This is a genomic window from Serratia sp. G204Y, from assembly GCF_051172435.1.
Taxonomy (GTDB): Bacteria; Pseudomonadota; Gammaproteobacteria; order Enterobacterales; family Enterobacteriaceae; genus Serratia; species Serratia sarumanii.
The window spans coordinates 173014-228410 of sequence record NZ_JBPIZA010000006.1 but is presented as its reverse complement, the minus strand read 5'-3'; the positions used below and the strand labels follow the sequence as shown (position 1 = coordinate 228410).

Below are 55397 nucleotides of genomic sequence, written 5' to 3'. Positions count from 1 at the left end.
CGCCGCGCCTCTTTCACGCGGGAAATTTGCGCCACGTCGCCCTGATGCGGCGGCATCAGTTCACGCAGCATGCGCATATCCAGGCGGCGGAAATGCTGCTGGGCGCGGAAGGCCTGATGCGGGTGCATGCCCAACTCCATCAGCGCTTTGCGCCCCAGTTCCAGCGCGCTGGAGAAGGTCTCGCGGCTGAACTGCTTCACGCCCGCCTGCAGCAACTCATGCGCCTCCACGCGGCCGCGCGCCCGCGCCAGAATGCTCAGGTTCGGGAAGTGCTGCTGGCACAGCCGCACGATCTCCATGGTGTCTTCCGGCTCATTGCAGGTGATCACGATCGACTTGGCTTTTTCGGCGCCCGCCGCGCGCAGCAGCTCCAGCTCGGTGGCGTCGCCGTAATAAACCTGGTAACCGTAACGCCGCAGCACGCCGACGGCGCTGACGTCGCGCTCCAGTACGATAATGCGCATTTTGTTGGCCATCAACAGGCGGCCGATCACCTGGCCGAAACGCCCGAAGCCGACGATGATCACCTGTGGATCGTCGTCCTCTACGTACGGCGTTTCCTCTTCTTCGCCCTTGGCGTTATAGCGACGCGCCAAAATGCGGTCGATGGCCTGCATCAGCAGCGGCGTGGTCATCATCGACAGCGTCACCACTACCAGCAGCAAGGAGAGTTGATCCGGCTGCAGCACCTTTTGCGCGCCCGCCGCAGAAAACAGCACGAAGGCGAACTCGCCGCCCTGGCTGAGCACCCCGGCGAACTGCAGGCGCACCGAACTGCGCAGGCCGAACAGACGCGACACCCCGTAGAGCACGCCGGATTTGATCGCCACCAGCGCCAGCACACCGATCAACACCTCGGCCAGATGGGTGTAGAGCACGCCGATATTCAACACCATGCCTACCGAGATAAAGAACAGCCCCAGCAGCAGCCCTTTAAACGGCTCGATGGAAATCTCCAGTTCGTGGCGGTATTCGCTCTCCGCCAGCAGCACCCCGGCGATGAAGGTGCCGAGCGCCATCGACAGGCCAAGCGTCTCCATAAACAGCGCCGAGCCGAGCACCAGCAACAGCGCCGCGGCGGTGAAGATCTCGCGCACGCCGGAAGCGGCGATATAGCGGAACAGCGGTCGCAGCAGGAAGCGGCCGCCGATCAGCATGCCGCCGAACGCCGCCACCTTGAGCGCGATCTTCGCCCAGTCGTCGCTGGTTCCGCCGGCGCCGGCCAGAATGGGGATCAGCGCCAACGCCGGGATCACCGCCATATCCTGGAACAGCAGCACCGAGAAGCCGAGCTGCCCCCCTTCGTTGCGGTTCATGCCCTTCTCGCGCATCAGCTGCAGCGCCATGGCGGTGGAAGACATCGCCAGGCCGATACCGCCGATCACCGCCGCCTGCCAGGCGAAGTGCGTCAGATACAGCAACGCGCCCAGCACCGCAGCGGTGATCAACACCTGGCCGGCGCCGGCGCCGAAGATCGAGCGCCGCAGCTCCCACAGCTTGCTGGGGTTCAGCTCCAGGCCGATGATGAACATCAGGAACACCACGCCCAGCTCGGAGAAGTGCAGGATCTCGTCGACGTCGCGAATGAAGCCCAATCCCCAGGGGCCGATGGCGATGCCGGCGATCAGATAGCCCAGCACCGCGCCGATCCCCAGGCGACGGGCGATCGGCACCGTCACCACCGCGGCGAACAGGAACAGTAAAATGGCGGTCAGTAAGGTCGATCCTTCCATGCTCACCGCCCTCCGCGCGGCAGCGGGTGGCTCAGCCACTCGCCGTAGGCGTCCGCATGGCTGCGCAGCACCTCCGGCTTTTGCCGCCGCGCCCAATACACCACGAACGGCGTCAGCCAATGCATATGGCACATCCCGGCGGTCAGCTCGAACGGCCGCAGAATATCTTCCATCGGGTAGTGGTTATAACCGCCGGTGCGGTAGGCGCCTTCCGGTTCGCCGGTGGTGATCACCGAACGCCAGTATTTGCCCGCTAGCGCATTGCCGCCCACGCCGCTGGCAAAGCCGCGCGACAGCACGCGATCCAGCCACTCCTTCAGCAGCGCCGGGCAGCTGTAGGTGTACAGGGGATGCTGAAACACGATGACCTGATGCTCACGCAGCAGCTGTTGTTCGTGATGGATATCGATAAAAAAATCAGGGTAGTGCGCGTAGAGATCGTGCACGGTGACATGTTCCAACTGCTGCGCCGGTCGAAGCAAAACCCGGTTCGCCACCGAGTCATGGGATTCCGGATGGGCATACAGCAGCAAGACCTTGGGCGGCTGCGACATCATTCCCCTCCAAAGCGTCGTCAGGGTAGCGGTTTTCCGTTACCATGCATCGCAAAGACAAAAACAGCGCGCGGTGCGCGTTCTGTTACCTTAATGATAATTTAACATACTCTGAACATACGGCGCTTTATGATTGTATTCTCCTCGCTACAAATCCGACGCGGCATCCGCGTCCTGCTGGACAACGCCACGGCGACGGTTAATCCAGGTCAGAAGGTCGGCCTGGTGGGCAAAAACGGCTGCGGCAAATCCACGCTGCTGTCGCTGCTGAAGGGCGAGATCGCGGCGGACGGCGGCAGCTTCACCTTCCCCGGCAACTGGGCGCTGGCCTGGGTCAACCAGGAGACGCCGGCGCTGGACGTGCCGGCAATCGAGTATGTTATCGACGGCGACCGCGAGTTTCGCCAACTCGAAGCCGAATTGCAGGCGGCCAACGATCGCAACGACGGCCACGCCATCGCCACCCTGCACGGCAAGCTGGACGCCATCGACGCCTGGACCATCCGCTCCCGCGCCGCCAGCCTGCTGCACGGCCTCGGCTTCTCCAACGAACAGCTGCAAAGCCCGGTGCGCGACTTCTCCGGCGGCTGGCGCATGCGCCTCAACCTGGCGCAGGCGCTGGTGTGCCGTTCCGACCTGCTGCTGCTCGACGAACCGACCAACCACCTGGATCTCGATGCGGTGATCTGGCTGGAGCGGTGGCTGAAAAGCTATCCCGGCACGCTGGTGCTGATCTCGCACGACCGCGACTTCCTCGATCCGATCGTCGACAAGATCCTGCATATCGAACAGCAGACGATCAATGAGTACACCGGCAACTATTCGTCGTTCGAACGCCAGCGCGCCACCAAGCTGGCGCAGCAACAGTCGCTGTATCAGCATCAGCAAGAGAAAGTGGCGCACCTGCAAAGCTATATCGACCGTTTCCGCGCGCAGGCCACCAAGGCCAAGCAGGCGCAGAGCCGCATCAAGATGCTGGAGCGCATGGAGCTGATCGCCCCGGCGCACGTCGACAACCCGTTCACCTTCAGCTTCCGTCCGCCGGAAAGCCTGCCGAACCCGCTGCTGCGCATGGACAAAGTCAGCGCCGGGTATGGCGATAAAGTGATCCTGAAGTCAATCAAGCTGAACCTGGTGCCCGGCTCGCGCATTGGCCTGCTCGGCCGCAACGGCGCCGGTAAATCCACGCTGATCAAACTGCTGGCCGGCACCCTGGAGCCGCTGAGCGGCGAGATTGGCCTGGCGAAAGGCATCAAGCTGGGTTACTTCGCCCAGCACCAGCTGGAATTCCTGCGCGCCGACGAATCGCCGCTGCAGCACCTGAGCCGCATCGCACCACGGGTGCTGGAACAGCAGCTGCGCGACTATCTGGGTGGTTTCGGTTTCCAGGGCGACAAGGTCAGCGAAGTGACCGAACGCTTCTCCGGCGGCGAGAAGGCGCGGCTGGTGCTGGCGCTGATCGTCTGGCAGCGCCCTAACCTGCTGCTGCTCGATGAACCGACCAACCACCTGGATCTCGACATGCGTCAGGCGCTGACCGAAGCGCTGATCGATTTCGAAGGCGCGTTGGTGGTGGTCTCGCACGACCGTCACCTGCTGCGCTCCACCACCGACGATCTGTACCTGGTGCACGACGGCCAGGTCGAGCCTTTCGAGGGCGATCTCGACGACTACCAGCAGTGGCTTGTCGACCTGCAGCGCCAGGAAAGCCAGCAGGACACGCCGGAAAAAGAGAGCGGCGGCAACAGCGCGCAGGCGCGCAAGGATCAAAAACGCCGCGAGGCGGAGTTCCGTACGCAGACCCAGCCGCTGCGCAAGCAGATCGCCAAGCTGGAACAGCAGATGGAAAAACTGGGCGCCGAACTGGCGGCGGTGGAGGAACAGCTGGCGGATCCCGCGCTGTACGACATCAGCCGCAAGGCCGAGTTAACCGACTGCCTGCAAAAGCAAAGCCAGGCCAAATCCGCGCTGGAAGAGACGGAAATGACCTGGCTGGATGCGCAGGAACAGCTGGAGCAGTTAACGCAGGCGTTCGAAGCCTAAGCCTCAGGCCTTGTAAAAAGGCCTATCCCCCAGAATGGTCGCGCGGTGCATGATGCGCCGCTGCGGCAGATAATCCGCGTTGGCGTAGTGCTGCGTCACGCGGTTATCCCAGATCGCCACGTCATTTTCCTGCCAGCGCCAGCGCACCTGAAACTCCGGTTTGGTGATGTGAGCAAACAGGAAGTTCAGCAAAGCGTCGCTCTCTTTCGGCGCCAGATCGACGATCCGCGTGGTAAACCCTTCATTGACGAACAGCGCCTGCCGGCCGCTGACCGGGTGGGTGCGCACCACCGGATGCAGCAGCGGCGGGTTTTTCTGCACCGCCTGTTGCCAGCGCTGATGCTCCTCTACACTGCCGCGATGTTTGTGTTCCGGGAACGACTTGGTGAAGTCATGCTCCGCACGCAGCCCCGCCAACAGCGTTCTGAACGGCGCCGACAGCGCCTCGTAGGCGGCGATGCCGCTGGCCCACAGCGTATCGCCGCCGGTGGAAGGCAAGGTCTTGGCCGTCAGGATCGCCCCCAGCGGCGGGTTGTCGATAAAGGTCACGTCGGTGTGCCAGTTATCGTTGTCCGGCGGGTTGTCGTCGTGGGTATCGAGCACGATGATCTCTTCCACGTCGGTGGCGTGCGGATAGACCGGATGGATATGCAGATCGCCGAAGCGGCCGGCCAGATCGCGCTGCTGCAGCGGGGTGATCGGCTGATTGCGGAAGAACAGCACCTGATGCTTCAGCAAGGCGTGATAAAGCTGCTCAAACTGGCCGTCGCCCAGCGGCCGGGCCAACTCGACGTTTTCCACCAGCGCCCCGATGTAAGGCCCCAGCGGGGTGATATTCAGACGTTCGTTCATTGCTGTACTCCATGCCACGGGGTCAATCGGCGCTGCAGGGCACGCAGCCCCAGCTCCAGCCCAAATGCAATCACCGCAATCACGCCGATGCCAGCCAACACCACGTCGGTCGCCAGAAACTCACCGGCGGATTGCACCATAAATCCCAGGCCGCGCGTGGCGGCGATCAGTTCGGCGGCCACCAGCGTCGACCAGCCGACGCCCAGCCCGATGCGGATGCCGGTCAGGATCTCCGGCAGCGCGCTCGGCAGCACCACGAAACGCAGCACCTGCCAACGCGTGGCGCCCAACGCCCGGGCGGCACGCACCCTCACCTGCGCCACGCTGCGCACGCCGGCCACGGCAGACAGCGTCACCGGCGCGAAGATCGCCAGATAAATCAGTAAGATCTTTGAGGTTTCGCCGATGCCGAACCAAATCACCATCAGCGGCAGATAGGCCAGCGGCGGCACCGGGCGATAGATTTCAATCAGCGGATCGAGAATGCCGCGCACCGTGTCGTTCAGCCCCATGGCAATGCCCACCGGGATGCCGACGATCACCGCCGCCAACAGCGCTACCAGAATGCGCCCCAGGCTGGCCGCCAGGTGTTGCCACAGCGTGGCGTCCATAAAGCCTTGCGGGCTGGCGATGGTGATCAGCTGGTGCAGCACCTGCTGCGGCGCCGGCAAAAACAGCGGGCTGATCAGCTGCAGCGCCGTCACGCCCCACCAGACGATCAACACCGTCAACAGCGTGGCGCCGCTCAGCCAAACGTTGCGCGGCACGCTGAAACGGCGCGCCGCTTTACCTTGCGGCTGCGCCGCGGCCTTCAGAGTGGAATGCAGGCTCATAGCATGGCCTCGCGCTGTTGGAAAACTTTGCCCAGCACGTATTCGCGCTGCGCGATAAATTCAGGATCGGACTTGATGGCGCGGCAGGCTTCGCCGTCAGCATAGCGTTGGCCGAAGTTCAGCGACAGCCGCTCCACCACCTGCCCCGGCCCCGGCGACAGCAGCAACAGCTCGCTGGCGAGGAACACCGCCTCTTCGATATCGTGGGTGATCAGCAGCACCTGTTTGCCGGTATCGCGCCAAATGGTCAGCAACAGCTCCTGCATCTGCTCGCGGGTGAACGCGTCCAGGGCGCCGAACGGTTCGTCCAGCAACAACAGCCGCGGATCGGCGGCCAGAGCGCGGGCGATGCCGACGCGTTGGCGCATGCCGCCGGAAAGCTGCCAGATAAAGTGCTGTTCATAGCCCGCCAGCCCCACGCGCTGCAGCATCTGCTCCGCCACCTGGCGGCGCTGCGCCTTGCCGACGCCGGCCAGCTGCAGGCCGAACTCGACGTTGTCCACCACGTTGCGCCACGGCAGTAAGCCCTCATGCTGGAACACCACGCCCCGTTCGGCGCTCGGGCCGTGAACGGGCGTTCCATCCAGCGTGATGCTGCCAGCTGAAGGCTCGATAAACCCGGCGATCAAATTCAGCAGCGTGGTCTTGCCGCAGCCCGACGGGCCGAGCACCACCACCAGTTGCCCGGCGGCAATCTGGAACGACACGTCACGCAGCGCGGGCCGCCCCTGATACTCTGCTGAAAGATGATTGACGTTTAGCATCCTGCTTCCTTACGACTGCGGCGCAGCCTGCACCTGTTTCACAAAACGGTCGGTCACGTAAGCGCTGTAGTCGCTGTCGACCTGCGGGATCTTGCCCTGCTGCTTGAGGAATTCGGCGGTATCGCGGATCGCCTTGTCCACCGGCTGGCCGAGCTGGGCAACCTGATCCGCCACCGGCAGATAACGGTTTCCCTTCACCAGCTCCGGCACCTGCGCTTCCGGCACGCCGCTCAGGCGCGCCAGCGTGCTGAGGTGGCTCGGATCTTTCAGCCACTGCTCCGGCGCCGCCAGGTAGGCCTTTTGCGCCTGTAGGGCGCTGGCGGCAAAGGCGGTCACCACGTCGGGATGTTTCTCGGCAAAGTCTTTGCGCACCACCCACACGTCCAGCGTCGGCGAGCCCCATTCGCCCACCTGCGCGGAGTCGGTCAACACCTTGCCCTGTTTGGCCAGTTCGTTGACCACCGGCGCCCAGACGTAAGCGCCGTCGATGTCGCCGCGCTGCCAGGCGGCGGCGATGGCCGGCGGCTGCAGATTGAGGATCTTCACCTGCTCAGGCTTGATGCCCCAATGCTTGAGCGAGGCCAGCAGGCTGTAATGGGTGGTGGAGATAAACGGCACCGCAATGCGCTTGCCGATTAGATCCTGCGGGCTTTTGATGTCATTTTTCACCACCAGCGCTTCGGAGCTGCCGAGCTGCGAAGCGATGAGGAACACTTCGATGGGGAGTTTCTGGCTGGCGGCCACCGCCAGTGGGCTGGAGCCGATATTGCCGATCTGCACGTCGCCGGAGGCCAGCGCACGCAGCACGCTGGAGCCGCTGTCGAACTTACGCCAGTCGACGGTCGCGCCGGACCGTTTGGCGAAGCTGTTTTCCGCCTGCGCCACCTTGGCCGGCTCCGCCGACGTCTGGTACGCCACGGTCACGTCCACCGCGTAGGCGCTGGCTGCGCTGAGCGCCAGCGCCAACAGCGCCGCGTTGCGTAAGGAAAAGAGTTTGCCCGCCATGTTCCGCTCCGTTGATAAAAATCTGTTCAGTTGCTGACAGTTTTATCTGAGCGGTGACGGGCGATAAAAGAATAAAAAAGTCTTCTTTATTACCCTGTGTAATATAAACGCGGATTACAGCGCGATCGTCCCGTGCAGGAACACGTGAGCATAGCCGCCGAGCAGCGTGCGATCCCCTTGCAGTTCGCAGAACAGTTCGCCGCCGCGTGCCGAGACCTGCTGCGCCTGCAGCCGATGGCGGCCGAGACGCGCCGTCCAGTAAGGCATCAGCGTGCAGTGCGCGGAGCCGGTAACCGGATCTTCACCGCCGTCGAGCGTGAAATAGCGCGACACGAAGTCCACGGTATCACCCGGCGCAGTGACGATCACCGCACACCCGGCCAGCGCGATCAGCGCCGGGATGTCCGGCCGCAGCGCGCGCACCTGCGCCTCGTTTTCCAGCACCACCATCAGCGCTTTCGCCTGCCACACCTCCTGCGGCTGCACGCCCAGCAGCGCCGCGAGGCCCGCCGGTTCAGCCACCTTCTGCGGCGGCCGAGCGGGGAAGTCGAGCACCAGCCGTTCCCCGTCCTGCGCATCGCGCTTGACGAACAGTTCGCCGCCGGCCGAGCGGAAGCGAATATCCTGCAGCGCCGGGTTAACCACGCTGAACATCACATGCGCCGCCGCCAGGGTGCCGTGGCCGCAGAGATCGACCTCGCGCTGCGGGGTAAACCAGCGGATGGCGGTCATGTCGCCGTCATCCCAGACAAAGCTGGTTTCCGGCAGGCCGATCTCGTTGGCGATCGCCTGCAGCCGCGCCGCCGGCAGCGGCTGTGTCAGCAGGCAAACCCCGGCCGGGTTGCCGCGCAGCCCTTCGCCGGTAAAGGCAACCACGTGATAATAATTTTCCGCCATCGTTCGCTCCTTAATGCCAGATCAGTAACACACAGGCTGCGGTCAACAACCCCATGGAAACGTTGAAGATAACCCAGGCCTTTTTGCTGCGCAGCAGGCGGCCGATCAGGGTGCCGAACGCCAGCCAGATAATGCCGGCGACGATGTTGACCGCCAAAATGCCCAGCGCGATCGCCGCAATGGACCCGTTGTACTTATCGCCCGCCAGGCTGAAGCTGGCCACCGCCCCCAGCGCCATCAGCCAGGCTTTCGGGTTGAGGAACTGCAGCAGCCAGCCCTGATACAGCCGCACCGGCTGCGGCGGCGCCACGTCGGTTTCCAGTTTTTCATAGGCGGCGGTGGCGACTTTCCATGCCAGCCACAGCAGGTACAAACTGCCGAGGATTTTCAGGATCAGGTGCAGCGACGGATAAACCAGGATCAGGCTGCCGACGCCGAAGGCCACCAGCAGCAAAATGCTTTGCATGCCGAGCATGATGCCGATCATCAGCCACAGCGAACGCATAAAGCCGAAGTTGGCGCCGGAAGTGGTCAGCAGCAGGTTATTGGGGCCGGGCGTGATGGCGGCGACCCACAGGAAGCCCAGCATCGAAAGGAATAAACTCGGTTCCATGGCACGGGTGCTCCTCACCCAAGGCGCTTTTTTGCAGTATCATTGTTAATTCTTGGTATTGAAGCTAACAGTGCGCTAGGGATCTCACAATAGCCGCCCACAACATTTTACTCAGCCTATGCCTAACACCTTTCGCCCTCTGACCGGGGCCAGTAACCCGCACCTGCAAACGCTGTTGCCGCGGCTGGTGCGCCGCCGCGTATTATTGAAACCGCATTGGCAGCGGCTGGAATTGCCCGACGGCGATTTCGTCGATCTCGCCTGGAGCGAGGATCCGGCGCAGGCGCGCGACAAACCGCGCGCGGTGCTGTTCCACGGCCTGGAGGGCAGCTTCTACAGCCCCTACGCGCATGGCCTGCTCAACGCCTGGCGCGAGCGCGGCTGGCTCGGCGTGGTGATGCACTTTCGCGGCTGCAGCGGCGTGCCCAATCGCAAGCAGCGCATCTACCACTCCGGTGAAACCGAAGACGCGCGCTTCTTCCTGCGCTGGCTGCGCGACCGCTACGGCGAGGTGCCGACCGCGGCGGTCGGCGTTTCGCTCGGCGGCAACATGCTGGCCTGCTACCTGGCGCAGCAAGGCGCCGACAGCCTGCTGCAGGCGGCGGTGGTGGTCTCGGCGCCGCTGATGCTGGAGCCCTGCGCCTACCGCATGGAGCAAGGCTTTTCCCGCGTTTATCAGCGCTACCTGCTGGGGCAGCTGAAACAAAACGCCACCCGCAAGCTGTTGCACTACCCGGACACCCTGCCGCTCAAGCTGTCCCAACTGAACGGTCTGCGGCGCATCCGCGAATTCGACGACGCCATCACCTCGCGCATTCACGGCTTCAGTGACGCCACCGACTATTATCGCCGCTGCAGCGCCCTGCCGCTGTTGCCGGCTGTCCAAACGCCGCTGCTGATCATCCATGCGAAGGACGATCCCTTCATGACCCCTGAGGTGATCCCCGACGTCGCCGGCCTGCCGCGCAATATCGAATATCAGCTGACCGAGTTCGGCGGCCACGTCGGCTTCGTCGGCGGCACGCTGAAAAAACCATACATGTGGCTGGAGCATCGCATTCCGGCCTGGCTTTCCCCTTATCTGGACATCCCGACGTGATCATTCCCTGGCAAGAACTGGCAACCGACACCCTCAACAGCCTGATCGAATCTTTTGTACTGCGCGAAGGCACCGATTACGGCGAGCACGAACGCTCGCTGGAACAGAAGGTGGAGGACGTGCGCCGCCAGCTGAAAAACGGCGAAGTGGTGCTGGTGTGGTCGGAACTGCACGAGAGCGTCAACATCATGCCGCGCGGCCAGTTCCGCGCCGGGCAGGAAGAAATTTAGTGGCGATCGGTTCTATGACTGACGGAAAAAATCAGGTAACAATGGGGCATTGCAAACCAGCGCGCGCCATTTTTTCCCGAGATAGAGAGCGTCAACAAGAGCCACAATAATCCCCTGACGCCGGCGCATTCAACACGGAGTGACAACCACCATGTCTGCCAAACATCCCGTTATCGCGGTGACCGGTTCCAGCGGCGCCGGCACCACCACCACCAGCGTGGCGTTCCGTAAAATATTCCAACAACTCAACATCCGCGCCGCCGAGCTGGAGGGCGACAGCTTCCACCGCTACACCCGGCCGGAAATGGACGCGGCGATCCGCAAGGCGCGCGATCTGGGCAGACACATCAGCTATTTCGGCCCCGAGGCCAACGACTTCGGCCTGCTGCAGCAGAGCTTCATCGACTACGGCAAGAACGGCACCGGGCGCTCGCGCAAGTATCTGCACACCTACGACGAAGCGGTGCCCTACAATCAGGTGCCGGGCACCTTCACCCCGTGGGAACCGCTGCCGGCGCCGACCGACGTGCTGTTTTACGAGGGGCTGCACGGCGGCGTGGTCACCGAGCACCATGACGTGGCCAAGCACGTCGACCTGCTGGTCGGCGTGGTGCCGATCGTCAACCTGGAGTGGATCCAGAAACTGATCCGCGATACCGGCGAGCGCGGCCACTCCCGCGAAGCGGTAATGGATTCGGTGGTGCGTTCGATGGAAGACTACATCAACTACATCACGCCGCAGTTCTCGCGCACCCACATCAACTTCCAGCGCGTGCCGACGGTGGACACCTCCAACCCGTTCGCCGCCAAGGCGATTCCCTCACTGGACGAAAGCTTCGTGGTGATCCACTTCCGCGGGCTGGATCAAATTGACTTCCCCTATTTGCTGGCGATGCTGCAGGGCTCGTTTATCTCGCACATCAATACGTTAGTGGTGCCGGGCGGCAAGATGGGGCTGGCGATGGAACTGATCATGGCGCCGCTGGTGCAGCGGTTGCTGGAAGGCAAGAAGATCGAATAAACGCGTTGAGCGCGGCGCCGGGCCGCGCTCCGCCTCGATTACGCCGGTTGGCGGATCTCGAAGCTGTGGGTCACCGTGGCGGCCTTGTTGAGCATCAGCGCCACCGAGCAATATTTCTCCGCCGACAGGTTCACCGCACGCTCGACGATCTTGTCGGTCAGGTCCTGGCCGGTAACGATGAAATGCAGGTTGATATGGGTGAACAACCGCGGAGCTTCTTCGCGGCGCTCGGAGGTCAGCTTCACCTCGCAGTCGCGCACGTCGTTGCGCCCTTTTTGCAGGATGGACACCACGTCGATCGCGCTGCAGCCGCCCACCGACATCAGCACCATCTCCATCGGGCTGGGTGCTTTATCGCCGGCGTTGCCGTCCATCAGCACCTGGTGGCCGGAGGCCGATTCACCCAAAAACGTTAACCCTTCCACCCATTTAACTCTTGCCTGCATTCTGGTCACTCCGGTTGATTTCTTAAAATCAGAGTACGCTTTCGCATAGAAACAGGCAACGTAACCTGATGCTAATCATGCTGAAGCGAGACAACACGAGACACCCGCCTTACTCTGTGCTACAAACAGAGCCGCAATAAATCTTTCCGGGACACTGAATTTCAGGGAAACGCCCAGAGAAAGGCTCCTTTACCGGTATGTTAACAGAATGTAGCTTGCAGCGCTTACGGCAAGTTAATATGCTAGAGCGACAGCGTATTTTTATGACACGCCTCAAAACTTGCCGGTAGCCCTCGCTCATGACTGCGGCTACAGGCGGGTTTTACAGGGAACTCTGACCCCTGTGACACAAGGCAGCGATAACAACAGAGGATAACAGCGAATGGTTCTCGGCAAACCGCAAACAGACCCTACTCTCGAATGGTTCCTGTCTCATTGCCATATCCACAAATATCCATCGAAGAGTACGCTGATTCACCAAGGTGAAAAGGCCGAAACGCTTTACTACATCGTGAAAGGCTCCGTCGCGGTGCTGATCAAGGATGAAGAAGGTAAAGAGATGATCCTGTCCTACCTCAACCAGGGGGATTTCATCGGCGAGCTCGGATTGTTCGAAGAAGGCCAGGAGCGCAGCGCCTGGGTTCGCGCGAAAACCGCCTGTGAAGTGGCCGAAATCTCCTACAAGAAATTCCGCCAGCTGATCCAGGTGAACCCGGACATCCTGATGCGTCTGTCCGCCCAAATGGCGAGCCGCCTGCAGGTCACCTCCGAAAAAGTGGGCAACCTCGCCTTCCTGGACGTTACCGGCCGCATCGCGCAAACCCTGCTGAATCTGGCGAAGCAACCCGACGCCATGACTCACCCGGACGGCATGCAGATCAAGATCACCCGCCAGGAGATCGGCCAGATCGTCGGCTGCTCGCGCGAAACCGTTGGCCGTATTCTGAAAATGCTGGAAGATCAAAACCTGATTTCCGCCCACGGCAAAACCATTGTCGTCTACGGCACCCGTTAATCCCTGAAGAAACGGCGCAATCTGCGCCGTTTTTTTTATCTGCTCTCTGCCATGTGGCGCCGCCTGATCTACCACCCGGAAATCAACTACGCACTGCGACAAACGCTGGTGTTGTGCCTGCCGGTGCTGTTCGGCCTGCTGATAGGCCAGCTGCAGCTCGGCCTGATGTTCTCTCTGGTGCCCGCCTGCTGCAATATCGCCGGTCTGGACACGCCGCATAAGCGCTTCTTTAAACGGCTGGTGGTTGGCGGCTCGCTGTTCGCCTTCAGCAGCGTGCTGCTGCAACAGGCACTGCTGTGGCACGTGCCGCTGCCGGCGCTGATGCTGGGCCTGGCGCTGCTGCTCGGCGTCACCGGTGAAATCAGCCCGCTGCACGCCCGGCTGTTGCCGGCGGCGCTGGTGGCCGCCATCTTCGCCCTCAGCACGGCCGGCACGGTGCCCATCTGGCAGGCGCCGCTGCTGTACGCCATCGGCACCGTCTGGTACGGCTTATTCACCTGGTTCTGGTTCAAGCTGTGGAAAGAGCAGCCGATGCGCGAGACCCTGAGCCAGCTCTACCTGGAACTGGCGGACTATTTCGAAGCCAAATACTCGCTGCTGACCCAGCACACCGATCCGCAAACCGCGCTGCCGCCGCTGCTGGTGCGCCAGCAAAAGGTGATGGATCTGATCAGCCTGTTGTACCAACAGCTTAATTTCCTGCCGCACGCCAACAACCTCGAGCAAAAGCGCCTGCAGCGCGCCTTTCAGGTGGCGATGGATCTGCAGGAGCACATCACCGTCAGCCTGCATCTGCCGGAGGAGGTGCAAAAACTGGTGGAGCAGAGCCAGGCCGAAGCGATCATTCGCCGCAACGCTCAGGTGATCGCCGGCCGGCTGCGCGTAGTGGCGCACGATATTCTCTATCATCAACATTCGAAGCGCTTCTCCATGGCCCACGAGCTGGCGGCGCTGGAAAAAATGGCGGCGCAGCATCCCGATAACCCGGTCGGCCAGTTTTGTTATTACCACTTCAGCCGCATCGCCCGCCTGCTGCGCACCCAGCATCCGCTATACCGCCGCGACCTGATGCCCGGCCAGCACCGCCTGCCGTTTTGGCCGGCGCTGGCCAGCTATCTGTCGTTCAAGTCCACCGCCCTGCGCAACGCCGCGCGGCTGGGCGTGACGCTGGCAGTCGGCAGCAGCCTGGGTGCGGTGTTCAATCTGCCGAAGCCTTACTGGATCCTGCTCACCATCATGCTGGTGAGCCAAAACGGGTATAACGCCACCCGGGTGCGTATTCAGCACCGTGCGCTGGGCACGATTGCCGGGCTTTTGCTGGCGGCCGGGCTGCTGCAGCTGCAGTTGCCGGAAGGCGAAACGCTGAGCATCATGTTGGTGATCACGCTGCTGGCCTACCTGGTTTCGCGCAAGAACTACGGGCTGTCGGTGATTGGCTTTACGGTCACGGCGGTTTACACCCTGCAGCTGCTGGCGCTGAACGGCTCGCATTTTCTGGTGCCGCGCCTGATCGATACGCTGATCGGCTGCGTGTTGGCGTTCGGCGGCACCATTTGGCTATGGCCGCAGTGGCAAAGCGGGCTGCTGCGCAAGAATGCCCATCAGGCGCTGGAGCACGATCAAACCGCGCTGCGGTTGATGCTGGAACAGCCGGAACCGGACGCCACCGCGTTGGCCTATACCCGCATGCAGGTCAACCAGGCGCACAATGCGCTATTCACCTCGCTCAATCAGGCGATGCAGGAGCCGGGGTTCGCGTCGGACTATCTGGCGGACATGCGGCTGTGGGTCACGCATAGCCAGTTCATCGTCGAGCACCTGAACGCCATGACCATTCTGGCGCGCGAACACTACATGCTGACGCCAAAACTGGCGGAAGCGTATCTGCAGGCCTGTGAAATCGCGCTGCAAAGCTGCCAACAGCGGTTGGAATACGACGGCCCGAGCAGCGGCAACAGCGGCATCATGCAGCCGCCGGATCTGCATCCGGAGATGCCCGTTACCGAGATGGAGCGCCATCTGCGGCGCATTCTGTCGCACCTGAGCGTGATGCACACCATTTCTTCGCTGGCCTGGCGCCAGCGCCCGCACCACGGCATTTGGCTCAAGCGCAAACTGCGCGATCAATAAGGGCGCGGCATGCCGCGCCCCGTTATATGCCGCGCGGGCGTCAGGCGTTGATCACATCCTGCACCGCCAGCTCGAACAGCGCCATGCCGGCCTCGATATCCTGCAGCTCCACCACCAGTGACGGCGCGAAACGAATCACGTTCGGCCCGGCATTGAGGATCATCAACCCGCGCGCGGCGGCGGCGGTGAGGAAGTCGCGCGCTCTGCCGTGATAATGCGGCGTCAGCTCGGCGCCAATCAGCAGCCCCATGCCGCGAATCGCGGTGAAAATACCGTATTTATCGCCGATATGCTGCAAAGCCTGCACATACAGCGCATGACGCTGCTCGATGCCGCTCAGCACCTCCGGCGTATTGATCACGTCCAGCGCCGCCTCCGCCACCGCGCAGGCCAGCGGGTTGCCGCCGTAGGTGGTGCCGTGGGTGCCCACCTGCATCACCGACGCAATGTCTTCGGTGGTCAGCATGGCGCTGACCGGGAAACCGCCGCCCAGCGCCTTGGCGGTGGTGAGAATGTCCGGCGTCACGCCATAATGCATATAGGCGAACAGTTTGCCGCTGCGCCCCATGCCGCTTTGCACTTCGTCGAACACCAGCAGCGCCTGATGTTGGTCGCACAGCTCGCGCACGCCTTTGAGGAAGCCGGCATCGACCGGCGTAATGCCGCCCTCGCCCTGAATCGGTTCCATCACCACCGCGCAGGTGTGGTCGTCCATCACCGCCTTCACCGCCGCCAAATCGTTGAACGGCACGTGCACGATGTCGGCCGGCTTCGGCCCGAACCCGTCGGAATATTTGGCCTGCCCGCCCACCGACACGGTGAACAGCGTGCGGCCGTGAAACGCGTTATAGAAGGCGATGATTTTGGTTTTGTAGGGGCTGTGGCGGGTGATGGCGTAATGACGCGCCAGTTTGAACGCCGCCTCGTTGGCCTCTGCGCCGGAGTTGGCGAAGAACACCCGATCGGCGAAGGTGGCGTCGATCAGTTTGCTCGCCAGGCGCAGCGCAGGCTCATTGGTGAAGACGTTGCTGGTATGCCACAGGGTTTCGCCTTGGCGTTTGAGCGCCTCGACCAGCGCCGGATGGCAGTGCCCCAGCGCCGTCACCGCGATGCCGCCGGAAAAATCGATGTACTCTTTTCCCTGTTGATCCCAGACCCGGCTGCCTTGGCCGCGCACCGGCACAAACTGGGCAGGTGCATAAACAGGCAGGATCACCTGGTCAAAGGTGCTGCGGCTCACTGCGGATTTTTCAGTCATTTTCGGCTCCACCCTGAAGGTTTTTCAGCGCTATCGTAATGTCATATTGAAAACATAATCACGAAATATGCATAAAAAACCAATCAAGCGCAAACGCAAAACGCCTGGCGGGCAAAAAAAACGCATCGGGATTAACGCTGGAGGAAATTATCCAGCAGCTGATGGCCCTGCTCGCTGAGCACGCTTTCCGGATGGAACTGCACGCCTTCCAGCGCCAAAGTGCGGTGGCGGATGCCCATAATCTCGTCGCACACGCCGTCGCGTTCGCTCCAGGCGGTCACTTCAAAACAGTCCGGCAGCGTATCGGCCTTCAGCACCAGCGAGTGGTAGCGGGTCACGGTCAGCGGATCGCTCAGGCCGCGAAACACGCCGACGCCCAGGTGACGAATCGCCGAGGTTTTGCCGTGCATCACCGCGCGGGCGCGCACCACCTCGGCGCCGAACGCCTGCCCCAGCGCCTGGTGCCCCAGGCACACGCCGAGGATCGGCAGTTTGCCGGCGAAATGACGAATGGCGGCCAGCGAGATACCCGCTTCGTTCGGGGTGCAGGGGCCAGGGGAAATCACCAGATGCTGCGGCGCCAGCCGCTCGATATCGGCCAGCTGCAGCTCATCGTTGCGCTTCACCAGCACCTCGGCGCCCAATTCGCAGAAGTACTGGTAAAGGTTATAGGTAAAGGAGTCGTAGTTATCGATCAGCAGCAGCATGTTAGGTCCGGCAGAGAAAAATGCCGCCACAGTGTACTGATTTAACCCGCCGCTGCCGACGATAATTTCCGCTTACTTTTTACGGCCGCCGGTGATCGAGCCCAGCACGCCGCGCAGGATCTGGCGGCCGAGATCGCGCGCCATGCTCTTGGCGGCGGTCTGGACAATGCCGTCGCGCTTGCCGCCGCGCGGGCCGGTGGAACCGAACAACAGCTCGCTCAAGCCGTCCATCAGGCCGCCGCCCGCCTGCTGTTGTTGCTGTTGCGCCTGCGGTTGCTGCCCCTGCTGCGGGGTGCCGACGGTGGCAAAACCGCCCGACGACAGCTTCTCGTAGGCGGACTCGCTGTCGATCATATCCTCATAGCGGCCATACAGCGGCGACTTGTTGATCGCACTGTTCAGCCCTTCCGCGCCGAGCATGCCCATTTTGGATTCCGGCGCGATCACCATCGCCCGCTCCACCACGTTCGGCCGGCCCTTCTCGTCGAGGAATGACACCAGCGCTTCACCCACGCCCAGCTCGGTGATCGCCGTTTCGGCATCGAAGGCCGGATTGGCGCGCAGGGTTTGCGCCGCCGTCTTCACCGCCTTCTGATCGCGCGGCGTGAAGGCGCGCAGCGCATGCTGCACGCGGTTACCCAGCTGGCCCAGCACGCTGTCCGGGATGTCCAGCGGGTTCTGGGTGACAAAGTAAATGCCGACGCCTTTGGAGCGGATCAGGCGCACCACCTGTTCGATCTTGGTCAGCAGCGCCGCCGGCGCGTCGTTGAACAGCAGGTGCGCCTCATCGAAGAAGAACACCAGCTTCGGCTGTTCAGGGTCGCCCACTTCCGGCAGGTGCTCGAACAGCTCAGCCAGCAGCCACAGCAGGAACACCGAATACAGCTTCGGCTGATTGATCAGCTTGTCCGCCGCCAGCAGGTTGATCACGCCGTGGCCGTTGGCGTCGGTTTTCATCAGATCGTTGATGTCGAGCATCGGCTCGCCGAAGAACTGGTCAGCGCCCTGCTCTTCCAGCGTCAGCAACCCGCGCTGAATAGCGCCGATCGACGCGGCAGAGATATTGCCGTACTGAGTCTGGAATTGTTTGGCGTTGTCGCCGACGAACTGCAGCATGGTGCGCAAATCCTTCATGTCCAGCAACAGCAGCGCGTTGTCATCGGCGATCTTGAACACCAGCTGCAGCACGCCGCTTTGCACCTCGTTCAGATCCAACAGGCGCCCCAGCAGCAGCGGCCCGAGATCGGAAATCGTGGCGCGGATCGGGTGCCCCTTTTCACCGTAAATATCCCACGGGATAATGGTGCAGGCCTGCGGCTGCCAGTCGCTGACGCCGATCGCCGCCAGGCGCGCCTGCAGTTTCTCGGAAGGCACGCCCTCGGCGCCGATGCCGGACAGATCGCCCTTCACGTCCGCCAGGAACACCGGCACGCCGATGCGCGAGAACTGTTCGGCCATTTTCTGCAGCGTCACCGTCTTGCCGGTGCCGGTTGCCCCGGTGATCAGCCCGTGGCGGTTGGCCAACGCCGGCAAAATCACCAGATCCTGCTCCGGTTTTCCGTCTTTCATCGCTTTGGCGATAATCCGTGGTTCACTCATTTTCTGTTCCTTTGACGCTGACGCGGCGCGAAACGCGCCTGTGGATGCAATAAAGCTATAAGCGCCGCGTAACCCCGTCAAGGACAAACAAAAAGGGCGCCGTCGGGGCCTGATGAATTCAGATTGCGCTTAGCGTCAAAGCGCCTTTGCTTGAACAATAAAGCACCAGTGCTATAGTGAGCATTACGCTGTATATACGAGGTAAATACCATGTCTGAATCTACCGTGGTAATCCGCGTGGATGAAGAGTTAAAAACCGCTTTCGCCAGCGCGGCAAAGGCCGCCGATCGCACGGCTTCGCAACTGCTGCGTGATTTCATGCGCGAGTTTGTCCGCCGCCAGGCGCAACAGGAAGAGTACAACCAGTGGTTAAAGGAAAAGGTCGAGGTAAGCCGCAAGGCGTTGCGTGAAAGCAAATTCGCCGACGATGAAGAGGTGGCCGCTTATTTCGCCGAACGCAGAGCCAAATCAACGCGATAAAACACAAAAGGACTTTTGTGAAACTGACATGGACGGAACCCGCCATCGCCGATCGTCTGGCGATTTATGAATGGTTGGAACTTAAAAATCCGGCCGCCGCCGCAGAAAATGATGCAAAAATCGCTGACGCGGCGGCACGCCTCGTGCATCATCCCGCCAGCGGGAAAACGGGGCGGATAGCGGTACGCGCGAGCTGGTCATCTCCCCGTCCTATTTGCTGGTCTATGAATGGGCGGCTCAACGCGTCATCGTATTGGCCATCGTGCATACTCGCCGTCGGTGGCCGCCGGCATAGTCACCCCCGCAGCCCCAACTGCTCCTTCAGCGCTTTCAAATAGCGCCGGCTGACCGGCACCGGATCGCCTGCCGACATGATCATCTCCGCCGCGCCGCCCTCTTCGAAGCGGATCTCGCGCACCTGCTCCAGATTGACCAGATACTGCCGATGGCAGCGCACCAGCGGCGTACGGCTTTCCAGCGTGCGCAGCGTCAGCTCGGTGAAACACTCCATGCCGTCGCTGCGCACCACGAAGACCCCGCTCAGTTTGGAGCGGATCGCCAGCACTTCGTCGAAGCGCAGCAGATAGATGCGGCTGTGGCCGGTGCAGGGAATGTATTTCAGGTAACCGGCGCTCTCTTCCAGCGCCGCCACGTCCTGCGGCGCACTGCGCTGCCGCAGACGTTGCAGCGTCTTGCTCAGCCGCTTCGGCTCCGCCGGCTTCAACAGGTAGTCGAAGGCGTGCTCCTCGAACGCCTGCACCGCGTATTCGTCGTAGGCGGTCAGAAACACGATGTGCGGCATGCGGTTGGGATCCAGCATGCCGACCATTTCCAGCCCGCTGATGCGCGGCATCTGGATATCGAGAAACACCACGTCCGGCTGCAGCCGGTGGATCTGGCTGATGGCTTCGATGGCGTTGGCGCACTCGCCGATAATCGCGATCCCCGCTTCAGCTTCCAGCAGGTGGCGCAGGTTGTCGCGCGCGGAAGGTTCATCGTCAACAATCAGTGCGTTTAACATCAGGCGGCCCTCTCCATGGGAACATTGAGCGTAATGCGGGTGTAGGCGTCCGGTCGGCAATCCACCTGCACGCCATAGCCTTCGCCGTAGCGCACGCGAATGCGTTTATCCACCAGGTTCATCCCCAGCCCGCTGCAGTTCGGTTTCGGCTGGAACAGCCCGGCGTTGTCCGTCACCTGCAGCAGCAGATGCTCCCCTTCGCAGCAGGCGCCGATTTCGATGCGGCCCACGCCCAGCAGATGCGAGGTGCCATGCTTGATGGCGTTCTCGACGATCGGCTGCAGCGAGAACGCCGGCAGCCGCACCGCCAACAGCGCCTCCGGCAGCGATACCGCGATCTCCAGCCGATCGGCGAAGCGCGCTTTCTCGATCTGCAGGTAGGCGTTCACGTGTTCAATCTCGTCCGCCAGGCTGACTTCGTCATCCGAGCGTTTGAGGTTTTTACGAAAGAAGGTCGAGAGAGACTGCACCAGATCGCAGGCGCGTTCGCCATCGCGGCGGATCACCGCCACCAGAGTATTCAAGGCATTGAACAGGAAATGCGGATTGACCTGCGCATGCAGCAGCTTGATCTCCGACTGCGCCAGCAGCTGCTTGTGGCGCTCGTACTGTCCGGCCATGATCTGCGCCGACAGCAGGCTGGCGATGCCTTCGCCCAGCGTACGGTTGATGGTGCTGAACAGCTGGCTTTTCGGCTCATACAGCTTGATGGTGCCGATCACCCGCTGATTTTCGCCGCGCAGCGGGATCACCAGCGTCGATCCCAGCTTGCAGGCCGGATTGATCGAGCAGCAGTAAGAGAGCTGATTGCCGTCGGCGTACACCACCTCGTTGTTGTCGATGGCGCGATGCGAATGCACCGAGGCGATCGGCGTGCCCGGCAGGTGGTGGTCGTCGCCGATGCCGATAAACGCCAGCAGCTTGTCGCGATCGGTGATCGCCACCGCGCCGATGCCCAGCTCCTGATAGATCACCCGGGCGACCTTCATGCTGTTCTCCTGATCGAAGCCCTGCCGCAGGATGCCCTCGGTGCGCTCGGCGATCTTCAGCGCCTTGGAAGAGAAGGCGCTGGTGTATTTTTCGAACATCGCGCGCCGATCCAGCAGGATTTGCATGAACATCGCCGCACCGACGGTATTGGCGATCATCATCGGCAGCGCGATGTGCTCCACCAGCTGCAACGCTTCGTCGTAGGGGCGCGCCACCGCCAGGATGATCGCCATCTGCAGCACTTCCGCCACCAGCGCCACGCCGCCGACAAACAGCGGATTGAACAGCAGCTCGATGCGCCCGCGGCGCATGGCGATGCTGTGTACGATGCCGCCGACCAGGCCTTCCGACACCGTGGAAATCGCGCAGGCCACGTCGGTCATGCCGCCGAGCGTATAGCGGTGCAGGCCGCCGGTCAGCCCGACCAGAAAGCCCACCGACGGCCCGCCCAGCAGACCGCCCAGGACCGCGCCTATCGCGCGGGTGTTGGCGATCGAATCCTGAATGTGCAGCCCGAAATAGGTGCCCATGATGCAGAACACCGAGAAGATCACGTAGCACAGCAGCTTGTGCGGCAGGCGGATGGTCACCTGCATCAGCGGGATGAACAGCGGGGTTTTGCTCAGCAGATAGGCGATAACGAGATAGACGCACATCTGCTGCAACAGCAACAGCACCTGGTTAAATTCATACATGGCAGCAACTCATCCAGAGACAACAAAGGGCGAACGCCGGATTTCCGGTCTGATTATTGTCTGCAGATTAGAGCATGAGGCGCGGGAGAAAACAGTGATGAAGGCAAGGCTTCGAGAGGAAGGAGCGGCCGACCCCAACGGGATCGGCCAAAAAACTTACGGCAGCACCTTGGCCGACAGAATCACCACCGGTTTGGTCGGCACATTCTGGTAAGGGCCGACGTTGCCGGTTGGCACCTGGGCAATTTTGTCCACCACGTCCATGCCTTTCACCACTTTGCCGAACACCGCGTAGCCGAAGTCACGCTGGCCGTGATCCAGGAAGGCGTTATCCGCCACGTTCAGGAAGAACTGGCTGGTGGCGCTGTCCTTGTCGGCGGTGCGCGCCATCGAGATGGTGCCGCGCAGGTTGCGCAAGCCGTTGTCGGCTTCGTTCTTGATCGGCGCCTTGGTGGATTTTTGCTGCATGTCAGCGGTGAAACCGCCGCCCTGGATCATAAAGCCCGGGATCACGCGATGGAAAATGGTGTTGTTGTAGTACCCGCTGTTCACGTAATCGACGAAGTTCTGGGTGGAAACCGGTGCCTTCTGGCTATCGAGCGCCAACTCGATATTCCCCGCCGAGGTCGTCAGCATGACGTGGGTCTCACCGGCGGCGAGTGCGGCTGGCGCCATCGCTGTGAGGGAACACAGCGCGACGAAGGTCACTAAAGTACGTTTGAACATTAACGGGTCCTTTCTCTGAGAGACAAACAACGGAAAAGCGCTTTGATTCTAAAGAGCTGTATCGGCAAGTACCAGCCATTTACCTATATTTACCCAATTACGGGACATATCCTAGGCGGCCCTGAATTTTGCTGCGGAAAGTATGGGCGCAGAAGGCTTTTTTGCCAACCGCATCACGCATTTTTTGCCCCGCGCCGCCCTGGGTTGATTTTTGCGATCTGCCTCCCAGTTTGCACACGCATTGCCGTTACTCTATATAAATGAGAGCGCTCTCATTATAAAAAGAGCGGATACTGAAGCATCCCACGGCGGCGTCGCCGCGCAACCCCTGGAGAAATGACGTGAGTGAACTGATGACTGAAGTCAGCCCCGAGTTTGAAAGCACCATCATGGAACTGCTGGTGTTCTCCGGCAGCGCGCGCAGCAATGCGTTGACGGCGCTGCGGCAAGCGCGCGCCGGCGATTTCGCCGCCGCGGCCAGGCACATGGCCGAGTCCAAAGAGTGGGTGAAGAAAGCACACCTGATCCAGACCGAGCTGATCGGCCTGGACGAAGGCTGCGGCAAGCTGGCGATCAACCTGATCACCGTGCATGCGCAGGATCATCTGATGAACGCCATGGTGATCCAGGATCTGGCCGACGACATGATCGAGCTCTATCGCCGTCAGTCGCAGACGGAGGGCCGCCCATGAGCGCACTCAAAATCGCCGTGATCGGCGGCGGCAGCAGCTACACCCCCGAACTGGTCGATGGGCTGATCCAGCGCATCGAGGAGCTGCCGGTCACCGAGCTGGCGCTGGTGGACGTCGAACCGGGCCGGCAAAAAGTGGAAACCATCGCCGCCCTGACCCGCCGCATGCTGGCGCGCCACGGGCTGGAGCAGGTGAAGGTCAGTGTGCACTTTGCGCTGGACGACGCCATTCGCGGCGCCGCCTTCGTGCTGACCCAGTTCCGCGTCGGGCAACTGCCGGCGCGCGCCGCCGACGAACGGCTGGGCCTGAAATACCAGCTGCTCGGCCAGGAGACCACCGGCGTCGGCGGCTTCGCCAAGGCGCTGCGCACCATCCCGGTGATGCTGGACATCGCTCGCCGGGTGGAAAAACTGGCGCCGGACGCCTGGATCATCAACTTCACCAACCCGGCCGGCATCGTCACCGAGGCGGTGTCCCGCTTTACCAAAGCGAAGATCATCGGCCTGTGCAACGTGCCGATCAGCATGCATCACATGATCGCCAACATGCTGCAGGCGCCTTACGCCGACGTGCAGCTGCGCTTCGCCGGCCTGAACCACATGGTCTGGGTGCATCAGGTCACGCAGCAGGGGCGCGACGTCACCGCCAAGGTGATCGACATGCTGTGCGACGGCGCGGCGCTGACCATGAACAACATCAAGGAAGAGCCCTGGCAGCCGGACTTCCTGCGCGCGCTCGGCGCTATCCCCTGCCCCTACCACCGCTATTTTTACCAGACCCGCGAGATGCTGGCGGAAGAGATGGCCGCCGCCGGCGAGCGCGGCACCCGCGCCGAGCAGGTGATGCAGGTGGAGAAAGAGCTGTTCGAGCTGTATGCCGATCCGCAGCTGAACACGAAACCGGAGCAGCTCAGCTTCCGCGGCGGTTCTTTCTATTCCGAAGTTGCGCTGGAGCTGATTCGTGCTATCCATAATAATCTCGGCACGCAATTAGTGGTCAACACCGCAAACCGCGGCGCTATCCATGGCCTGCCGGACGATGCTGTGATAGAAATCAACTGTATCGTTGATGCTCAGGGCGCGCACCCGCTGACCTTCGGCCCGCTGCCGGAGCCGATGCAGGCCCTGACGCAGCAGGTGAAAGCCTACGAACGCCTGACCATCGAGGCGGCGGTGCACGGCGATCGCCGCAGCGGGTTGCTGGCGCTGATCGCCAACCCGTTGGTGGGCAACGCCAACCTGGCGCAGCCGCTGCTGGAAGAGGTGTTGACGATAAACGCGCCGTATTTGCCGCAGTTCAGGTAAGCGGCTATACGCAGCCAGACAGGGGTTCGGCGCGCCGAACCCATTTTTTTAGCCGTAATTCAGGAGTGGGACGATGGTGACACTGGAAGATGTCGCAGCGCTGGCGGGCGTTTCGCGCGCCACCGTATCGCGCGTGGTGAACGGCGACAGCAACGTCAAGGCGCCGACCCGCGAGAAGGTTGAACGCGCCGTTGCCCAGCTCGGTTACACCCCCAACCCGGCGGCCCGCGCGCTCGCCTCCAGCCACAGCAATACCCTTGGGCTGGTCACCACCTCGTACCGCGGCGGCTTTTTCGGCGCGCTGATGGACTTCGTGCAGACCGAGGCCGAATCCCACGGCAAACAGCTGCTGGTGACCCAGGGCCGCAACAGCGCCGAAAACGAATGGCAGGCGGTGCAGCGGCTATTTAGCCTGCGCTGCGACGGCGTGATCCTGCACGTGCGTTTTCTCAGCGACGATCGGCTGCGCCAATTGGCGGCGGAGCAACGTGATTTCGTATTGCTCGATCGTCTGGTGCCGGGGCTGGAAGACCGCTGCGTCACCTTCGATCACCCGCTCGCCAGCCGCATGGCGACGCAGCAGCTGCTCGATGCCGGGCACCGGCGCATCGCCTGCATCAGCGGCCCACGTGAACGCCCGTCGAGCCGCCTGCGGCTGCAGGGATTTGAAGAGGCGATGCAGGCGGCGAATATTGAGCCGGTGGCCTGCCTGGAGGGCGTCTACGATCTGGAAAGCGGTTACCGCTGCGCCGATCGGCTGCTGCGGCAAGCCGCGCGGCCCAGCGCCATCTACTGCTGCAACGAAGAGATGGCGATCGGCGCGCTGCTGGCGATCAACGAACACCGCCTGCGGGTGCCGCAGGATATCTCCTTGATCTGCTACGACAGCGGCGAACGCGCGCCTTTCGTGCGCCCGGCGTTGAGCAGCGTACATTTTCCCATCAGCGAGATGGCCCAATACGCGGCGCGCAGGTTGATCGACCCCGCCACCCCGGCGCACCGGTTTGAGCCGACGATCGTCAACCGTGATTCCGTTGTGACGGTACGCAAATAGATCACAATAATGCACACCGGCCCTTCATGGGTTACATCAAAAAGTCGACAGCCATCACAAAAAATCCCGTTGTCTGTGCTAGGATCCGCCCCCTGGTGGCCTGATCGGGACTTTTTTCTGCGTTTGCCAGGAAAAACCAGCGGCCTTATGCCAGCGTTAAAACCTCTAACAGACATATTCAGGCCTATACAATGAATGACAGTAACCGCATACGGCTTACCTGGATCAGCTTCTTTTCGTACGCGCTGACCGGTGCTTTAGTGATCGTCACAGGGATGGTGATGGGAAACATTGCAGAGTACTTTAACCTGCCGGTTTCCAGCATGAGCAACACCTTTACTTTCCTCAACGCCGGTATTTTGATTTCGATCTTCCTCAATGCCTGGCTGATGGAAATCATCCCGCTGAAGCGTCAGCTGATCTTCGGCTTTGTCCTGATGGTGCTGGCGGTCGCAGGGCTGATGCTCGGCAAGAGCCTGACCATGTTCTCGCTGTGCATGTTTATCCTCGGCGTGGTTAGCGGTATCACCATGTCGATCGGCACCTTCCTGATCACCCACATGTATGCCGGCCGCCAGCGCGGTTCGCGCCTGTTGTTCACCGACTCCTTCTTCAGCATGGCCGGAATGATCTTCCCGATCGTCGCCGCGATGCTGCTGGCCCGCCACATCGGCTGGTACTGGGTTTATGCCTGCATCGGCCTGCTGTACGTGGGGATCTTCGTGCTGACCCTGTGCTCCGAATTCCCGGTGCTGGGCAAGAAAGGCGCCGACGCCGGCCAGCCGGTCGAGAAAGAAAAATGGGGCATCGGCGTGCTGTTCCTGTCGATCGCCGCGCTGTGCTACATCCTCGGCCAGCTGGGCTTCATTCAGTGGGTGCCTGAGTACGCCACCAAGTCGTTCAACATGGACATCGGCCAGGCCGGTAAGCTGGTGAGCGACTTCTGGACCTCTTACATGGTCGGCATGTGGGTGTTCAGCTTCATCCTGCGCTTCTTCGATCTGCAGCGCATCGTGACCGTGCTGGCCGCACTGGCTACCGGCGCGATGTACCTGTTCGTCAGCACCGACAACCCGGAGCACCTGGGCTACTACATCATGGCTCTGGGCTTCGTTTCCAGCGCCATCTACACCACGCTGATCACCCTCGGCTCGCTGCAGACCAAGGTCTCCTCGCCGAAGCTGGTCAACTTTATCCTGACCTGCGGCACCATCGGCACCATGTTGACCTTCGTGGTTACCGGCCCGATCGTGGCGAAAGGCGGCGCGCACGCGGCGCTGACCACCGCCAACGGCCTGTATTTGGCGGTGTTCGTGATGTGCCTGCTGCTGGGCTTCGTGACCAAGCACCGCAGCCACGGCCACGTGACGCACTGATTTCTTCGCATCAAAGACATCAGGGGCGCCCGCAAGGCGCCCTTTTTTTGCGCCTTAACGCCGAAAATCCACCGTTTCATCCTGCTGCAGATGCAGCGTGGTTTCCGCCGGCCGCGTTTCGGCGATCACCGCCCCCTGGCGAATCGAGTAGCGCACCGGCGTCTGGCGGCGCACCGCGTCGAAGCCGCTTTCCGCCGGCAGGATCACCAGGTTGGCGCTGTTGCCGGCCGCCAGGCCGTAGTCGCTCAGGTTAAGGGTGCGCGCGCTGTGGCTGGTGATCAGCTTCAGCCCGTCGTCGATCTGGCCATAGCCCATCAGCTGGCACACGTGCAGCCCCATATGCAGCACCTGCAGCATGTTGGCGGTGCCGAGCGGATACCAGGGATCGAACACGTCGTCGTGGCCGAAGCAGACGTTGATCTGCGCCTCCAGCATCTCCTTCACCCGCGTTACGCCGCGCCGTTTCGGGTAGCTGTCGAAACGGCCCTGCAGGTGAATGTTCACCAGCGGATTGGCGACGAAGTTGATGCCGGACATTTTCAGCAGGCGGAACAGCCGCGAGGCGTAAGCGCCGTTGTAAGAGTGCATCGCCGTGGTGTGGCTGGCGGTGACTTTCGCCCCCATCTCCAGCTTCAGCGCCAGCGCCGCCACGGTCTCGACGAAGCGCGATTGCTCGTCGTCGATCTCATCGCAGTGCACGTCCACCAGCCGATCGTATTTTTGCGCCAGCGCAAACGCCTTATGCAGCGATTCCACGCCGTACTCGCGGGTGAATTCGAAATGCGGAATGGCGCCCACCACGTCGGCCCCCAGCCGCAGCGCCTCTTCAAGCAGCGCTTCGCCGTTGGGGTAGGAAAGGATCCCCTCCTGCGGGAAGGCGACGATCTGCAGCGTCACCCAGGGCGCCACCTCCTGTTTCACCTCCAGCATGGCGCGCAGCGCGGTCAGCGTGGGATCGGAAACGTCGACGTGGGTGCGCACATACTGCACGCCGTTGGCGATCTGCCACTTGAGCGTTTGCCAGGCGCGCTGTTTGACATCTTCATGGGTCAGCAACGCTTTGCGTTCGGCCCAGCGCTCAATGCCCTCGAACAGCGTGCCGGACTGGTTCCAAGCCGGCTGACCGGCGGTTTGCGTGGTATCCAGGTGAATATGCGGTTCGACGAACGCCGGCAGCGCCAGCCCGCCCTGCGCATCCAACACGTCGCTGCGCCACTCCTGCCCTTCCGGCTGCGGCACCAGATGCGCGATGCGCCCCTGCTCAATCGCCAGTTGCCACAATCCTTCATGCCCGCTTAAACGCAGGTTATCGATAAACTTCAATGGACGTTTCGCCACCCTTCACCTCTGCCGTTGCGCTGGTTTTCTTCATCATACTGGCAGCGGATCGCGCTGACAAAGTCACCGTTGCCTGCCTACCCCCTGTGTTTACTCCCTGCGGGGTAGTTTGCATGTAAACTGACTCGCTTCAGCTAAAGGTGAATAAAATCCGCAACTTATCAAAAAACGTGAAAAATCATCCATATACCACGTTAGAGGTATATGAGGGTGTGATTGATTTGCATCAATAAATTGCCCATTGGGAGAGATAAGGTAAGCCTAGGAAACCAGAATTTTGAGGCAATAATGAGCAGAGTCAAACTTGCCGTCGTCGGCAATGGCATGGTCGGCCACCGGTTCATCGAAGATCTGTTGGATAAAGCAGACAAAGACCAGTTCGAAATCACCGTATTTTGCGAAGAGCCGCGCATCGCTTACGATCGCGTGCACCTCTCTTCCTACTTCTCGCACCACACCGCCGAAGAGCTGTCGCTGGTGCGCGAAGGCTTTTACGAAAAACACGGCGTGAAGGTGCTGGTCGGCGAGCGCGCCATCACCATCAATCGCGACGAGAAGGTCATCCACTCCAACACCGGCCGCACCGTCTATTACGACAAGCTGATCATGGCCACCGGTTCCTATCCGTGGATCCCGCCGATTAAAGGTTCGGATAGCCAAGACTGCTTCGTTTACCGCACCATCGAAGACCTGAACGCCATCGAAGCCTGCGCGCGCCGCAGCAAACGCGGTGCGGTGGTCGGCGGCGGGCTATTGGGGCTGGAAGCCGCCGGCGCGTTGAAAAGCCTGGGGGTGGAAACGCACGTGATCGAGTTCGCCCCGATGCTGATGGCCGAACAGCTCGACCCGATGGGCGGTGACCAGCTGCGCCGCAAGATCGAGCGCATGGGCGTCAAGGTACACACCGGCAAAAATACCCAGGAGATCGTCAACGGCGGCGGCACCGCGCGCAAAACCATGCATTTCGCCGACGGCAGCCTGCTGGAAGTGGATTTCATCGTGTTCTCCACCGGCATCCGCGCCCAGGACAAGCTGGCGCGCCAGTGCGGGCTGGAGATTGGCCGCCGCGGCGGCATCGCCATCAACGACAGCTGCCAGACGTCGGATCCGGACGTCTACGCCATCGGTGAGTGCGCCGCCTGGCGCGATCGCACCTTCGGCCTGGTGGCGCCGGGTTACAAAATGGCGCAGGTGGCCGTCGATCACCTGCTGGGCCGCGAAAACGGCTTCCAGGGCGCCGACATGAGCGCCAAGCTGAAGCTGCTGGGCGTGGACGTCGGCGGCATCGGCGATGCTCACGGCCGCACCGAGGGCGCCCGCAGCTACGTTTATCTGGATGAAAGCAAAGAAGTCTACAAACGCATCGTGGTCAGCGCCGACAACAAAACCCTGCTCGGCGCGGTGCTGGTGGGCGACACCAGCGATTACGGCAACCTGCTGCAGCTGGCGTTGAACGGCATCGAGCTGCCGGAAAACCCGGACGGCCTGATCCTGCCGGCTCATGCGGGCAGCAAACCGGCCATCGGCGTGGATTCGCTGCCGGAAAGCGCGCAGATCTGCTCCTGCTTCGACGTCAGCAAAGGCGACATCATCCAGGCGGTCAACAAAGGCTGCCACACCGTGGCGGCGCTGAAGGCCGAAACCAAGGCCGGCACCGGCTGCGGCGGCTGCATCCCGCTGCTCACCCAGGTGTTGAACGCCGAGCTGAGCAAGCAAGGCATCGAGGTCAACCATCACCTGTGCGAACACTTCGCCTACTCGCGCCAGGAGCTGTTCCACCTGATCCGCGTCGAAGGCATCAAGTCGTTCGAGGCGCTGCTGGCCAAATACGGCAAAGGCTACGGCTGCGAAGTGTGTAAGCCGACCGTCGGCTCGCTGCTGGCTTCTTGCTGGAACGAATACATCCTCAAGCCGCAGCATACGCCGCTGCAGGATACCAACGACAACTTCCTCGGCAATATCCAGAAAGACGGCACCTACTCGGTGATCCCGCGCTCCGCCGGCGGCGAAATCACCCCGGACGGCCTGCTGGCCATCGGCCAGATCGCCAAGGAGTACAACCTCTACACCAAAATGACCGGCTCGCAGCGCATCGGCATGTTCGGCGCGCAGAAAGACGACCTGCCGGCCATCTGGCGCAAGCTGCTCGCCGCCGGCTTTGAAACCGGCCACGCTTACGCCAAGGCGCTGCGCATGGCGAAAACCTGCGTCGGCAGCACCTGGTGCCGCTACGGCGTCGGCGACAGCGTCGGCTTCGGCGTCACGCTGGAACATCGCTACAAAGGTATCCGCACCCCACACAAAATGAAGTTCGGCGTCTCGGGCTGTACCCGTGAATGCGCCGAAGCGCAGGGCAAGGACGTCGGCATCATTGCCACCGAGAACGGCTGGAACCTGTATGTCTGCGGCAACGGCGGCATGAAACCGCGCCACGCCGATCTGCTGGCCGCCGACCTCGATCGCGATACCCTGGTGCGCTACCTCGACCGCTTCATGATGTTCTATATCCGCACCGCCGATAAGCTGCAGCGCACCTCGGTGTGGCTGGAGAGCCTGGAAGGCGGCATCGATTACCTGCGCAAGGTGATCATCGACGACAAGCTCGGCATCAACGACCAGCTGGAAGCGGAGATCGCCCGCCTGCGCGATGCGGTGATCTGCGAGTGGAAAGAGACCGTCGAGCACCCGGAAACGCAGCTGCGCTTCGCCCACTTCGTCAACAGCCCGCTGCGCGATCCGAACGTGCAGGTGGTGGCCGAACGCGACCAGCACCGCCCGGCGCGCCCTGACGAGCGCATTCCCGTCACCCTGATCGATACCGAGGAGAGCCACGCATGAGCCAGTGGATTACCGTTTGTCCCGTCGCCGACATTCTGCCCGGCACCGGCGTGTGCGCCCTGATCGGCGATCGGCAGGTGGCGGTGTTCCGCCCCTATGCCGACGAGCAGGTGTTCGCCATCAGCAATATCGACCCTTTCGCCCAGGCCAGCGTGCTGTCGCGCGGCCTGATCGCCGAGCATCAGGGCGAGCTGTGGGTCGCCAGCCCGCTGAAGAAACAGCATTTCCGCCTGTACGACGGCCACTGTCTGGAAGACGACAGCCGTTCCGTCGCCAGCTTCACCAGCCGGGTGGTCGACGGCATCGTGCAAGTCGCGGCATAACCTTTCGGGAGGCAACATGTTTACCGACACGATCAACAAATGCGCCGCCAACGCGGCGCGCATCGTCCGCCTGGCGAAGGAGAGCCCGCTCGGCTTTTGGATCAGCTCGGCGATGGCGGGCGCCTACGTCGGCCTCGGCATCATTCTGATCTTCACCCTCGGCAACCTGGTCGACCCAAGCGTGCGGCCGCTGGTGATGGGCGCCACCTTCGGCATCGCCCTGACGCTGGTGATCATCGCCGGTTCCGAGCTGTTCACCGGCCATACGATGTTCCTGACGCTCGGCGTCAAGGCCGGCACCATCCGCCAGAGCCAGATGTGGGCGGTGCTGCCGCAAACCTGGCTCGGCAACCTACTCGGCTCGGTGCTGGTGGCGCTGATGTATTACTACGGCGGCGGCAGCCTGCTGCCGGTGGATACCAGTCTGGTGCACAGCGCCGCGCTGGCGAAAACCACCGCGCCGGCCGAGGTGCTGTTCTTCAAGGGCGTATTGTGCAACTGGCTGGTCTGCCTGGCGATTTGGATGGCGATCCGCGTCGAAGGCGCCGCCAAATTCATCGCCATCTGGTGGTGCCTGCTGGCCTTTATCGCCTCGGGTTACGAACACTCCGTCGCCAACATGACGCTGTTCGCCCTCTCCTGGTTCGGCAACCACAGCGAGGCCTACACCCTCGCCGGCATTGGCCACAACCTGCTGTGGGTGACGCTGGGCAACATCCTGTCCGGCTCGGTGCTGATGGGCCTGGGGTATTGGTACGCTACGCCGCGCACCGAACGCCCGCAGGCGGCTAAAGCCGCCGCACGTCAGACCGCCTGAGTTTTCGGGGGCGCATTTCGCCCCCACACTGATTACCCCGAGGAGTGCCGATGGACTACCTGCCGATTTTCTGCCAACTGCAACACAAAGCCTGCCTGCTGGTGGGCGGCGGCGAGATCGCCGAACGCAAGGCGCGCCTGCTGCTGGACGCCGGCGCGGCGCTGACCGTCAACGCCCTGGCATTCAGCCCACAGTTCCACCACTGGGCTGGAGAAGGCTTGCTGACGCTGGCCGAGGGCGAATTCAGCCCGGCCCTGCTGGCGGAAAAATGGCTGGTGATCGCCGCCACCGACCGGCTGGAGGTCAACGCACTGGTGTATCAGTGCGCCAACCAGCAGCGGGTGTTCTGCAACGTGGTGGACGATCCAAAACGCGCCAGCTTTATCATGCCGTCGATCATCGACCGTTCGCCGATCATGGTGGCGGTGTCCTCCGGCGGCAAAGCGCCGGTGCTGGCGCGGCTGCTGCGCGAGAAGCTGGAAGCGATGCTGCCGCAGCACCTCGGCAAGCTGGCCCAGCTGGGCGGCTCGCTGCGGCAGCGGGTAAAACAACGCTTCAGCAGCCTCGGCGCGCGCCGTCGCTTCTGGGAACGGTTATTCGCCCACGATCGGCTGGCGCAGTCGCTGGCCAACGACGACGCCGCGCTGGCCGAACGCCAGCTCGAGCAGCTGTTCAGCGAACGGCCGGAAGATCGCGGTGAAGTGGTGCTGGTGGGCGCCGGGCCGGGCGATGCCGGCTTGCTGACGCTGAAAGGGCTGCAGCAGATCCAGCAGGCTGACGTGGTGGTTTACGACCGGCTGGTCTCCGAAGAGATCATGACGCTGGTGCGCCGCGACGCCGAACGCATCTTCGTCGGCAAACGCGCCGGCCACCACTGCGTGCCGCAAGAGCAAATCAACCAAATCCTGCTGCAGCAGGCGCTGCAAGGCAAACGCGTGGTGCGCCTGAAGGGCGGCGATCCCTTTATCTTCGGCCGCGGCGGCGAAGAGCTGGAGACGCTGGCGGACGCCAACGTGCCGTTCTCTGTGGTGCCGGGCATTACCGCCGCCTCCGGCTGTTCCGCCTACAGCGGCATCCCGCTCACCCACCGCGACCATGCGCAGAGCGTGCGCCTGGTGACCGGCCACGCCAAGGCCGACGGCGGATTGGACTGGGCGACGCTGGCCGCCGGGCAGCAGACGCTGGTGTTCTATATGGGGCTAACGCAGGCAGCGGAGATCCAGCGCCAGCTGATCGCACACGGCTTGCCGGCCGCCACACCGGTAGCGCTGGTGGAAAACGGCACGTCCTGCCGCCAGCGGGTGATCGAAGGCGAGCTCGGCCAACTGGGCGCCTTGTCCCTGCAGGCCGCCAGCCCCAGCCTGATCATCGTCGGCAGCGTGGTCAGCCTGCGCAGCAAGCTCAATTGGTTCGCCAGCGAGGAACCGCCCGCCGGCCTGGCGCAAATGGCGTGATACCGACGTAAAAAAAGCGGCCTTTGGCCGCTTTTTCTATTCGCGCCGGCGTTACGCCTGCGGCGGTACGAAACCGACGGCCTGATAGACCTTCGCCAGGGTTTCCTGCGCGCGCGCGCGGGCCTTGGCGGCGCCGTCGCGCATCACCTGCTGCAGATAGGCTTCGTCGTTGCGGAAGCGATGGTAGCGCTCCTGCAGCTCACCCAGCATGCCGGAGACGGCTTCCGCCACCGCGCCTTTCAGGTGGCCGTACATCTGGCCCTCGAACTCGGCTTCCAGCTGCGCGATGCTCTTGCCGGTCACGCCGGCGAGGATATCCAGCAGGTTGGAGACGCCCGCCTTGTTGACCACGTCGTAACGCACGACAGGCGGCTCTTCCGAGTCGGTCATTGCGCGTTTGATCTTCTTGGTCACCGCTTTCGGATCTTCCAGCAGGCCGATCACGTTGTTGCGGTTGTCGTCCGACTTGGACATCTTCTTGGTCGGCTCCTGCAGCGACATGACGCGCGCGCCGGATTTAGGAATGAACGGCTCCGGCACTTTGAACACGTCGCCGTACAGCGCGTTAAAACGCTGGCCTACGTCGCGGCTCAGTTCCAGGTGCTGCTTCTGGTCTTCGCCCACCGGCACCTGATTGGTTTGATACAGCAGGATATCGGCCGCCATCAGCACCGGATAGCTGAACAGCCCGGCGTTGATGTTCTCCGCGTAGCGCGCGGATTTGTCCTTGAACTGCGTCATGCGGCTCAGTTCGCCGAAATAGGTGTAACAGTTCAGCACCCAGCTCAGCTGCGTGTGCTCAGGCACGTGCGACTGCACGAAGATGGTGCTTTTTTCCGGATCGATACCGCAGGCCAGGTACAGCGCCAGCGTATCCAGCGTGGCCTTGCGCAGCTTCTCGGCGTCCTGGCGCACGGTGATGGCATGCAGATCGACGATGCAGTAGATGCAGTCGTAGTCGTCCTGCATCTGCACCCACTGACGCAGCGCACCCATGTAGTTGCCGATGGTCAGTTCGCCGGACGGCTGCGCGCCGCTAAATACGATGGGCTTACTCATGTTTAAATTTCCTGATTCTCTAAAGATGACAGCCCAAGAGCGGGCAACAAATCGGCGAAGCGCTCCAACACCCGATCGGGGTGGCTCAGGGCGATCGATTCGCCGTAGTTATAACCGTAGGTAAAGCCGACGCTCGGGCAACCGGCACCCTGCGCGGCTTGAATATCGTTGCGCGAGTCGCCGACGAACAGCAGTTCATGCGCCCGCAGCCCAAGCTTGCCGAGCACCAGGTACAGCGGCGCCGGATGCGGTTTCTTTTCCGTCACGTCGTCGCCGCCGATCACCAGCGAGAAATAGTCGCCAATGCCCAGCGCCGCCAGCAGCGGTGCCACGAACGGCGTCGGCTTGTTGGTCACCAATGCCATCGGGTAACCGTGCGCGGCCAGCCGGGCCAGCGTCTCTTGCACCTGCGGGAACAGGCGGCTGCCGCTGTCGACGGTCTGCGCGTAGAAATGGTCGAAGCGTTCACGCAGCCGGCTGCACTGCTCCGGCGTGCCTTCCGCTTCCGCCCAGCGCAGCGCGCGTTGCACCAGCACGTCGGCGCCGTTGCCGATCCAGGTGCCGACCCGTTCTTCACCCGCTTGCGGCAGGCCCGTATCTTCCAGCGCCATATCGATGGCGGCTGCCAGACCCGGCGCGCTGTCGACCAGCGTGCCGTCCAGATCGAAGGCCAATGCGCGGATCGCGCCGAAATCAGCCATGGGTAACCTTCGCCAGCTCGCTGCGCATCTCGTCGATCACCTTGCGGTAGTCCGGCTGGCCAAAGATGGCGGAACCGGCGACGAACATATCGGCGCCCGCGGCGGCGATTTCGGCGATGTTGTCCACCTTCACCCCGCCGTCGACTTCCAGGCGGATATCGCGGCCGCTGTCGTCAATCAGCTTGCGCACCTGGCGCAGCTTGTCCAGAGTGCCGTGAATGAACGACTGGCCACCGAAGCCCGGGTTAACCGACATCAGCAGGATCACGTCGATTTTATCCATCACGTAATCGAGGTAGCTCAGCGGCGTGGCCGGGTTGAACACCAGGCCGGCTTTACAGCCGTGCTCTTTGATCAGCTGAATGGTGCGATCGACATGCTCGGAAGCTTCGGGGTGGAAAGAGATATAAGACGCGCCGGCCTTGGCGAAATCAGGCACGATGCGATCCACCGGCTTGACCATCAGGTGCACGTCAATCGGTGCGGTAATGCCGTAGTTGCGCAGCGCTTCGCACACCATCGGGCCGATGGTCAGATTGGGCACGTAGTGGTTGTCCATCACGTCGAAGTGCACCACGTCGCCGCCTGCGGCCAGCACGTTGGCGGTATCTTCACCTAACCGGGCAAAATCTGCCGACAGAATGGACGGGGCAATCAAAAACTTTTTCATCCGCTTCTCCAAACGTAGGGTCGAGTTGTTATGCGCCGGGGTGCCCCCGGCTTAGCGATACAGCGCCAAAAGCTCGTTCACTTTGCTGCGGCCGAGAATGTTGCGGCTGATCGTGCGGCGCGCTTTCACCACATACAGCGCGGCATGCTGGTACCAGTCGCGCGTCAGCTCGGTATCGTGATTGGAGATCAATACCGGTACCTGGCTCTCTACCGAGAGCTGGTGCGCCAGATGCGCCAGGCTCTGCTGATCGGCGATGCTGAAGCTGTTGGTGTGGTAGGCGGTGAAATTCGCCGTCGCCGACAGCGGCGCATAAGGCGGATCGCAATACACCACGGCGCCGGCCACGGCCTTCGCCATGGTATCGCGGTAATGCTCGCAGACAAAAGTGGCATTACGCGATTTTTCGGCAAACCAGTAGAGCTCTTCTTCCGGGAAGTACGGTTTCTTGTACCGGCCAAACGGCACGTTGAACTCGCCGCGCAGGTTATAGCGGCACAGGCCGTTATAGCAGTGGCGGTTCAGGTACAGGAACAGCAGCGCCCGGCGGTAAGGCTCGGTGCTAGTATTGAACTCTTCTCGCAGCAGGTAAAACTGATCCGAGTTATTGAATTCATCGGCGAAAAGCGTGCGGGCATCGCGCACGAAGTCATCCGTGCGCAGCTTAACGATGTTATACAGGTTGATAAGATCGCTATTGATGTCGGCGAGAATGTAGGCGTCGTAATCCGTATTCAGAAAGACGGATCCCGCACCCACGAAGGGCTCGATTAAGCAGTCTCCCGCCGGCAGATGGCGACGAATCTCATCTACCAGCGGGTATTTTCCACCAGCCCATTTTAAAAAAGCGCGGTTTTTCTTCATGCCGTCAATTAGCTACTTATACAATTCAGAGCGGCGGATTGTACTCTGTTTCAGACAGCACATCAGCGCACAAATTTAAATGATTTATTTTTTAAGATCTTGCTGCACTTGGTGTACAGGTCGGACCCACGGTTTTTTCGCCTGCACATCCGCCGGCAACGAAGCAATGGCGCGCTTCGCTTCTGCGGAAGACGCATAGTTGCCGCTTACCAGCACGTACCACGGTTTGCCGTCACGCTTGGTGGCGTACACCAGGTAGTTCTGCAGCTTCTGCTGTTTGGCGTAGGCGTTCAGCGTATCGGAACGCGAAGCGCTGCTCAGCTGCAAGGTATAATGGCTGCCTGGCGCAGACTGCAGCGAACTGCCGCTGCTGGCGACCGCTCCCGCTTTCGCGGTGGAAGACGGCTTGGCAGGCGGCGTATACACCGTGGTCGGTGATTTATGCTGCGTCGCGCTCGGCTTGGCGGCGGTTTTCGCCGGCGTTTTATGCTGTTGCTGCGCGGTGCCCTGCACAGGGCGAGTCGTTTCGCGCGCCGCGGCGCCGCTCATCACCGTCGCCGGTGCGGTCGGCAGCGTCGAGGCTGCGCCGGTCATGCCCTGGGTCGCGGCATCCACCTGCCCTTGCTGCTGCGACAGCGCATCCGCCATGTTGCCAGGCAGATCGACGCGCTGCTGCGCACCGCCCTGCTGAGGCTGAGTTTGCGCTTCGGTCGGCGTGCCGGAGATCGGCGGAACGCTGACGTTCTGCGGTTGCTGCGGCTGAGTCGCGCTCACGCCGTTGTTGTCATGGGTATCCGTGGTGCCGCCCGGCACGCCGTTATTGGCGGTGGTCAGCGACGAAGAACCGGACAGGTTGATATCGCGGGCCGCGCCGTTTTGCGCGCCGCTATCCTGAGCCGCTTCATGCTTGGTCGGCGCCTTCAAGGCGGAACCGATGCCGATAATCAGCAGCAACAGCACCAAAATGCCGATGCCGATCATCAAATGCTGGCGCGAAACGGCGAAGCGCGGCGCGGCGGCCGGCTTGCGCGAACGCGTAGGACGACGATCGCTGCTATCAGGTCTGAGATCGTCTTCCGGTTTAAACTCGTCCATCTGAAACCCTCCAACTAGAGGCAAAAGCCCACCACCGTAGACCTACCGTGGCACGGGCAGATTAACCCGATGATGGCAAAGCGACACCCGTCGTGCTCTGCTCACTGTATTAATATAGATGCAAATGGCGGCTAAGCCACTGTTACTTAGTCCGATTTAATTACGCTGCTGCTCAGGCAGGCAGGCGGCGATCGACGCCAACACCAGCTCATGCCCTACGCCGCCGCGCACTTCCGCCGTACCTATCGCGGTCGGCAGCACCAGACGCAATTCACCCGCCAACACTTTCTTGTCGCGCAGCATGTGCGGCAGATAGGATTCCGGCGTCATTTCCTGCGGCCCGCAGACCGGCAAGCCGGCCCGCAGCAGCAGCGCTTTGATGCGTTCGATATCTTCAACCGAGAACTGGCCGAGACGGTGCGCGGTTTCCGCCGCCATCACCATGCCCGCAGCCACCGCTTCGCCGTGCAGCCATACGCCGTAGCCCATTTCGGCTTCGATGGCGTGGCCGTAAGTATGGCCCAGATTCAGCAAGGCGCGCAGGCCGCTTTCGCGTTCGTCGGCGGCCACGACCTCGGCCTTCAGCTCGCAGCAGCGGCGGATACAGTACGCCAACGCCTGCATATCCAGCGCCATCAGCGCATCGATGTTGTTTTCCAACCAGACGAAGAACTCGCGATCGAGGATGATCCCGTATTTGATGACTTCAGCCAGGCCAGAAGAGAGTTCACGCGTCGGCAACGTTTTCAGGCAATCCAGATCAACCACCACCGAAGCGGGTTGATAGAAAGCGCCGATCATATTTTTGCCGAGCGGGTGGTTGACGGCGGTTTTGCCGCCTACGGAGGAGTCCACCTGCGACAACAGCGTGGTGGGAACCTGAATAAAGCGCACGCCGCGTTGATAGCACGCGGCGGCGAAGCCGGTCAGATCGCCGACCACGCCCCCGCCGAGGGCGATCAGCGTAGTATCGCGCCCGTGCGGTTTTTCAAGCAGCGCCGAAAACACCTGCTCCAACACCGCCAGAGATTTGTACTGCTCACCATCGGGAAGGATCACCTGATCCACCACGACGCCCCCCTGCTCCAGCAACTGCCGGACACGCTCCAGATAAAGCGGCGCCAGGGTCTGGTTGGTGACCAACATCGCTTGCTCACCCGCCTTCAACGGCATAAAAGAAGCCGGATCGTTAAACAATCCGGCGGCGATGGTAATCGGGTAGCTGCGCTCCCCAAGCGTTACAGTAATTCTCTCCATGTCGCGCTCAGTTCTCTGTATGGTGCGGCGGTGGTTGATCCCCGCAACAGCGGGGAACACAAATCAGTTTTCCGCATTGGCCGACGGCGAACGCGAAAATCGGCAATCAGTTGCTTTCCAGCATGTTGATGATCTGGTTGGCAACCACTTTAGCGCTCTGATCGTCGGTGCGGATGGTGACATCGGCAATCTCTTCATACAACGGATTGCGCTCTTTCGCCAAGGCTTCCAGCACTTCACGCGGCGGAGAATCAACCTGCAGCAGCGGGCGTTTTTTATCACGCTGGGTACGAGCCAGCTGCTTCTCGATCGTGGTTTCCAGATAGACCACCACGCCGCGCGCGGACAGACGGTTGCGCGTTTCGCGCGACTTCACCGAACCGCCGCCGGTCGCCAACACAATCCCTTGTTTTTCCGTCAGTTCATTAATGACTTTTTCTTCACGATCGCGGAAACCTTCTTCCCCTTCCACGTCGAATACCCAGCCCACGTCAGCTCCGGTACGTCGCTCAATTTCTTGATCGGAGTCGAAGAACTCCATATTGAGTTGCTGAGCTAACTGACGGCCAATAGTGCTTTTGCCGGCACCCATAGGCCCAACCAGAAAGATATTGCGTTTCTCTGCCATGTTTTTCGGTATTACTAAGACAATTCGTTAATGTTAACCCGCCCCGCCAATCAAATCAGCGGCGGGACCTAAACTGAAACCTCATGAGCGATAGTGCGAGATCAGACGAAAAATTATCTCAACACTCTTGGTAGTTTGGCAACCGAATAAATCGCAATCCACGCCGCGGGAGGGAAACCATATGTTTTTAACGGCGTCTTGACGCTAACAAAAAACCTCGGTGCTCAATTCGGTAACCCTTGTAAGCTAAATCGGCCGCAGCGTCAAACGCAGATCCCCCCAAGGGGATAAAAAAGTGTATCTGCACATCAACTTTAGGAGATTTGCCGCCCGGCCGACAGGCAGCCGCTTATCCCTTAATCAGGGTCGGCGTAATGAAGATCACCAGCTCGCGTTTTTTCTGTTGCGCGCCGCTTTGCCGGAACAAGCCCCCCAGCAGTGGTGCATCGCCCAATCCCGGCACCTTGTCCGCCGTCTTGCCGCTATGCCGTTGAAAAATACCACCGAGCACCAGGGTTTCGCCGTTTTTCACCGTGATCTGCGTCTTAATCTCCTGTTTATCGATGGTCAGGGCTTCCCCCGCGCCCCGGCTGATGGCGCGCCCCGGCATATTTTGGCTGATGTGCAGCGTCAGCGTGATGCGTCCGTCCGGCAACACCTTGGGCGTCACCTCCATGCCCAGCACCGCCTCTTTGAACTCGATCGCGGTCGCACCGCTGGCGCCGCTCGACACTTCGTAAGGGATCTCGGTTCCCTGTTTGATACTGGCGGTTTGCAGATGCGCCGTCAGCAGGCGCGGGCTGGCGATGATCTCCACCTGATTCTCCTGCTCCAGCGCCGTCAGCTCGAGGCTCAGCAAACGCCCGCTGATGCGCGCCAGGTGGAAACCGGCGTTCACCGCGCTGCGCTCCAGCGGCAGGTTGACGCCGAGATTGCCCGGCCGCAGCGGCCGCGTCGGCCTGTCGTCGGGCGCCAATCCCCAACGCACGCCGAGTTCACGCAGGCTTTCGCTGTTGATGGTCACGATATGCGCCGCCAGCTGCACCTGTGCCAGCGGCGCGTCCATTTCCGTCACCCGTTTTTTCAACTGCGCCAGGATTGGCGCGGTGTCGCGCAGCAGCAGCGTATTGGTGCGCTTATCCGCCAGCACGCTGCCACGCTCGCTGAGCAAGGCGCCGCGTTGGGCATTGAGGCTTTCGGCAATCTCCGCCGCATCGCCGTTTTGTAACGTCAGGGTCAGGCTGTGCAGCGGTTGCCGCTGCGCCAGCGCTTCTCGCTGCTGTCTTTTTTCCTGCGCGTCCGGCTCCGGGGCGATCAGCATTACGCTCCCCTCCCGCGTCATCGTCAGCTTGCCCATACGCAGAGTCAGCGCCAGCGCCTGAGGCCAGGGCACATTCTCCAGCCGCAGCGTCAGGTTGCCGCTCACGCCGGGCGCGGCGATCAGGTTCATCTGCCGATAATCCGCCAGCGCCTGCAGGATGACCGTCACCGGCGCATCCTGAAACTCCAGGGAAACCTGCTGTTTATCCTGCGCCTGCGCGGCGCCGAGCGCCAGGCACCACAGCGCCACGCCCAATCCAGCGCGTCCTTTCATGGTTTGCCATCCTTGTTGTTGTCCATCATCAGCGAGATGTCGCCCTGGCTCGCCGGGCAATCCGGTTCGGCCGCCAGCGCCGTTAACGTCAGGCTGCGCGCCTGCACCTGCGTCACCTGCCAGCGCTCGGCCAGCACCCGCTGCTGCGGCCGCAGGCGTAGCCATTGCCCCGCCGGCGTCACCACCCAGCCATAGCGCAGCGCCGGGTGCCCGATGACGCCTTTCAGTCGCCAGCCCGCCGGCGATGCCTCCGTTTGGGCACAAGCAGGCAGCGGAGGCGGCGCAAACGGATCGCGCGGCTCAGCGCATAAGGCCCACGGCCATAGCAGCCACCACCAACGGCCAGGTCTTTTACTCATCGGCCTGCTCCTCGGCGGTATCCTGTAAAACCAACCGCGCCGTCATGCCCTGCGGCGGTGTCTCCACGCTCAGCTGCTGGAGGCGCAAATCGGCGGGCAGCGCCTCCAGCAGCACCAGCAAACCGGCGTAGTCAATGCGCAAGCTCAGCGTTTGCCGCGGCGGTTTTTCCTGCCGCTGCCAGCGCAACAGGGCGCCCCCCGCTCGTTGCAGCACGCTCGCCAGATCGCCGGTGGCGATCGGCGCAAGCGGCGCCGCCGGGATAGCGGTTTGCGGCACCTCATCCAGTTGGCGTTGCACCATGGCGATCTGTTGCAACAGGCGCTGTTGCCGCTCCGCCGCGCTTTCCCGCTGACGCCATTCGTCTTGCAGCATCCAGCCGCCGCCCAACAGCGCCAACGCGCCGATGCCCAGCCCTTGCGCCACCAGCAATAGCCAACCCGGCAAGCTCAGCCAGAAGCGCAGCCCGGATGACAAACGGCTATCCATCACGCCCCCAGCGCGCCGCCAGGTGAAAGGAGTACAGGCCGTCTTCGCGTTGCGCCACCTCAGCCAAACGCAGCCGTGGCAACGCAGGCATCCCCGCCAGCCGTCGTTCGAACTGCGTGATGGCCGCAGGAGAGCGGCTCAATCCACGCAGCCGCAGGCCGTTCGCCGCATCGCTGTCCAGCGCCGTGAGCCACAGCGGGGGAGGAACGCTAGAGGACAATTGCTGCAGCAGCTGCAAATAACACCGGTTATGTTGGGCGTTGCTCGCCTGCCGTTCGGCGCGGACGCTGTGCAACGCTCGCTGCGCCCGCTCTTGCTGCTGCTGGCGGACGAGCAACGTCAATGCCGCCAGCTCTTCACCCAGCATCGCCAGCCGCGCCTGCCGCTGCGCCTGTTGATGCCGCAGCTGGCCGGCGATCAGGAACAGTGCCAGCAGCAGCGCCGCTACCTGCAACAGCAGCACGCCCAGCCAGAAATAGCTGCGCCGCCGCTCGCGGCGCTGGCGCCAGGGCAGAAAGTTGACCTGATACATCAGCGATCCTCCTCGCGCAGCGCCAGACCACCGGCCAACGCGAACGCCGAAGGATGCGCAGGCAACGGCGGACGCAGCTGCGTGAAGGCGCTGAGCGGCGACCAACCAAGGCAACCGGCGGGCAAGGCTCCCGCCAGCACGCCGCCGGCATAGACCGGCCGATCGTCGCCCACCGGCATCTGGGCTTGCAGCGCCCGCAGCGCCTGCGCGTCATCGTCGCCCGGCGCCAGACCAAAAGCGAACGCGCCGTCGGCCGGCGCCACCCACAGCCATTCTCGTTCGAGACGGTGCATCAGCCCCGCAGCGGGCGGCACGCCTGCCGCCGTCGCCATCATGCGCAGCGCACAGGGGGTGATATCGACCGCTTGCGGATGCAGGCCAGCCTGACGCAGACAATGCAGCCACTGCTGCAGCTCCTGCCGCCTCGCAGCGGTCAACAGCAGCGCCACCTCATCCGCCGGCGCGGCGCGATAGTCGAGCACCAACGTCTGGCCGTCGAGCGGGAACTGCTTCAAACCGTGGCCACCGATATAGTCGCTGCGTTCCGGCTCGCGCAGCCGCGCGTCCGGCTGCGTCATGCGCTGCTGTAACACGCGTTGCGCCGGTAGAGCAATGCGTAAGGAAATATGTCGCGGCAGCTGGACGCGCCATTGCCGCAGCGCCCGGATCAGGAATTCGGAAGGTTGCAGGCAGCCATCGCGCAAAACCGCCTGCGGCAGCGCCTGCTGCCACCAGTGGCGCAACTGCCAGCCGTTGCGGCGGCGTTGAGCCGCCACCGCCCGCACGCAGTCGATTTGTATATCCAGCCCTACCTGCCATGCTTGAGGGAACATGTTTCGCAAGCCTCCATAACATCAGATGATAAAAGAACATATCCATGTCGCAGGCTTGCCTTTATACTACCGCGCGGTTGTTTATAAACTGCCCAAATGACTTAGAAATGGGAAATCTCAGGTGAAGTTCGTAAAGTATTTTCTAATCCTTGCAGTATGTTGCATCGTGCTGGGAGCAGCCTCGATTTTTGGCTTGTACAAATATGTCGAGCCACAGCTGCCCGACGTCGCAACGCTGAAAGATGTGCGGCTGCAGATACCGATGCAGGTCTACAGCGCCGATGGCGAACTGATCGCCCAATACGGCGAGAAGCGCCGCATTCCGCTGAAACTGGATCAAATTCCGCCGGTGATGGTGCACGCATTCATCGCCACCGAAGACAGCCGCTTCTATGATCACCACGGCGTCGATCCGGTCGGCATCTTCCGCGCCGCCTCCATCGCGCTGGTCTCCGGCCACGCTTCACAGGGGGCCAGTACCATTACCCAACAGCTGGCGCGTAACTTCTTCTTAAGCCCGGAACGCACCCTGATGCGTAAAATCAAGGAAGCTTTCCTGGCGGTGCGCATCGAGCAGATGCTCACCAAAGATGAAATCCTTGAGCTGTATCTGAACAAGATCTATCTGGGTTACCGCGCCTACGGCGTGGGCGCCGCCGCGCAGGTCTATTTCGGCAAAGACGTCAGCCAGCTGACCCTGAGCGAAATGGCGACCATCGCCGGCCTGCCGAAAGCGCCGTCCACCTTCAACCCGCTCTATTCGCACGATCGCGCCGTTGCCCGTCGCAACGTGGTGCTATCGCGCATGCTGGACGAACACTACATCACGCAGGCGCAGTACGATCAGGCGCGTTCCGAAGATCTGGTCGCCAATTACCATGCGCCGGAAATCAGCTTCTCCGCGCCGTATCTCTCCGAGATGGTGCGTCAGGAGATGATCAAGCGCTACGGTGAAAACGCCTATACCGACGGTTACAAGGTTTACACCACCGTCACCAAACGGCTGCAGCTGGCGGCGCAGGAATCGGTGCGCAACAACGTGCTGGCCTATGACATGCGCCACGGCTATCGCGGCCCGTCCAACGTGTTGTGGAAAGTCGGCGAAGCGGCCTGGGATCGCAAACAGATTGTCGATTCGCTGAAAAACCTGCCGAACTACGGCCCGCTGGCGCCGGCGGTGATTACCGCCGCCAACCCGCAGGAAGCGACGGCGATGCTGGCCGACGGCAGCAGCATTGCCCTGCCGATGGCGACCATGCGCTGGGCGCGGCCATATCGCTCAGACACTCAGCAAGGCCCTACGCCGAAACGCGTCACCGACGTGGTGCAGGCCGGCCAGCAGGTATGGGTGCGCAAAGTGAACGACGCCTGGTGGCTGTCGCAGGTGCCGGACGTCAACTCGGCGCTGGTCTCGATCAACCCGAACGACGGCGCGGTGAAAGCGCTGGTCGGCGGCTTCGATTTCAACCAGAGCAAATTCAACCGCGTCACACAGGCGCTGCGCCAGGTAGGTTCGAACATCAAACCGTTCCTGTACACCGCCGCGATGGATAAAGGCCTGACGCTGGCCACCATCCTGAACGACTTGCCGATCACCCGTTGGGATGCCGGCGCCGGCACCGACTGGCGGCCGAAGAACTCGCCGCCGACCTACGACGGCCCGATTCGTCTGCGGCAGGGGCTGGGGCAATCGAAGAACGTAGTGATGGTGCGCGCGATGCGCGCGATGGGCGTCGACTACGCGGCGGAATATCTGCAGCGCTTCGGCTTCCCGGCGCAGAATATCGTGCATACCGAATCGCTGGCGCTGGGTTCCGCCTCCTTCACCCCGATGCAGCTGGTGCGCGGCTACGCGGTGCTGGCGAACGGCGGTTACCTGGTCGATCCGTACTTCATCACCAAAATTGAAGACGACAACGGCAATACGGTGTTCGAAGCCAAACCGAAAGTGGTGTGCAGCAGCTGCAACCTGCCGGTGATCTACGGCGACACCCACCGCTCGGCAGTGCTGTCCGACGACAACATCGAAAACGTCGCCACCTCGCAGGAAGGCAACAACAGCACGGTGCCGATGCCGCAGCTGGAGCAGGTCACCCCGGCTCAGGTACAGCAGGACGGCGACCAACAGTATGCGCCGCACGTCATCAGCACACAGCTGGCCTTCCTGATCCACGACGCGCTGAACAGCAACATCTTCGGCGAACCGGGTTGGATGGGTACTGCCTGGCGTGCCGGGCGCGATCTGAAACGTCATGATATCGGCGGCAAAACCGGTACCACCAACAGTTCCAAGGACGCCTGGTTCTCCGGCTATGGCCCGGATACCGTGACCTCGGTGTGGATCGGTTTCGACGATCACCGCCGCGATCTGGGCCGATCGACGGTATCCGGCGCCATCCCGGATCAGATTTCCGGCGGTGAAGGCGGTGCCAAGAGCGCCCAGCCGGCGTGGGACGACTTCATGAAGACCGCGCTGGAAGGCATCCCGGAGCAAAAAGTCACGCCGCCGCCGGGCATCATCAGCGTCACCATCGACAAGAGCAGCGGCAAGCTCTCTGGCGGCGGCGGCGGCAGCCGTTCCGAGTACTTCATCGAAGGAACGCAGCCGACGGACTACCCATCGCGCGATACCGGCACCACGTTGACCGATCCGGGCGGTGAAAGCCACGAGCTGTTCTGATCGAAAAGGGCCAGAGAAATCTGGCCCTTTTTTTGTTCGGCGCGAAGCGTATCAGCGCGATGCGCGCAAAAACGCCTCGGAGAGGAACAGCGCGCTGACGTTGCGCGCCTCACGGAAATCCGGTTCCGCCAGCAGCGCCATCATGTTGGCGATCGGCCAGCGCACCTGCGGCAGGGGCTCTGGTTCATCCCCTTCCAGGCTCTGCGGATAGAGATCGTGCGCCAGCACGATATTCATTTTGCTTGAAAAGTAGGATGGCGCCATCGTCAGCTTGCTGAGAAAATCAAAGCGCTTTGCGCCGAATCCCACCTCTTCCATCAGCTCGCGGTTGGCCGCCTCCAGCACGCCCTCACCGGGATCGATCAGCCCTTTCGGGAACCCCAGCTCATAGGATTCGGTGCCCACCGCATATTCGCGGATCAGCAGCAGATCATCGCCAATCACCGGCACGATCATCACCGCTTCGCGATCCGAAGGCCGCATGCGCTCATACACCCGCCGAACCCCGTTGCTGAATTCCAAATCGACCGACTCGACGTTGAACAAACGCGAACGCGCGACCGTTTCCACTTTCAGAATTTTAGGTTTTTGCAGGTGTTTATCCATGATTGCCTCAAAAAGGTTACCCAGACGTGGACGGGGCAACCGAAATAATGATTGGCGTAACGCACGGCTCGTAGGCGCTCAAACGCTGACCAAATTCGATCCTGATCACATTGTGCGTTAAGGGCAAGCTCCGCCGCAACGCGCATGAGCAGTAATTTACTTTCTTTTAACAAGCGTAGCCAGCGGCCGGCGATTTTCCGTACTGATGCAGCAAACAGCGTGCAAGAAAATAGGATAATGCCGATATCGACGGCAGAGGCCGGTTGCTAGTATCACGCAGGCAAGAATCAGTGATAAAATGGCCTTGCGTCATGAAGGAATGAGATCCAGAGCGAGAATCTGTTTGTTCCCTCATTAGTTCTGGGTGCCTCCTGGCGGTTTACTCCGTATAATATTCAGCTTTTCATCAGGTTGGCGAAATTCACGGTGTGAGATGGGGATTGCATGAGCACAATAGTGTTGATATTGGCCTTAGTGCTTGTCTGTCTGATTGCCGCCGGTCTGTACCTGTGGTTCAAGACCCGCAACCCGTCGGCGCTGGCGCACGCGCTGCCGTTTATCAAACCAGCCCACCGCAAGCTGACCGACGAAGAGCGCGCCGCGGTCGAATTCTACCTCAATCAGCAAAACAAGCTGAGCAACAAACTGTTGCCCGGCGGCGGCGCTACGCTGCCCGCGGCCAAGCTGGCGCTCACCCCGCAAAGCGATAACGTTTATCCCGTCACGCACGCCATCACCCGCTACGGGCTGGCCAGCGACGATCCCAATAAATGGCGCTATTACCTCGACGCTGAAGAGGTGCATCTGCCGCCGTTCTGGGAGCCCTATATCACCGCCGACAACCATGTGGAAGTGATCAGAACCCAGACGCTGCCACTGGTGATTTCGCTCAACGGGCATTCGCTGAAAGATCATATTCACGACCGGCCGCAGCCGCCGGTGGTGACCGCCGCGCCGACCAAAAACGCGTCCATCCGCAAGGAGGAGAGCGAGCATGTCGAGCTGGTCAATATTCGCAAGGAAACGCCGGAAGAGCATGCGCTGAACCGGCCGAACGGCATCCGTGAAGCCGTTATCATCTCCGTTGCGCTGCTGCTGCTGTTCTTCAGCCTGATAAGCCCGGTACTGGTGATCCCCTGGATGATTTTCGTGGCGGTGCTGATGATCGCCTGGGGATGCTGGAATCTGTTCCGTCGCCCGGCCTCACGCGAGCTGAAGGAGATCCACTGTCTGCGCGGCACGCCGAAGCGCTGGGGCCTGTTCGGCGAATCCGGCCAGGGGCAGATCAGCAACATTTCGCTCGGCATCATCGATCTTATCTACCCGCCGCATTGGCAGCCTTACCTGACGCAGGACCTAGGCAAGACCACCGACGTGGACGTCTACCTCAATCGGCAGGTGGTGCGCCAGGGGCGCTTCCTCTCGCTGCATGACGAAGTGAAGAACTTCCCGCTGCAGCAGTGGGGCCGCAACGCGGTGCTGGTCGCCAGCTCGGCGCTGGTGCTGCTGTTGCTGCTGATCTATATCCCGCTCAACCTGCCGCTGACCCTCAGCATGGCCTGGCTGCAGGGCGCGCAAAAAGTGGAAGTGACCAGCGTACAGGCGCTGGAGGCCACGCCGCTGCGCATCGGCGACACGCTGAAAGTGCGCGGCAGCGGCATGTGCTATGTGCCGCCGCCGGCCAACGGTGGCGGCGCCGCCAATTTCGCGCCGTTCGACTGCTCCGGCATCTATTGGAACAACGCCGCCCCGCTGCCGCAGCCGGAATCGGAAGTCATAGACAAAGCGACGGCCCTGCTGGCTACGGTCAACAGCCAGCTGCATCCGAGCGGCGCCGATCAGAAGGTCAACCCGCAGTTGGCCAGCGCCATCGAGAAATCCGGCATGATCCTGTTGGATGACTTCTCTGATATCGTTCTGAAAACACAGGATTTGTGTCAGGCAGAAAATGACTGCGTGCGGTTGAAAAACGCCCTGGTCAACCTGGGTAACGCCAAAAACTGGAGCGGCCTGGTGAAACGCGCCAGATCCGGCGCGCTGCAAGGCGTCAACGTGCTGCTGCGCCCGGTGAGTGCCGAATCGCTGGACAGCCTGACCAAAGTGGCCACGTCGTCGTTCATCTTCAATGAAACGCGTCTGGCCGCCGCGGCGCTCAACAGCCCGCCGCCGGGCGGTTTCCTGATCCGCAGCGACGAAGGCCGCCAGTTGGTCAGCCACCCGCAATCCTCGGCGCCGCAGAGCGAATACAACGCCCTCGACCAGTGGAATGAGCTGCAGCGCCTTTCCACCCTGCTGCTGCATACCCCGTTCCAGGCGCAGGGGGTGATCACCAGCCTCAGCGTCGACGCCAACGGCACCCGCCACGTGGCGCTGCACAGCGAACCGGACATGATCACCCTGTGGCGCTACCTCGGCACCAGCCTGCTATTGCTGGCGGTGGTCATCAGCCTGGGCTATAACGCCTGGCGGCTGGTGCAGCGTCGGCGCATCAATCAGCACCGCGTCGCCGATATCCAGCGTTACTACGACAGCTGCTTCAATCCGCAGCTCAATCCGATGTCGATGCGGCCGATGGCCTGAACCTGGCGTCGGGGCCTCCGCCCTGTCATCTGCTTATGCTACGCTAACGCTATTATTCTCATCTGCGGACCGCCCGTCGGTCCGCCCGTGGAGTTTTTATGGTTCCCGAGTTTGATTGGCCGCAGATCGATACCGTGCTGCTGGATATGGACGGCACCTTGCTGGATCTGGAGTTCGACAGCCACTTTTGGCTCAGCCTGGTGCCGCAGGCGCTGAGCGAAAGGCGCGCCATTCCGTTCGACGAAGCCCGCAATATCATTGAGCGGGAATATCAGGCGGTGCAGCACACCATGAACTGGTATTGCTTCGATTACTGGAGCGAGCGGTTGGATCTGGATATCTACCGCATGACCAGCGAAGTGGGCAGCCGCGCCCGGCTGCGCGAAGACACCGAGCCGTTTTTACAGGCGCTGCGCGACGCCGGCCTGCAAACCATTTTGCTGACCAATGCGCATCCGCACAGCCTGGCGGTGAAAATCGAGCATACCGGCCTCGATCGGCACCTTGATTTATTGTTTTCCACCCACACATTTGGTTATCCGAAAGAAGATCAGCGTCTGTGGCAGGCGGTGCAGCAGCACACCGGATTCAATCCGCAGCGCACGCTGTTCGTCGACGATGGCGAGCCGATCCTCGACGCGGCGCGCGCTTTCGGCATTCGTTACTGCCTGGGCGTGCAAAACCCGGACTCCAGCACGGCGGAAAAAAGCTTCCAGCGCCATCCGTCAATGCGCGACTATCGCCTGCTGATACCGGCGCTGGCCAAGGGGGAAGCATGAAGGAAAAAGCGACGCGCGACGACGCGGTCCGGCTGGACAAGTGGCTGTGGGCCGCACGCTTCTACAAGACCCGCGCGCTGGCGCGCGAAATGATCGACGGCGGCAAGGTGCATTACAACGGCCAGCGCGGTAAGCCGAGCAAGATTGTCGAACTCAACGCCGAGCTCAAGCTGCGGCAGGGCAACGAAGAACGAACCGTGATCGTGCTGGCGCTGAGCAGCCAACGCCGCGGCGCCGGCGAGGCGCAGCAAATGTATCAGGAAACCGAAGCCAGCATCGCCAACCGCGAAAAAATGGCGCTGGCGCGCAAGATGAACGCGTTGACCATGCCGCATCCGGACCGCCGTCCGGACAAAAAGGAGCGGCGCGACCTGATGAAATTTAAATTTGGTGAGCCGGAATAACCCCTCACCGCAATGAGAGAAGATTATGTCCAACCATGACCAATTGCACCGTTACCTGTTTGAAAACTACGCGGTGCGCGGCGAGCTGGTTACCGTCAGCGAAACCTATCAGCAGATCCTGAATAATCACGACTACCCGGCGCCGGTGCAAAAGCTGCTGGGCGAGCTGCTGGTCGCCACCAGTCTGCTGACCGCGACCCTGAAGTTCGACGGCGACATCACCGTGCAGCTGCAGGGCGACGGCCCGCTGAAGCTGGCGGTGATCAACGGCAACAACCGCCAGGAGATGCGCGGCGTTGCGCGCACCCAGGCGCCTATCGCCGACGACAGCACCCTGCATCAGATGATCGGCAACGGCGTCATAGTCATCACCATTTCCCCGACGGAAGGCGAGCGCTATCAGGGCGTGGTCGGCCTGGAAGGTGAAACCCTGGCCGAGTGCCTGGAAGCCTACTTCCGCCAGTCCGAACAGCTGCCAACCCGGCTGTTCATCCGCACCGGCGAAGCGGAAGGCCACGCCGCGGCGGCCGGTATGCTGCTGCAGGTGCTGCCGGCACAGGACGGCAACCTCGATGATTTCGATCATCTGGTGCAACTGACCAACACGGTAAAAAGCGAAGAGCTGTTCGGCCTGCCGGCCAACGAAGTGCTGTACCGCCTGTATCACCAGGAAGAAGTCACCCTGTACGAACCGCAGGACGTGCAGTTCCGTTGCACCTGTTCACGCCAGCGTTGCGCCGACGCACTGCTGACCCTGCCGACCGACGAAGTGGCGGACATGCTGGAGCAGGACGGCAATATCGACATGCACTGCGACTACTGTGGCAGTCACTATGTCTTTGACCCGGTTGATGTTGCCGCCTTGTATGCGGGTAATACCGGCGAAAGCGACAGGTTGCACTAAGTTATACCTCCTTCGGCGGGCGCGCCCGGCGCCCGCCAACGCCCGCCGTTTGCACGTTTGCTTTTTTCCGTGTGCTATCTCTCAGATCGTAACGAAATACCGCCTAAAACGTTAAATATTTGATACCCATCGCTGTTACGCACCGTTAGATCCCTACAATTGCCGCCAGAAATTCTGTGACCAAGGAGTAGTAACATGCGCGTTAAAGGTATAACCCCTCAGGATCTGGCCGCTTACGGCATTCACGACGTTAGCGAAATCGTTCACAACCCGAGCTATGAACTGCTGTTTAAGGAAGAAACAGACCCATCTCTGGAAGGTTTTGAGCGTGGGGTAGTCACCAAGCTGGGTGCCGTCTCCGTCGATACCGGCATCTTCACCGGCCGCTCGCCGAAAGACAAATACATCGTCCGCGACGACATCACCCGCGATACCGTGTGGTGGGCCGATCAGGGCAAAGGCAAAAACGACAACAAACCCCTCAGCCCGGAAGTGTGGGCCGATCTGAAACACCTGGTCACCGAACAGCTTTCCGGCAAGCGCCTGTTCGTGGTGGATACCTTCTGCGGCGCCAACGCCGACTCGCGCCTGAAAGTGCGCTTCATCACCGAGGTGGCCTGGCAGGCGCACTTCGTGAAAAACATGTTCATCCGCCCGAGCGACGAAGAGCTGGCTGACTTCGAGCCGGACTTCGTGGTGATGAACGGCGCCAAATGCACCAACCCGAACTGGCAGCAGCAAGGCTTGAACTCTGAGAACTTCGTCGCCTTCAACCTGACCGAGCGCATGCAGCTGATCGGCGGCACCTGGTACGGCGGCGAAATGAAGAAAGGCATGTTCTCGATGATGAACTACCTGCTGCCGCTGAAAGGCATCGCCTCGATGCACTGCTCGGCCAACGTGGGCGAGAAAGGCGACGTGGCGGTGTTCTTCGGCCTGTCCGGCACCGGCAAAACCACCCTCTCCACCGATCCTAAGCGTCAGCTGATCGGCGATGACGAGCACGGCTGGGACGACGACGGCGTGTTCAACTTCGAAGGCGGCTGCTACGCCAAGACCATCAAGCTGTCTGAAGAAGCCGAGCCGGACATCTACCACGCCATCAAACGCGACGCGCTGCTGGAAAACGTCACCGTGCTGGCCGACGGCAGCATCGACTTCAACGACGGTTCGAAAACCGAGAACACCCGCGTTTCTTACCCGATCTACCATATCCAGAACATCGTCAAGCCGGTGTCCAAGGCGGGTCATGCCACCAAGGTGATCTTCCTGACCGCCGACGCTTTCGGCGTGCTGCCGCCGGTATCGCGTCTGACCGCCAACCAGACTCAGTACCACTTCCTGTCCGGCTTCACCGCCAAACTGGCCGGCACCGAGCGCGGCGTCACCGAACCGACGCCAACCTTCTCCGCCTGCTTCGGCGCCGCGTTCCTGTCGCTGCACCCGACGCAGTACGCCGAAGTGCTGGTGAAACGCATGCAGGCCGCCGGCGCCCAGGCTTACCTGGTCAACACCGGCTGGAACGGTACCGGCAAGCGCATCTCGATCAAAGATACGCGCGGCATCATCGACGCCATCCTGAGCGGTGAAATCGACAAGGCGGAAACCGTCACCCTGCCGATCTTCGATCTGGCGATGCCGACCGCGCTGCCGGGCGTGAACCCGGAGATCCTCGATCCGCGCAATACCTACGCCAGCCTCGAGCAGTGGCAGGAAAAAGCGCAGGATCTGGCCGAGCGCTTCATCACCAACTTCGACAAATACACCGACACGCCTGCGGGCGCCGCGCTGGTCAGCGCCGGCCCTAAGCTGTAATTCGGTAGCGTTACCGCTTCAGCTAAGGCGCGGATCCCGCGCCTTTTTTTATTTTCGGCGATTGCTTTTTAACCAGCAAGGCGAGAAAATAAGTCAATGCAATCATTGATAGCAAAGGAGGTTTCAATGGCTACTATCACCGTCAGAAATCTGGACGACGAAATCAAAGAGCTCCTGCGTATTTCAGCGGCGAAAAACGGCCATTCCATGGAAGAGGAAGCGCGCATGATCCTGAAACAGGCGCTGGTGAAAAAGCCGCCGCGCTATGGATTGGGTACCTGGATGCATCAGCACTTCGCCGAATTCGGCGGCGTTGAACTGGAGATCCCACCGCGTGACGCCGTGCCACCACGCATCGTCACCTTTGATGATGAAGATGACAACGCATGATCATTCTCGACACCAACGTCATTTCAGAAACGCTGCGCCCCAGCCCGTACTACAACGTCATTAACTGGCTAAATGAAAAGGACAATGACGATCTCTATCTGAGCGCCATTGTCCTGGCCGAACTGTTCAGCGGCGTCGCCTGCATGCCTGACGGCAAGCGCCAGCGGGATCTCAAGCTCAAATTGGCGGACGCTCTTGAATTGAAGTTCGAGGGGCAGATATTGCCGTTTGATGGGCTGTGCGCGATGCAATACGCGGAATTGACGGCAAGGAATCGGCTTCTGGGTAAAGCGATGAGCGTGCCGGATGCCCAAATCGCCGCCACCTGCCTGCATTACGGCGCCGCCCTGGCTACCCGCAATACCAAAGACTTCCTCCACTGCGGCATCGAGTTAATCGATCCGTGGCAGGCGCCGACCGGCCGTCGGTTGCATGAGGATGCGGCGGAATATTACGTGATGAGCAGGAAGTCCTGACGGGGCCGCAACGACGCGGCCCGCGCCAAGCGCGTCAGGCGTTTTCCCTGGCGGTTTGATGGCCGTTGGCCGACTCTTTTTTCTCCATCGGCAACGGAATATACGCGCGGATCAAGAGCCCGCCGCGTTCGCTGGTGCCGATTTCCAACTCACCGTCGTGCGCATCGATAATACGCTGCACGATCGCCAGCCCCAGACCGGTGCCGCTGGTGCTGCGCGCGCTGTCACCGCGGACGAACGGCTGCAGCAGGTGCTTCAACTCTTCCGGCTTGATGCCCGGGCCGTCGTCTTCCACCTGGAACCAGCCGCGCTGCAGCTCGCGGCCGCTGCTGACCTTGATCCAGCCGTTGCCGTAACGCGCCGCGTTCACCACCATGTTCACCGCCGCCCTCTTAATCGACAGCGGGTGCACGTTCATCATCAGCTCACCCGGCGACAGCGCGGTTTCAATCACCCGCTCATAGCCGCTTTCCGCCGCGACCACCTCGCCCAAAATGGCGTTCAGATCGCTGCTTTCGGTCGGCATCTCCTGCCCGGTGCGCAGATAATCGATGAACTGCTCGATGATGGCGTTGCACTCTTCGATGTCTTTATTGATCGACTCGGCCAGATAGCCGTCTTCGGCGCTCATCATCTCCGTCGCCAGCCGGATACGCGTCAACGGCGTGCGCAGATCGTGGCTAACCCCGGCCATCAGCAAGGTGCGGTCATCCGCCAGCTGCTTGACGCCCGACGCCATCTGATTGAATGCGCGAGTCACCGACCGCACTTCGGAAG

Annotated in this window: 54 protein-coding genes (2 of these 54 only partly in view); 24 read left to right on the top strand and 30 right to left on the bottom strand. The window is 61.6% G+C overall.

The window, feature by feature from the left end:
* Both kefB and kefG read right to left on the bottom strand, forming a co-directional pair.
* Positions 1 to 1733 carry the 5' portion of a glutathione-regulated potassium-efflux system protein KefB gene (gene kefB, locus ACSBQQ_RS21745; protein ID WP_060429245.1) on the bottom strand. 76 nt of this gene lie to the left of the window's left edge, so only the first 1733 of its 1809 coding nucleotides appear in the window; its start codon is at positions 1731 to 1733; its stop codon lies off the left edge, out of view.
* A 2-nt stretch (positions 1734 to 1735) separates the two neighbouring features.
* Positions 1736 to 2287 (bottom strand): glutathione-regulated potassium-efflux system ancillary protein KefG, encoded by a 552-nt coding sequence (kefG, locus tag ACSBQQ_RS21740; protein ID WP_033645385.1) that lies wholly within the window; start codon positions 2285 to 2287, stop codon positions 1736 to 1738.
* 129 nt (positions 2288 to 2416) lie between these two features.
* Here kefG and ACSBQQ_RS21735 point away from each other — a divergent pair, with 129 nt between their 5' ends.
* Positions 2417 to 4330 (top strand): ABC transporter ATP-binding protein, encoded by a 1914-nt coding sequence (locus tag ACSBQQ_RS21735; RefSeq protein WP_033649301.1) that lies wholly within the window; start codon positions 2417 to 2419, stop codon positions 4328 to 4330.
* Positions 4331 to 4333: 3 nt separating this feature from the next.
* Here ACSBQQ_RS21735 and tauD read toward each other — a convergent pair whose 3' ends face one another.
* From tauD to ACSBQQ_RS21705, 6 genes are all read right to left on the bottom strand, one after another.
* Positions 4334 to 5182 carry a taurine dioxygenase gene (tauD, locus tag ACSBQQ_RS21730; RefSeq protein WP_039569235.1) on the bottom strand — a complete coding sequence of 283 codons (849 nt, stop codon included), beginning with the start codon at positions 5180 to 5182 and terminating at the stop codon, positions 4334 to 4336.
* Positions 5179 to 6015: a taurine ABC transporter permease TauC gene (gene tauC, locus ACSBQQ_RS21725; RefSeq protein WP_033631937.1), complete on the bottom strand. Its 837-nt coding sequence runs from the start codon at positions 6013 to 6015 to the stop codon at positions 5179 to 5181. Before tauC ends, tauD begins: the two co-directional genes overlap by 4 nt.
* Positions 6012 to 6779, bottom strand: coding sequence for a taurine ABC transporter ATP-binding subunit (gene tauB, locus ACSBQQ_RS21720; protein WP_033649303.1), 768 nt, complete (start codon positions 6777 to 6779; stop codon positions 6012 to 6014). Before tauB ends, tauC begins: the two co-directional genes overlap by 4 nt.
* A 9-nt stretch (positions 6780 to 6788) precedes the next feature.
* Complete coding sequence (gene tauA, locus ACSBQQ_RS21715; RefSeq protein ID WP_033649304.1) at positions 6789 to 7784, bottom strand: taurine ABC transporter substrate-binding protein; 996 nt, start codon at positions 7782 to 7784, stop codon at positions 6789 to 6791.
* Between the two features lie 114 nt (positions 7785 to 7898).
* Positions 7899 to 8681: a PhzF family phenazine biosynthesis protein gene (locus ACSBQQ_RS21710; protein WP_060429246.1), complete on the bottom strand. Its 783-nt coding sequence runs from the start codon at positions 8679 to 8681 to the stop codon at positions 7899 to 7901.
* A gap of 10 nt (positions 8682 to 8691) precedes the next feature.
* Entirely contained in the window at positions 8692 to 9294 is a 603-nt protein-coding gene (locus tag ACSBQQ_RS21705) for a LysE family translocator (protein WP_039569226.1), read from the bottom strand.
* Between the two features lie 118 nt (positions 9295 to 9412).
* Between ACSBQQ_RS21705 and ACSBQQ_RS21700 the strand changes: the two genes are divergently transcribed.
* The 3 genes from ACSBQQ_RS21700 (at position 9413) to ACSBQQ_RS21690 (ending at position 11644) form a co-directional block, all read left to right on the top strand.
* A complete protein-coding gene (locus ACSBQQ_RS21700) occupies positions 9413 to 10393 on the top strand; it encodes a hydrolase (protein WP_033649307.1) in 981 nt (326 codons plus the stop codon).
* Positions 10390 to 10623: a YheU family protein gene (locus tag ACSBQQ_RS21695; protein WP_004930376.1), complete on the top strand. Its 234-nt coding sequence runs from the start codon at positions 10390 to 10392 to the stop codon at positions 10621 to 10623. Before ACSBQQ_RS21700 ends, ACSBQQ_RS21695 begins: the two co-directional genes overlap by 4 nt.
* Before the next feature lie 151 nt (positions 10624 to 10774).
* The gene (locus ACSBQQ_RS21690; protein ID WP_004930374.1) at positions 10775 to 11644 is read left to right on the top strand and encodes a phosphoribulokinase; all 870 of its coding nucleotides are present in this window, start codon (positions 10775 to 10777) and stop codon (positions 11642 to 11644) included.
* Between the two features lie 38 nt (positions 11645 to 11682).
* On the opposite strand, the gene ACSBQQ_RS21685 is transcribed toward ACSBQQ_RS21690, so the two are convergent.
* Positions 11683 to 12090: an OsmC family protein gene (locus ACSBQQ_RS21685; RefSeq protein ID WP_004930372.1), complete on the bottom strand. Its 408-nt coding sequence runs from the start codon at positions 12088 to 12090 to the stop codon at positions 11683 to 11685.
* A 382-nt stretch (positions 12091 to 12472) separates the two neighbouring features.
* Here ACSBQQ_RS21685 and crp point away from each other — a divergent pair, with 382 nt between their 5' ends.
* Positions 12473 to 13105 (top strand): cAMP-activated global transcriptional regulator CRP, encoded by a 633-nt coding sequence (gene crp, locus ACSBQQ_RS21680; RefSeq protein ID WP_004090925.1) that lies wholly within the window; start codon positions 12473 to 12475, stop codon positions 13103 to 13105.
* 51 nt (positions 13106 to 13156) lie between these two features.
* Positions 13157 to 15235, top strand: coding sequence for a YccS/YhfK family putative transporter (locus ACSBQQ_RS21675; RefSeq protein WP_033649309.1), 2079 nt, complete (start codon positions 13157 to 13159; stop codon positions 15233 to 15235).
* Between the two features lie 40 nt (positions 15236 to 15275).
* Here ACSBQQ_RS21675 and argD read toward each other — a convergent pair whose 3' ends face one another.
* From argD to ACSBQQ_RS21660, 3 genes are all read right to left on the bottom strand, one after another.
* Positions 15276 to 16493, bottom strand: a complete 1218-nt coding sequence (gene argD / locus ACSBQQ_RS21670) for a bifunctional acetylornithine/succinyldiaminopimelate transaminase (RefSeq protein WP_033649310.1) — start codon at positions 16491 to 16493, stop codon at positions 15276 to 15278.
* A 131-nt stretch (positions 16494 to 16624) separates the two neighbouring features.
* Positions 16625 to 17200 (bottom strand): aminodeoxychorismate synthase component II, encoded by a 576-nt coding sequence (locus ACSBQQ_RS21665; protein WP_033636278.1) that lies wholly within the window; start codon positions 17198 to 17200, stop codon positions 16625 to 16627.
* 72 nt (positions 17201 to 17272) lie between these two features.
* Positions 17273 to 18799, bottom strand: a complete 1527-nt coding sequence (locus tag ACSBQQ_RS21660) for a helicase HerA-like domain-containing protein (protein ID WP_043148392.1) — start codon at positions 18797 to 18799, stop codon at positions 17273 to 17275.
* A gap of 210 nt (positions 18800 to 19009) precedes the next feature.
* Between ACSBQQ_RS21660 and ACSBQQ_RS21655 the strand changes: the two genes are divergently transcribed.
* Both ACSBQQ_RS21655 and ACSBQQ_RS21650 read left to right on the top strand, forming a co-directional pair.
* The gene (locus ACSBQQ_RS21655; protein WP_060429248.1) at positions 19010 to 19279 is read left to right on the top strand and encodes a hypothetical protein; all 270 of its coding nucleotides are present in this window, start codon (positions 19010 to 19012) and stop codon (positions 19277 to 19279) included.
* Positions 19280 to 19296: 17 nt separating this feature from the next.
* The gene (locus ACSBQQ_RS21650; RefSeq protein ID WP_225845547.1) at positions 19297 to 19617 is read left to right on the top strand and encodes a type II toxin-antitoxin system RelE/ParE family toxin; all 321 of its coding nucleotides are present in this window, start codon (positions 19297 to 19299) and stop codon (positions 19615 to 19617) included.
* On the opposite strand, the gene btsR is transcribed toward ACSBQQ_RS21650, so the two are convergent.
* From btsR to ppiA, 3 genes are all read right to left on the bottom strand, one after another.
* On the bottom strand, positions 19575 to 20300 hold the full coding sequence (gene btsR / locus ACSBQQ_RS21645) for a two-component system response regulator BtsR (protein WP_048322006.1): 726 nt from the start codon (positions 20298 to 20300) through the stop codon (positions 19575 to 19577). The genes ACSBQQ_RS21650 and btsR overlap by 43 nt on opposite strands.
* Positions 20300 to 21985: a sensor histidine kinase gene (locus ACSBQQ_RS21640; RefSeq protein ID WP_033636285.1), complete on the bottom strand. Its 1686-nt coding sequence runs from the start codon at positions 21983 to 21985 to the stop codon at positions 20300 to 20302. The genes btsR and ACSBQQ_RS21640 overlap by 1 nt, the downstream gene beginning before the upstream one ends.
* A 156-nt stretch (positions 21986 to 22141) precedes the next feature.
* Complete coding sequence (gene ppiA / locus ACSBQQ_RS21635; RefSeq protein ID WP_033636286.1) at positions 22142 to 22711, bottom strand: peptidylprolyl isomerase A; 570 nt, start codon at positions 22709 to 22711, stop codon at positions 22142 to 22144.
* Between the two features lie 353 nt (positions 22712 to 23064).
* Here ppiA and ACSBQQ_RS21630 point away from each other — a divergent pair, with 353 nt between their 5' ends.
* The 4 genes from ACSBQQ_RS21630 to tsgA all read left to right on the top strand — a co-directional run bounded on the left by ACSBQQ_RS21630 (position 23065) and on the right by tsgA (position 27137).
* Positions 23065 to 23403, top strand: coding sequence for a PTS lactose/cellobiose transporter subunit IIA (locus ACSBQQ_RS21630; RefSeq protein ID WP_047571717.1), 339 nt, complete (start codon positions 23065 to 23067; stop codon positions 23401 to 23403).
* The gene (locus tag ACSBQQ_RS21625) at positions 23400 to 24707 is read left to right on the top strand and encodes a 6-phospho-beta-glucosidase (protein WP_033649315.1); all 1308 of its coding nucleotides are present in this window, start codon (positions 23400 to 23402) and stop codon (positions 24705 to 24707) included. The genes ACSBQQ_RS21630 and ACSBQQ_RS21625 overlap by 4 nt, the downstream gene beginning before the upstream one ends.
* Before the next feature lie 73 nt (positions 24708 to 24780).
* A complete protein-coding gene (locus tag ACSBQQ_RS21620) occupies positions 24781 to 25761 on the top strand; it encodes a LacI family DNA-binding transcriptional regulator (protein ID WP_039569200.1) in 981 nt (326 codons plus the stop codon).
* 191 nt (positions 25762 to 25952) lie between these two features.
* Positions 25953 to 27137, top strand: a complete 1185-nt coding sequence (gene tsgA / locus ACSBQQ_RS21615) for an MFS transporter TsgA (protein ID WP_033636290.1) — start codon at positions 25953 to 25955, stop codon at positions 27135 to 27137.
* Between the two features lie 54 nt (positions 27138 to 27191).
* Here the strand turns inward: tsgA and ACSBQQ_RS21610 are convergent, their stop codons facing one another.
* Complete coding sequence (locus tag ACSBQQ_RS21610; protein WP_033649318.1) at positions 27192 to 28460, bottom strand: cytosine deaminase; 1269 nt, start codon at positions 28458 to 28460, stop codon at positions 27192 to 27194.
* 303 nt (positions 28461 to 28763) lie between these two features.
* On the opposite strand from ACSBQQ_RS21610, the gene nirB reads away from it, so the two are divergent.
* From nirB to cysG, 4 genes are read left to right on the top strand one after another with little or no spacing between them, the layout of a single operon-like run.
* Positions 28764 to 31313: a nitrite reductase large subunit NirB gene (nirB, locus tag ACSBQQ_RS21605; RefSeq protein ID WP_041036997.1), complete on the top strand. Its 2550-nt coding sequence runs from the start codon at positions 28764 to 28766 to the stop codon at positions 31311 to 31313.
* Entirely contained in the window at positions 31310 to 31636 is a 327-nt protein-coding gene (gene nirD, locus ACSBQQ_RS21600; protein ID WP_038878129.1) for a nitrite reductase small subunit NirD, read from the top strand. Before nirB ends, nirD begins: the two co-directional genes overlap by 4 nt.
* A gap of 16 nt (positions 31637 to 31652) precedes the next feature.
* Entirely contained in the window at positions 31653 to 32453 is an 801-nt protein-coding gene (gene nirC, locus ACSBQQ_RS21595) for a nitrite transporter NirC (protein WP_033649319.1), read from the top strand.
* Positions 32454 to 32503: 50 nt separating this feature from the next.
* Complete coding sequence (cysG, locus tag ACSBQQ_RS21590; protein ID WP_049213867.1) at positions 32504 to 33907, top strand: siroheme synthase CysG; 1404 nt, start codon at positions 32504 to 32506, stop codon at positions 33905 to 33907.
* A gap of 51 nt (positions 33908 to 33958) precedes the next feature.
* On the opposite strand, the gene trpS is transcribed toward cysG, so the two are convergent.
* The 12 genes from trpS to pilM form a co-directional block, all read right to left on the bottom strand.
* The gene (trpS, locus tag ACSBQQ_RS21585; protein WP_025304534.1) at positions 33959 to 34966 is read right to left on the bottom strand and encodes a tryptophan--tRNA ligase; all 1008 of its coding nucleotides are present in this window, start codon (positions 34964 to 34966) and stop codon (positions 33959 to 33961) included.
* Positions 34967 to 34968: 2 nt separating this feature from the next.
* Positions 34969 to 35667 carry a phosphoglycolate phosphatase gene (locus tag ACSBQQ_RS21580; protein WP_060388415.1) on the bottom strand — a complete coding sequence of 233 codons (699 nt, stop codon included), beginning with the start codon at positions 35665 to 35667 and terminating at the stop codon, positions 34969 to 34971.
* Positions 35660 to 36337, bottom strand: a complete 678-nt coding sequence (rpe, locus tag ACSBQQ_RS21575; protein ID WP_004930320.1) for a ribulose-phosphate 3-epimerase — start codon at positions 36335 to 36337, stop codon at positions 35660 to 35662. The genes ACSBQQ_RS21580 and rpe overlap by 8 nt, the downstream gene beginning before the upstream one ends.
* 51 nt (positions 36338 to 36388) lie before the next feature.
* Positions 36389 to 37201, bottom strand: coding sequence for an adenine-specific DNA-methyltransferase (gene dam / locus ACSBQQ_RS21570; RefSeq protein WP_004930319.1), 813 nt, complete (start codon positions 37199 to 37201; stop codon positions 36389 to 36391).
* Between the two features lie 84 nt (positions 37202 to 37285).
* Positions 37286 to 38296, bottom strand: a complete 1011-nt coding sequence (locus tag ACSBQQ_RS21565) for an SPOR domain-containing protein (RefSeq protein WP_033636298.1) — start codon at positions 38294 to 38296, stop codon at positions 37286 to 37288.
* A gap of 156 nt (positions 38297 to 38452) precedes the next feature.
* Positions 38453 to 39553 (bottom strand): 3-dehydroquinate synthase, encoded by a 1101-nt coding sequence (aroB, locus tag ACSBQQ_RS21560; RefSeq protein ID WP_060388416.1) that lies wholly within the window; start codon positions 39551 to 39553, stop codon positions 38453 to 38455.
* 106 nt (positions 39554 to 39659) lie between these two features.
* A complete protein-coding gene (aroK, locus tag ACSBQQ_RS21555; RefSeq protein WP_004391482.1) occupies positions 39660 to 40181 on the bottom strand; it encodes a shikimate kinase AroK in 522 nt (173 codons plus the stop codon).
* A gap of 349 nt (positions 40182 to 40530) precedes the next feature.
* On the bottom strand, positions 40531 to 41775 hold the full coding sequence (gene hofQ, locus ACSBQQ_RS21550; protein WP_072269943.1) for a DNA uptake porin HofQ: 1245 nt from the start codon (positions 41773 to 41775) through the stop codon (positions 40531 to 40533).
* The gene (locus ACSBQQ_RS21545) at positions 41772 to 42134 is read right to left on the bottom strand and encodes a HofP DNA utilization family protein (protein ID WP_039569179.1); all 363 of its coding nucleotides are present in this window, start codon (positions 42132 to 42134) and stop codon (positions 41772 to 41774) included. Before ACSBQQ_RS21545 ends, hofQ begins: the two co-directional genes overlap by 4 nt.
* Positions 42127 to 42621, bottom strand: coding sequence for a hypothetical protein (locus tag ACSBQQ_RS21540; RefSeq protein WP_041037013.1), 495 nt, complete (start codon positions 42619 to 42621; stop codon positions 42127 to 42129). Before ACSBQQ_RS21540 ends, ACSBQQ_RS21545 begins: the two co-directional genes overlap by 8 nt.
* Positions 42614 to 43153 (bottom strand): PilN domain-containing protein, encoded by a 540-nt coding sequence (locus tag ACSBQQ_RS21535; RefSeq protein ID WP_033649325.1) that lies wholly within the window; start codon positions 43151 to 43153, stop codon positions 42614 to 42616. Before ACSBQQ_RS21535 ends, ACSBQQ_RS21540 begins: the two co-directional genes overlap by 8 nt.
* The gene (pilM, locus tag ACSBQQ_RS21530; RefSeq protein WP_033649326.1) at positions 43153 to 43986 is read right to left on the bottom strand and encodes a type IV pilus biogenesis protein PilM; all 834 of its coding nucleotides are present in this window, start codon (positions 43984 to 43986) and stop codon (positions 43153 to 43155) included. Before pilM ends, ACSBQQ_RS21535 begins: the two co-directional genes overlap by 1 nt.
* 121 nt (positions 43987 to 44107) lie before the next feature.
* On the opposite strand from pilM, the gene mrcA reads away from it, so the two are divergent.
* Positions 44108 to 46666 (top strand): peptidoglycan glycosyltransferase/peptidoglycan DD-transpeptidase MrcA, encoded by a 2559-nt coding sequence (gene mrcA / locus ACSBQQ_RS21525; RefSeq protein WP_033654851.1) that lies wholly within the window; start codon positions 44108 to 44110, stop codon positions 46664 to 46666.
* A 51-nt stretch (positions 46667 to 46717) separates the two neighbouring features.
* Here mrcA and nudE read toward each other — a convergent pair whose 3' ends face one another.
* Positions 46718 to 47272, bottom strand: a complete 555-nt coding sequence (gene nudE, locus ACSBQQ_RS21520) for an ADP compounds hydrolase NudE (RefSeq protein WP_033636306.1) — start codon at positions 47270 to 47272, stop codon at positions 46718 to 46720.
* Positions 47273 to 47716: 444 nt separating this feature from the next.
* Here nudE and ACSBQQ_RS21515 point away from each other — a divergent pair, with 444 nt between their 5' ends.
* From ACSBQQ_RS21515 to ACSBQQ_RS21485, 7 genes are all read left to right on the top strand, one after another.
* A complete protein-coding gene (locus ACSBQQ_RS21515) occupies positions 47717 to 49852 on the top strand; it encodes an intracellular growth attenuator family protein (RefSeq protein ID WP_060420160.1) in 2136 nt (711 codons plus the stop codon).
* Between the two features lie 98 nt (positions 49853 to 49950).
* Complete coding sequence (yrfG, locus tag ACSBQQ_RS21510; RefSeq protein WP_033636308.1) at positions 49951 to 50631, top strand: GMP/IMP nucleotidase; 681 nt, start codon at positions 49951 to 49953, stop codon at positions 50629 to 50631.
* Complete coding sequence (gene hslR, locus ACSBQQ_RS21505; protein ID WP_033636309.1) at positions 50628 to 51035, top strand: ribosome-associated heat shock protein Hsp15; 408 nt, start codon at positions 50628 to 50630, stop codon at positions 51033 to 51035. Before yrfG ends, hslR begins: the two co-directional genes overlap by 4 nt.
* A 25-nt stretch (positions 51036 to 51060) precedes the next feature.
* A complete protein-coding gene (hslO, locus tag ACSBQQ_RS21500; RefSeq protein WP_033649329.1) occupies positions 51061 to 51939 on the top strand; it encodes an Hsp33 family molecular chaperone HslO in 879 nt (292 codons plus the stop codon).
* 195 nt (positions 51940 to 52134) lie between these two features.
* Positions 52135 to 53754: a phosphoenolpyruvate carboxykinase (ATP) gene (gene pckA / locus ACSBQQ_RS21495; protein ID WP_015379308.1), complete on the top strand. Its 1620-nt coding sequence runs from the start codon at positions 52135 to 52137 to the stop codon at positions 53752 to 53754.
* A 126-nt stretch (positions 53755 to 53880) separates the two neighbouring features.
* Entirely contained in the window at positions 53881 to 54144 is a 264-nt protein-coding gene (locus ACSBQQ_RS21490) for a FitA-like ribbon-helix-helix domain-containing protein (protein ID WP_004930730.1), read from the top strand.
* Entirely contained in the window at positions 54141 to 54620 is a 480-nt protein-coding gene (locus ACSBQQ_RS21485) for a type II toxin-antitoxin system VapC family toxin (protein WP_033636311.1), read from the top strand. The genes ACSBQQ_RS21490 and ACSBQQ_RS21485 overlap by 4 nt, the downstream gene beginning before the upstream one ends.
* A 34-nt stretch (positions 54621 to 54654) precedes the next feature.
* Here ACSBQQ_RS21485 and envZ read toward each other — a convergent pair whose 3' ends face one another.
* Positions 54655 to 55397: the 3' portion of a two-component system sensor histidine kinase EnvZ gene (gene envZ / locus ACSBQQ_RS21480; RefSeq protein WP_033636312.1), read on the bottom strand. 628 nt of this gene lie beyond the right edge of the window; only the last 743 of its 1371 coding nucleotides appear in the window; its start codon lies off the right edge, out of view — the gene reads right to left on this strand; the stop codon is at positions 54655 to 54657.

What these genes read in the sequence shown, in the direction of transcription:
- kefG (WP_033645385.1), bottom strand. Translation starts at nt 2,287, where the DNA reads ATGTCGCAGCCGCCCAAGGTCTTGCTGCTGTATGCCCATCCGGAATCC.
- ACSBQQ_RS21735 (WP_033649301.1), top strand. Translation starts at nt 2,417, where the DNA reads ATGATTGTATTCTCCTCGCTACAAATCCGACGCGGCATCCGCGTCCTG.
- tauD (WP_039569235.1), bottom strand. Translation starts at nt 5,182, where the DNA reads ATGAACGAACGTCTGAATATCACCCCGCTGGGGCCTTACATCGGGGCG.
- tauC (WP_033631937.1), bottom strand. Translation starts at nt 6,015, where the DNA reads ATGAGCCTGCATTCCACTCTGAAGGCCGCGGCGCAGCCGCAAGGTAAA.
- tauB (WP_033649303.1), bottom strand. Translation starts at nt 6,779, where the DNA reads ATGCTAAACGTCAATCATCTTTCAGCAGAGTATCAGGGGCGGCCCGCG.
- tauA (WP_033649304.1), bottom strand. Translation starts at nt 7,784, where the DNA reads ATGGCGGGCAAACTCTTTTCCTTACGCAACGCGGCGCTGTTGGCGCTG.
- ACSBQQ_RS21710 (WP_060429246.1), bottom strand. Translation starts at nt 8,681, where the DNA reads ATGGCGGAAAATTATTATCACGTGGTTGCCTTTACCGGCGAAGGGCTG.
- ACSBQQ_RS21705 (WP_039569226.1), bottom strand. Translation starts at nt 9,294, where the DNA reads ATGGAACCGAGTTTATTCCTTTCGATGCTGGGCTTCCTGTGGGTCGCC.
- ACSBQQ_RS21700 (WP_033649307.1), top strand. Translation starts at nt 9,413, where the DNA reads ATGCCTAACACCTTTCGCCCTCTGACCGGGGCCAGTAACCCGCACCTG.
- ACSBQQ_RS21690 (WP_004930374.1), top strand. Translation starts at nt 10,775, where the DNA reads ATGTCTGCCAAACATCCCGTTATCGCGGTGACCGGTTCCAGCGGCGCC.
- ACSBQQ_RS21685 (WP_004930372.1), bottom strand. Translation starts at nt 12,090, where the DNA reads ATGCAGGCAAGAGTTAAATGGGTGGAAGGGTTAACGTTTTTGGGTGAA.
- crp (WP_004090925.1), top strand. Translation starts at nt 12,473, where the DNA reads ATGGTTCTCGGCAAACCGCAAACAGACCCTACTCTCGAATGGTTCCTG.
- ACSBQQ_RS21675 (WP_033649309.1), top strand. Translation starts at nt 13,157, where the DNA reads ATGTGGCGCCGCCTGATCTACCACCCGGAAATCAACTACGCACTGCGA.
- argD (WP_033649310.1), bottom strand. Translation starts at nt 16,493, where the DNA reads ATGACTGAAAAATCCGCAGTGAGCCGCAGCACCTTTGACCAGGTGATC.
- ACSBQQ_RS21665 (WP_033636278.1), bottom strand. Translation starts at nt 17,200, where the DNA reads ATGCTGCTGCTGATCGATAACTACGACTCCTTTACCTATAACCTTTAC.
- ACSBQQ_RS21660 (WP_043148392.1), bottom strand. Translation starts at nt 18,799, where the DNA reads ATGAGTGAACCACGGATTATCGCCAAAGCGATGAAAGACGGAAAACCG.
- ACSBQQ_RS21655 (WP_060429248.1), top strand. Translation starts at nt 19,010, where the DNA reads ATGTCTGAATCTACCGTGGTAATCCGCGTGGATGAAGAGTTAAAAACC.
- btsR (WP_048322006.1), bottom strand. Translation starts at nt 20,300, where the DNA reads ATGTTAAACGCACTGATTGTTGACGATGAACCTTCCGCGCGCGACAAC.
- ACSBQQ_RS21640 (WP_033636285.1), bottom strand. Translation starts at nt 21,985, where the DNA reads ATGTATGAATTTAACCAGGTGCTGTTGCTGTTGCAGCAGATGTGCGTC.
- ppiA (WP_033636286.1), bottom strand. Translation starts at nt 22,711, where the DNA reads ATGTTCAAACGTACTTTAGTGACCTTCGTCGCGCTGTGTTCCCTCACA.
- ACSBQQ_RS21630 (WP_047571717.1), top strand. Translation starts at nt 23,065, where the DNA reads ATGACTGAAGTCAGCCCCGAGTTTGAAAGCACCATCATGGAACTGCTG.
- ACSBQQ_RS21625 (WP_033649315.1), top strand. Translation starts at nt 23,400, where the DNA reads ATGAGCGCACTCAAAATCGCCGTGATCGGCGGCGGCAGCAGCTACACC.
- ACSBQQ_RS21620 (WP_039569200.1), top strand. Translation starts at nt 24,781, where the DNA reads ATGGTGACACTGGAAGATGTCGCAGCGCTGGCGGGCGTTTCGCGCGCC.
- tsgA (WP_033636290.1), top strand. Translation starts at nt 25,953, where the DNA reads ATGAATGACAGTAACCGCATACGGCTTACCTGGATCAGCTTCTTTTCG.
- nirB (WP_041036997.1), top strand. Translation starts at nt 28,764, where the DNA reads ATGAGCAGAGTCAAACTTGCCGTCGTCGGCAATGGCATGGTCGGCCAC.
- nirD (WP_038878129.1), top strand. Translation starts at nt 31,310, where the DNA reads ATGAGCCAGTGGATTACCGTTTGTCCCGTCGCCGACATTCTGCCCGGC.
- nirC (WP_033649319.1), top strand. Translation starts at nt 31,653, where the DNA reads ATGTTTACCGACACGATCAACAAATGCGCCGCCAACGCGGCGCGCATC.
- cysG (WP_049213867.1), top strand. Translation starts at nt 32,504, where the DNA reads ATGGACTACCTGCCGATTTTCTGCCAACTGCAACACAAAGCCTGCCTG.
- trpS (WP_025304534.1), bottom strand. Translation starts at nt 34,966, where the DNA reads ATGAGTAAGCCCATCGTATTTAGCGGCGCGCAGCCGTCCGGCGAACTG.
- ACSBQQ_RS21580 (WP_060388415.1), bottom strand. Translation starts at nt 35,667, where the DNA reads ATGGCTGATTTCGGCGCGATCCGCGCATTGGCCTTCGATCTGGACGGC.
- rpe (WP_004930320.1), bottom strand. Translation starts at nt 36,337, where the DNA reads ATGAAAAAGTTTTTGATTGCCCCGTCCATTCTGTCGGCAGATTTTGCC.
- dam (WP_004930319.1), bottom strand. Translation starts at nt 37,201, where the DNA reads ATGAAGAAAAACCGCGCTTTTTTAAAATGGGCTGGTGGAAAATACCCG.
- ACSBQQ_RS21565 (WP_033636298.1), bottom strand. Translation starts at nt 38,296, where the DNA reads ATGGACGAGTTTAAACCGGAAGACGATCTCAGACCTGATAGCAGCGAT.
- aroB (WP_060388416.1), bottom strand. Translation starts at nt 39,553, where the DNA reads ATGGAGAGAATTACTGTAACGCTTGGGGAGCGCAGCTACCCGATTACC.
- aroK (WP_004391482.1), bottom strand. Translation starts at nt 40,181, where the DNA reads ATGGCAGAGAAACGCAATATCTTTCTGGTTGGGCCTATGGGTGCCGGC.
- hofQ (WP_072269943.1), bottom strand. Translation starts at nt 41,775, where the DNA reads ATGAAAGGACGCGCTGGATTGGGCGTGGCGCTGTGGTGCCTGGCGCTC.
- ACSBQQ_RS21545 (WP_039569179.1), bottom strand. Translation starts at nt 42,134, where the DNA reads ATGAGTAAAAGACCTGGCCGTTGGTGGTGGCTGCTATGGCCGTGGGCC.
- ACSBQQ_RS21540 (WP_041037013.1), bottom strand. Translation starts at nt 42,621, where the DNA reads ATGGATAGCCGTTTGTCATCCGGGCTGCGCTTCTGGCTGAGCTTGCCG.
- ACSBQQ_RS21535 (WP_033649325.1), bottom strand. Translation starts at nt 43,153, where the DNA reads ATGTATCAGGTCAACTTTCTGCCCTGGCGCCAGCGCCGCGAGCGGCGG.
- pilM (WP_033649326.1), bottom strand. Translation starts at nt 43,986, where the DNA reads ATGTTCCCTCAAGCATGGCAGGTAGGGCTGGATATACAAATCGACTGC.
- nudE (WP_033636306.1), bottom strand. Translation starts at nt 47,272, where the DNA reads ATGGATAAACACCTGCAAAAACCTAAAATTCTGAAAGTGGAAACGGTC.
- ACSBQQ_RS21515 (WP_060420160.1), top strand. Translation starts at nt 47,717, where the DNA reads ATGAGCACAATAGTGTTGATATTGGCCTTAGTGCTTGTCTGTCTGATT.
- yrfG (WP_033636308.1), top strand. Translation starts at nt 49,951, where the DNA reads ATGGTTCCCGAGTTTGATTGGCCGCAGATCGATACCGTGCTGCTGGAT.
- hslR (WP_033636309.1), top strand. Translation starts at nt 50,628, where the DNA reads ATGAAGGAAAAAGCGACGCGCGACGACGCGGTCCGGCTGGACAAGTGG.
- hslO (WP_033649329.1), top strand. Translation starts at nt 51,061, where the DNA reads ATGTCCAACCATGACCAATTGCACCGTTACCTGTTTGAAAACTACGCG.
- pckA (WP_015379308.1), top strand. Translation starts at nt 52,135, where the DNA reads ATGCGCGTTAAAGGTATAACCCCTCAGGATCTGGCCGCTTACGGCATT.
- ACSBQQ_RS21490 (WP_004930730.1), top strand. Translation starts at nt 53,881, where the DNA reads ATGGCTACTATCACCGTCAGAAATCTGGACGACGAAATCAAAGAGCTC.
- ACSBQQ_RS21485 (WP_033636311.1), top strand. Translation starts at nt 54,141, where the DNA reads ATGATCATTCTCGACACCAACGTCATTTCAGAAACGCTGCGCCCCAGC.